We start from the raw sequence: 57671 nt of genomic DNA on the forward strand, positions 1-57671 counted from the left end.
TGCAAGCGGTCGGCGGGGCCATTGTGGCTCTTGACAGCGGATTGGGTCATATGAGCGAATGGCACCGCACGCGGATGCCGACAGCAAGACATCCCCCCTCAATACACCCTCATGCCCATTTAAATAGCAAGGGGCCCGTATCTGTTGGGATACGGGCCCCTTTCGGCCGTGACCTATCTCAGCAACAAAGACTACTTGCAGTGAGCGCGGTAGAACTCGATCGCACTATCTTATCCGAGCCGGGGCACGTTCGCACAGCGCACGTATGACGGTTGCAAAACCACCCCATTTGAAACAAAGGCAAAAAAGTACTTGCAAAGACGCGTTCCGACATATAAGTTGATATAAGACCGCCGTTGCGGTTTTAAGTAGATCGAGCATATGAAGTTTGAGTTTTAGCGTGTAAGAGAAGGAAGATCGGCAAAGTACAACCCCAAACGTAATGACAACTTAATGAGGTAACTGCCACATGTGAGGCACCTAGGGCATTGCTGTCTCGATTTTGAGCACGATGTCTTCCGCCTTGCATGGGCCGTTCCATCCCGCCCCTGCAGCAACTGTCTCACGGGCTCATTGAAAACCGCATAGCACCCCAACGTCAGCACATCACCCACGGCAAGCACATCACTCACGACAACCAACACATCAACAAACAGCACGAACATCAACCGATTGGAGAAGCTATGACAAACCACCACGCTGAAGACGGCGATAAGAAAAGCATTCTGGATGCCCGCATTGAGCGAGCATATGCAAACGAATATGACGCCGCCTTTGCCGCCGCGACCATCAAGAACTACGCGTCGCTACCGCTCGCGACGATCTTGGCCGACCACCCTCAACTGCTGAAGCGCTGCACAAAGATCATGGGCGACCCCGACATTCGCAAGCTGACAGACCCCTATGCCCCAAAACGCGACAACGATTCGTACGTTCTTACCGTAGGCTGCCTAGCCCATATGCTTACGGCACTCGACACGAAACTCAAGCTCGAATGGAAACCCGACGAGCGTCATGAACTCGAAAGCAAGCGGAACACCCTGCACACCGCACTGTTCCTTCCGTTGGACGGCCTCAAGCGCTGCAACGTCGAGCTCAATACACAGGCGCGGCAAAAGTCCGGGACCACGGGGCAGAAAACTCCAAGACCCCATGCGGCCATCGTCGACCGCAACCGATATAACCGCGTGACCGCGCACTTTTCTGCCGAGGGAGCAACCATAAGGACGCTGATCGACCTGCTGTGCCTCCTGAGCATCAACGAGCTATTTGAGGGCTATCTCGCCCTTGTTCCCGCGACGGCACCCAAGTCGGTAGCAAAGATCATCGAGACCTGCAGACGCCAGTTTGAGCGCCATCGCAATGGCAGCGAGATGAACGCCAGCATCGCCCAGTACTACGCGGCTCATTACAAAAATGACGGATGTGCCCCTGTCGAGCATCAGCTGCGGCTCGCCTACACCACGCCCGCCGCAACGCTCCATCGCTTTGGAGCCCTTGGCGCTTGCGAGCCGCACGAACAGGCAGTCTGCCCCACAACCGAGCTCGATCTGAGGCTCAGACGAACCCTGTAGCCCGCCAGCCCCTCCGCGGGCAACAATCCTATTCCACAACACAACCAACAGAAAGGAGTCCTCATGGACACCAATCATTCCCCCATCATCAGCCCCCTCACCATGCGTGAATCCGCCCGAGGTATCACGCTCACCAGCATTTACGATGAGATGCTCGCCCGTCGCGAGCTCTCCGTCATGGGAAACATCGAAACCCCGATGGCCCACGACCTATGCCAGCAGATCCGCCTGCTCGATGCCACCGACCCCAGCCGCCCCATCACCATATTTGTCGCCAGCGCCGGCGGAAGCGTGCGATCGGGTCTTGCGATCTATGACGCCATGCGCCTCGCATCGTGCCCCATCCGCACCGTCTGCCTTGAATTCGCCGCATCCATGGGCGCCGTGATCTTTATGGGCGGCGACGATCGCCGTATGGCGCCCCATGCAGAGCTCATGATTCACGACCCGCTGATCCCCCAGGGGGCAGGCGGCTCGGCACTTGCGCTGCAGGAAACCAGCCGGCGTCTCATGCAGACCCGCAAGACCCTCACGCAAATCCTCTCGGACCGCAGCGGTCTCACGCCCAAGCGCATCCAGTCCCTCACTGCAAAAGACACCTACCTTTCGGCCGAGCGCGCCGTCGAGCTCGGCTTTGCCCACGAAATCCTCTCGACCACCAAGGAGGTCGCCCATGTCTAACCTCGCCAGCCGCCTCGCCGCATCTGAGTCCGCATCGTCCACCATCCTCGCCAAGGATCGAACGCTTTCCTGCGACACCCGCCAAACGGGACTCAACAACAACGCACTTGTGATCGGCCCCTCGGGAGCCGGCAAGACCCGAAACGTCCTCAAGCCCAACCTGCTGCAAATGAACGCAAGCTACATCGTGCTCGACACCAAAGGCACGCTCTGTCGCGAAGTGGGACCCGTGCTGGCAGCCCACGGTTACCGCGTGCAATGTCTCAACTTCGCCGACCTCAACACCGTCCCGGCCCCTGCGCCCGGCATCGAGCGCTGCGGCTACAACCCCCTGAGGCACATTCGCCGCAAGGCGGACGGCAGGCCCAACCAGCAGGACATCCTCTCGGTGGCAAAGGCCATCTGCCCCATCGAGGACAACAACCAGCCTTTTTGGGATCATGCGGCGGCAAACCTGCTGTCGTGTCTTATCGCCTACGTCACCGAACAGCTACCCGCCGACGAGCAGACGATCAGCTCGGTCATCAAGCTGATCGAGCACCTGCAGGACGGTGCCACGGGTCGATTGTTTGACGACCTGATCACGACCGACCCCCAAAGCTATGCCCTCTCGCTATGGCGGCGCTACGCCATTACGCAAAATGCCGAGCGCATGCACGCGAGCATCGTCGGCATCCTTGCCGAAAAGGTCATGTGTCTGGGATTCGACGGTGCGGCACAGCTCTATCGTGAGTGCCATCAGGTGGACTTCGCTTCCATGGGACACACCCCCTGCGCCCTGTTTGTAACCGTGAGCGATATTGACCGCAATCTCGATCCGCTGACCGGCCTCTTTATTTCGCAGGCGTTTATGGGCCTCATTCGTGAGGCCGATAGGCAGCCCGACGGCAGCCTGCCCGTGCCCGTGCGCTTTATGCTCGATGACTTCGCAAATCTGCAGATCCCCCAGATCGACAACGTGCTCTCGATTATCCGAAGCCGCAACATCTGGGCAACGCTGCTGCTGCAGTCGACCAACCAGCTCGATGCGCTCTATGGCGAGGCACGCGCACGCTCCATCATGGGCAACTGCGACACGCATCTGGTGCTGGCGTTCCAGGATCCCGAGAGTGCCCGGGTGTTTTCCGACCGCGCCGACGCGCTGCCCAGCACGCTCATGGCGACGCCGATTGATCGCTCGTGGCTCTTTGTACGCGGTCGCACTCCCGAACAGGTCGAGCGCTTTAGGCTCGAAGACCATCCGCTCTACGGGGAGCTGCCCGAGGCGCAGCGAGGCCATGCGGAGGCCGAGATCTAGGCGCAGGGTTCTCGCAGCGCGCGGCGCCCCGGCGATGTTCCACAAAGGCCGTGCGCCCCGGGACCACGGCAAAGCAAAGGGGCCCGCATCCGATAGGATACGGGCCCCTGACTATAAGACGCGATGCGTTAACAGCAGCGACTACTTGCGATGTGCGCGATAGAACTCGATGAGCGCCTGGGTCGAAGCGTCCTGCTCGGCCTTGGCGGTGTCGTCGTGGAAGGCCGGGGTGATCTGCTTGGCAAGCTGCTTGCCCAGCTCGACGCCCCACTGATCGTAGGAGTCGATGCCCCAGACCGTGCCCTCGACAAACGTGATGTGCTCGTACAGGGCGATGAGCTCGCCGAGTGCGAACGGGGTCAACGTGTCGCCAAAGATCGAGGTCGTCGGACGGTTGCCCTCAAAGCAGCGGGCCGGGACGATCTGCTCGGGCGTGCCCTCGGCGCGCACCTCATCGGCCGTCTTACCAAAGGCGAGCGCCTTGGTCTGGGCCAGGAAGTTGCCCAGGAACAGCTCGTGCACGTCCTGGCCGCTGTCGGTCGCAGGGTTGGCGGTATTGGCGAAGGCAATGAAATCGGCCGGAACCACCACGGTGCCCTGGTGCAGCAGCTGGTAGAAGGCGTGCTGACCGTTGGTGCCGGGCTCGCCCCAGAAGATCTCACCGGTGTCGGAGGTCACGGCGCTGCCGTCCCAGCGGACATGCTTGCCGTTGGACTCCATGGTGAGCTGCTGCAGGTAGGCCGGGAAACGATGCAGGTACTGGCAGTACGGCAGCACGGCGTGGCTCTTGGAACCGAAGAAGTTGACGTACCAGACGTTGAGCAGGCCCATCAGCGCAACGGCATTGTTCTCGAGCGGCGTGTTGCAGAAGTACTCGTCGATAGCGTGGAAGCCCTCGAGGAACTGCTGGAAGCGCTCGGGACCGAGCACGACGATCAGCGACAGGCCCACGGCGGAGTCGACGGAGTAGCGGCCGCCGACCCAGTTCCAGAAGCCGAAGGCGTTGGCGGGGTCGATACCGAAGGCCTCAACCTTCTCGAGTGCGGTGGAAACGGCGACGAAGTGCTTTGCCACGGCCTCGGCGTTCTGCTCATCGGAGCCGTCGATGGCGCCCTGGGCCTTGAGCTGCTCGAGCATCCAGGTCTTGACCTCGCGGGCGTTGGTGAGGGTCTCGAGCGTGGTGAAGGTCTTGGAGACGATAATCACGAGCGTGGTCTCGGGATCCAGGCCCTTAAGCTTCTCGGCCTGGTCGTTGGGGTCGATGTTGGAGATATAGCGGCAGTCGATACCGGCGTCGGCATAGGGACGCAGAGCCTCGTAGGCCATGACCGGGCCCAGATCGGAGCCGCCGATGCCGATGGACACCAGGTGCTCGATCTTCTTGCCGGTAACGCCCTTCCACTCACCGGAGCGCACGCGCTCGGCGAAGGCATACATGCGGTCGAGGACCTCGTGCACGTCGGCGACGACATCCTGGCCGTCGACGATGAGCTGGCCCCTCTCGGTTGCGGGGCGGCGAAGCGCGGTGTGCAGGACGGCGCGGTCCTCGGTGGTGTTAATGTGCTCGCCGGAGAACATGGCGTCGCGGCGCTCCTCGAGCTTCACCTCGCGGGCAAGATCGCACAGCAGCTTGACGGTCTCATCGGTCACCAGGTTCTTCGACAGATCGAAGTGCAGGTCACCGGCGTCAAAGCTCAGCTTGTTCACGCGCTCGGCATCGGCAGCGAACCAGGCCTTGAGGTCGATACCATCGGCCTCGAGCTTCTCCTGATGAGCCTCGAGTGCCTTCCAAGCGGCAGTCGACGTAGCATCGATAGGTGCGGCAACAGTTGCCATAGAGTCCTCCTCAGCATACGGGCGCACGCCTCCATGCGCCCGGACATTCAGATGCCACTATTCTAGCGCAGGTCAAGACTACAATCAGCGAGCGTTGCCAATCGGCCCCCAAACGGCAACCGATCAAAAAGGGACAGGCTTATTTTGGCAGGTCAAACGCTTTACCAACCAAAAATAACCCGTCCTTTTATGGCAAATATTAGGCCGCGGCGCAGACGCTACCGAGTAACTCACGCAGAGGAGACCCGATGCCCTCCAGCAGTTCGGGCGCGATAATGGCAAAAACGGGAACCTCGCCGGTGCCCACGACAGCAGGCACCTTGCCCTCCGAGACAATGCATCCATAAGGCACAAAGCCGTCTTCGCCGGCATCGAGCGCCGCCATGCGACGCGCGAGCTCGCGCGCAAAGCCGGCAGTATCGGCATCGCCAATCGCCAGGACAAAGTCCACGCCTTCGTCGGTCGCCAGGGCTACGGCCTCATCGACCAAATCGTCTCCCCCATCGCCCCCGACCAAGCCGCAGCGAAAAAGCACGCGTTCGAGCAGAGCTCGATCAAGCGAGCCGAGCGCCGCCGAGACGAGCTCATCGTGCGTATGTTTGTCACCGCCCAACACGACCAGCGCCTTGGTGCCACCGTAGTGAGCGACCAATCGTCCGCACCAGCGAGCCACGTCTCCATCCGCAACAAGGCGCGTCGGCATACCAAACCCATAATTGACCATCTTTTCCACAACCCTTCCGTGCGTATAGGCGGTATCAATCGTTAGGCTCATGCTACGAAGCGAGGTTTTCCGAGCTGTTTCGCACTCTTTAGAGCTGCGTTAAAACCCGATCCAACCGCACGACCATACCTACCAAAACAAACCAGTCCCTTTTTGACAGGTTTTGACGACGTCCGGACGAGCGGGTATTATCGAACAGGTATTCGATAAGAACATGTGTTTGATGAAAGGACACGGATGGCGCACGAGCAGCACACCTATATCTGCATCGACCTCAAGACGTTTTATGCCAGCGTCGAGTGCGTCGACCGTGGGCTCGATCCGCTCACCACCAACCTGGTCGTTGCCGACGAATCGCGCGGGCGCACGACCATCTGCCTCGCCATCACGCAGGCCATGAAGGACTTAGGGATTCACAATCGCTGCCGCCTATTCGAGGTTCCCGATGGCATCGACTACATCACGGCCGTACCGCGCATGCAGCACTATATGGAGGTGTCGGCGCAAATCTACGGCATCTATCTGGAATACGTAAGTCCGCAAGACATTCACGTCTATTCAATCGATGAATGCTTTATCGACGTGACGCCCTATCTGGACCTCTATCACACAGATGCGGAAGGGTTCGCCTGCACGCTGCGCGACGAGGTCCTCGCGCGCACCGGCATCACGGCGACGGTCGGCATCGGCCCCAACCTATTCCAGGCCAAGGTAGCGCTCGACATTACCGCCAAGCACGTACCCAGCCGCATCGGCATACTCGACGACGAGACCTTTCGCAAGGAGATCTGGCCCCATCGTCCCATCACCGATATCTGGGGCATCGGTCCCGGCGTGGCAGCCCGCCTCGAGAAATACGGCGTCTACGATCTGATGGGCGTCGCGGCGCTCGACGAAAACCTGCTTTACGACGAGCTCGGCGTCAATGCCGAATATCTCATCGACCATGCCTTCGGGCGCGAGCCGACAACCATCGCCGATATCCAAGCCTATCGCCCGCAAGCAACTTCGACCACCACAGGACAGGTGCTCTCGAAGGGTTATGCCTACGAACAGGCCTATACCGTCTTGCGCGAGATGGTCGACAACGCCGTTTTAGACTTGGTCGATAAGCACGTGGTCTGCGACAGCATCTCGCTCTTTGTGGGCTACGCGAGCGAACGCGCCGACATACGCCGCCTCGACGCCAGCGGTACAGCGCAGTATGTGGACGGATGCGGGCACCTGCGCTCGAGCACATCGAGTATCGAACCCACCGCAACCGCCGGCCCCGAGCTCGCGCCCCGTGCGCCCAAGCCCGTCCAGCGCGATGACGAACGGCGTCGCCTGGTGCGCGAAGCGCAGGCAATCGATGGCATCTTTGTGGGAGAGCATGGCGGCAAACCGCGCGGTGGCTATGCCGCACTCTTTGCGCACTCTAACGCCTCGCGAAAGCTGAGCGAGCGTACCAATTCGTTTAAGAAGATCATGGGCTATTTCGATGAGCTCTGGGCGCATACTGTCGATCCCAAACGACCAGTCAAGCGCATCAACCTGGGATTTGGCAACCTCATGCCCGAGGAATTTGCCACCATCGATCTGTTCAGCGATATCGAGGCCGATGAGCGCGAGCGCGACCTGGCGCACGCCGTCCTGGCCGTGAAAGGCAAGTACGGCAAGAACGCGCTCGTCAAGGGATTAAGCTTTACCGCCGGCGCCACCGCGCGCGAACGCAACGATCAGGTAGGAGGACATCGTGCCTAAGTCCCAACAACAGCCGATGCGGCCACCGACACCTTTTGAACGCCTAGCGGACCCCGAGGGAAGACGTCGCTCCGCCGACCCAAAGCTCACCGCCAACGGCACCGTCCGTGCCGGCCGTGCCGCGCAGTTTATGCCCTTTGCCGCCCTCACGGGATACTACGAGCTCGTGCGTAAACAAGAGATCACCGCCGAGCCAAAATGCGAACTCACAGAAGAAAAAGCCCTCGAACTTTCGAAAAAGCTCGAGGGCCTCAAGCGCGGCGACTTGGTTCGTGTCACCTATTACGATACATACGGCTATCGCAGCCGCACCGGCATCCTCGACGAGGCGCTCCCTGCTTTCAAACTCCTCAAGCTCAAAGATATCGCCATCGACTTCGACGACATCCAGGACATCGAGCTACGCGGACGAGCCTAGACAAGGACGCGCATCCAAGGCAAGGCCTACAGCGTCATGACGTAGTAACCCGCATCTCTCACGGCAGCCTCAAGGACACCGCGATCGATCCGCCGCTTGGAGCGCACGCGCGCTGTGTGGTCCGCATACGTCACCGTTGCCCACACGCCATCCAGCGCATTGAGGGCATTGGCTACGTTCTGAGCGCAGCCGTCACAGCTCATGCCGCCGATGAGCAGCTCATCGCTATAGGGATAGTGTGATGCATCGGTATCCACCACAACAACCTTTTTGGCCTTCTTACCGCTCGCGCCATCGCTGCAGCAGCTCTTTCCGTGTGTCGAAGCGACAATGCGACGCAGTCCAAAAAACATGCCGACGGCAATGACGGCCAACACGATGAGATTCGCAGGGTTGAGCAAGTCGCTCATGCGTTCCCCTTTCAAGTAGCACTATCTAGATACCCCCATGGGGTGTCCCCATCTTAACCCAAAATCGTGTCCGTTCGGTCAATTAGTTTCCCTCTTCAAACTTTTTTGTTGACCATGGCTTACTTTCGTGTATAAGTTTTCCTAGGCTAACAACTGAGGACCCGAAAGGGGCATCGTGACTCGAACCATTGACATCCCAACATACCAAACGGCTGTCGTGCGCAACTGCTCCCCTACGCTCGCAGGTATCAAGCCGGCTTCGCTCTTTACCTATCCCGGCGTTTACGCCAACCAAAACGGAAAACCCGGCGCCGACCATATCGAAGAGCGACGCTCTCGCCTGCTCTCCGTCATAACCCAATGCAACCGCGAGCTCCAGCCACTCGGGATCCATATGAGCGTTTTGGTCTGGCGCCCCTGCGGAGCGCTCATCTATGTGTACCGCCCTGCGGACCTCATGCGATACCTCTCCGACCCCCGTGCCACGACGGCGCTAGCCGCCGAAGGTTACGATATCCACAACCTGCCCGCATCCCTGGTGCATCTCGCCGCGCGCATCACGCTGGCAAGCAGCAATGCCGCAGAAAGCGCCTATGACGGCAGCGTCTGCGCACTCGCGCGAAATAGACACTGCGATACGGGGTGCATATGCGAGTTCCCCCACGAAATTGGCTATTTTTTGGGCTATCCCTACGAAGATGTCCATCAGTTTATCGTCCAGCACGGCGAAAACTATAAGGTCTTTGGCGCATGGAAGGTATACACAAACGTTGAGCAGGCGCTCACGACCTTCGATTCCTATCGCGCATGCACGCAATACCTTACCTACATCTATCAACAGGGCTGCACCCTGGGACAACTTGTCCAGGCAACCCGATAGAGCATACAAAACGCGGCCGCACGCCGCACAACCGAAAGGAAGACATATGAGCAAGATCGCCGTCGTCTACTGGAGCGGTACAGGCAACACCGAGGCCATGGCAAACCTCGTCGCCGAAGGCGCCACGTCCGCGGGCGCCGAGACTGAGGTCATCCCCTGCGCCGACTTCTCTGCCGACAAGGCCACCGAATATGATGCCTTCGCCTTCGGCTGCCCCGCCATGGGCTCCGAGGAACTCGAGTACGATGAGTTCCAGCCGATGTGGGACGAGGTCAAGGAGACTCTCGGCGACAAGAAGGTCGTCCTCTTTGGCTCCTATTCGTGGGCCGAGGGCGAGTGGATGGACAACTGGAAGGCCGACGCCGACGAGGCCGGCGTCAACGTCGTGGACTCCACCATCTGCTACGACGCGCCCGACGACGAGGGCGAGACCGCTTGCAAGGCCCTCGGAGCCGAGCTCGCATAACGAACCCAGGACCTCCAAAAGAGCCTGCATCAAAGCGCATCCCCATCCCTACAAAAGAGCGGGGGCTGGATTCAAGTCCAGCCCCCGCTCTTTAATAACGGCAGTTACATCAACCGGCTACGAGATATTGCCCAAAAACGCCTTGGTGCGTTCGCTCTTGGGGTGGTCGAAGACCTCGCTCGGCGTACCCTCTTCTACAATGACGCCTCCGTCCATAAAGACGACGCGGTCGGCGACATCGCGGGCAAAGCCCATCTCGTGCGTCACGACGATCATGGTCATACCGTCGTGCGCCAGGTCGCGCATGACGCCAAGGACGTCGCGGACAAGCTCGGGATCAAGCGCCGACGTGGCCTCATCAAAGAGCATCACATGCGGATTCATCGACAGGGCGCGGGCGATGGCAACGCGCTGCTGCTGGCCGCCCGAGAGTTGGCTCGGCATAAAGTCGATACGCTCGGCAAGACCGACCTTGGTCAGCTCCTCGACGGCAATCTTCTCGGCCTCTTCCTTGCTGCGCTTGAGTACCTTCTGCTGCGCGAGCATGACGTTCTTTTTGACTGACAGGTGCGGGAACAAATTGAACTGCTGGAACACCATACCCAGATGCGTACGTACCTTGTTAAGGTCGACGCCCTTGGCGCACACGTCCACGCCCTCAACGACAATCGAGCCGCTCGTGGGATGCTCCAGACGATTGATGCAGCGAAGCATCGTCGACTTGCCCGAGCCCGAGGGGCCCAAGACCACAACGACCTCACCCTTGTGAACATCCAGATCGATATCGCGCAGGACCACGTTGTCGCCAAAGGCCTTCTGGAGGTTCTTGATACTGACGACGACCTCGTTCGAGTTATTGGTTTCGCTCATGATAGGACCTCCTTACAGACCGGCGATGTGATCGGCAGGCGTCGCGACAACCTGTCCGGCGCTCTTGGCGGGACGCTTCTTCTTGGTCTCGGCCGTGACCAAAAGCCTCGCCTCAAGACCGCTCACCAAGCGAGCGAGCGGCAGGGTGATGACCAGATAGAACAGGGCGGCAACCACATACGGCGTGATGGAGCCCGTCGTGGCCACGATGGTACGGGCGTTCATGACGATCTCGACCACACCCACGGCCGCAAGCAGCGACGTATCCTTGTAAAGCAAGATAAACTCGCTGGTCAGCGTAGGCAAAACATTGCGGAACGTCTGCGGAATCATAACGTAGAGCAGTGTCTGGAAGGCATTCATGCCCAGAGAGCGAGCAGCCTCGTTTTGACCCTTGGGGATCGATTGAATACCGGCACGGAAGATCTCACACAGATAGGCAGACGAATTCATGGCCATGACGATGACGCCGAGCACATAGTCATCAACCTTGACGCCGGCCAACGGCAGACCGAAGAACGCGATATAGATCTGCAGGAACGCCGGCGTACCGCGAATGATATTCACGTAGATACCGGCAAGGCAGCGCAGGATGCGCGACTTGGAAATGCGCATGAGCGATAGGGCGAAACCGAAGGGAATTGCCAGCGGAAACGCCACAAGCACGATCGAGAGCGACATGAGGAAGCCCTTGAAGACGATCGGCAGGCTCTGGACCAAAATGACCGGGTTCAAGAACAGGCGCAGGAACATATTGGAGTTCCAGGCCTCGACCCACGGCTGCTCCTTAAGATCGGCCAGGAAGTTATCGAAGGCCGTCACGCCCTTGATCTCCACCGACGGAATCTTGGAGATCTTCTTGGTCGACCCGTCAGCGAGCGTATAGGTGCCGCTAAAGACCTCATCGCCGCCCTCGACGGGAAACGTCACACCATAAACCTCGACACGGAAAAAGCCGCCGGCAGGCGCCGTCTCGCCAAAGTCGATCTTGAGCGTCTGACCATCAGCCGTGCACGTGGGTTTCATGGGCGTACGATCCATGAGGTCCTCGCCCGAGAGCATCGTCAATCGCGTGTCATCGGTACCAAATGTCGTGCCGTCGACAAACGTCAAAGAAAGACCGCTCAGCTCCTCGTCGGCATCGGCCTGAACTTCCCAAGTGATGCGCGTCTCGGTGCCGCCGACCACATCGCTACCCGAACCGGTATTGGGTCGGGCGGTAATCTTTGCGGTCTCAAGCGCCTGGGCGGTCGTGGGCACGCAGGCCCCCGCGCATACCAGGGCGAGCGCCACAGCCAGGGCACAGGCCAGCTTTTGGAGCATCGAGGGCAGTGGAAAACGCTGCTCCGCGGCCCCTTTGTTCAGTCGAGACAAGGTGGCTCCTATCGTAGAAGTTGCCGGCAAAACGAGACGGAAAAGCTCTCCGTCAAGAGAAGCGCAAAGGCCCTCTCCGCCAAAACGGAAAGGGCCCGCGCGCAATCAAGTAGTTATTTTACTTGATGTTGTACTTAGCCATGAGGGCGTCGACGGTACCGTCGTCGGTCAGGTCCTTGATGGCCTGGTTGATGTCATCCTTGAGCTTGGTGTTGCCCTGGTTGATGGCAATGGCGTACTCCTCGCCGGTGCTAATCTGCTTGATGGTCTGGCAGGTGTTGAACTGCTCGGCGGTCAGCTGGCTGGCAACGGAGCGGTTGGTGACTACAGCGTCGCCCTTATCGGACTGCAGAGCGCTAAAGCACTCGGTAGCGTCCTTGTAGGGGACAATCTTGGCCTTGGGGAAGTTCTCCTGGGCAAAGGCCTCGGCGGTCGAGCCAGACTGGACGATGATGGTAGCGTCAGCGTTGTTGAGCTTCTCGCTGTAGTTGTCGGCCGTGATGTCGGTGCTATCGACCTTGGTCACAATAGCCTGATCGTCCATGTAGTAGGAATCAGAGAAAGTGACTTCCTTCTCACGTTCGGGCGTGTCGGTGATAGCCGCAATGGAAACGTCATACTTGGCGCCCGAAGCGACACCCGGAACCAGCGTGTCAAAGTCATTGTTGACATACTCGACATCCAGGCCCAGCTTGTCGCCGATGGCCTTGATGAGCTCAAGGTCAAAGCCCTGATAATCGCCGTTGTCATCCTTGTACTCAAACGGAGCGTACTCGGCAGAGGTGCCGACGGTCAGCGTACCATCCTTGACGAGCGCGTACTCCTTGGAGCCGTCGACCTTCTCGACCTTAGCGTCGTCAGAGCTGCTGGAACCGGCATCAGAACCAGAGGTGGCGTTGGACGAGCCGCAGCCCGTCAGTGCGAGGGCGAGCGCCATGGCACCCGTGGCGGCAAATGCGCCAAGCTTCTTGAGCTTCATAATCAGTCTCCTTCCGGTGACCTCGTTTGATTCAGAGGCCTGCAAAAACTGTTGGCTATTATGCACCTGGAATTACGAATCTGCAATGAGAAAACTGATTGAAACAAACCCATAACGTGAATGGAATACTCTACTTTGTGACAGTCATTACTGCTGCAATGACCTTAATAATCTAATTTCAGCTGCATAACCTGCAAGTTCGTTCGGAGTCTCCAAAATAAACGGCAGCGAACACAAACGGCCATTCGATACAATATTCTGCATAACCTGCATACCGCCACCAAATTCCTCGCTGCCAAGGTATCCCTTGCCGATGCACTCGTGACGATCTTTATGGGCGCCACAAGGGTTCTTCGAATCGTTGATGTGTACGGCATGCAAGCGATCGATACCCACCACGCGGTCAAACTCGTCGAGTACGCCGTCCAGATCATGGATGATGTCGTAGCCGGCATCGCTCACATGGCAGGTGTCCAAACAAACGCCCAGCTTATCGGACAGCTCTGGGCACTTGGCGGCAACGCCCTCGATAATGCACGCCAGTTCTTCAAAGCTACGGCCCACCTCGGTGCCCTTGCCTGCCATGGTCTCAAGCAATACCGTCGTCTGCTGTCCCTCAAACATCACCTGGCACAGCGTGTCGACAATCATCTGAATGCCGACGTCTGCCCCCTGTCCCACATGCGCACCGGGATGAAAATTGTAGTAGTTGCCGGGCAGCGCTTCCATGCGCTGCAGATCCTCGGCCATGGCCTCCAGGGCAAACTCGCGCGCCCGCTCCTTAGCGGAGCAGGGGTTATAGGTATACGGGGCATGAGCCACGAGCGGGCCAAAGTCGTTTTGCTCCATAAGCTCGCGCAGGGCCGCCACGTCATCCATGTCAAGGTCTTTTGCCTTGCCACCGCGCGGGTTGCGCGTAAAGAACGCAAAGGTATTGGCGCCAATGGACAACGCCGTCTCCCCCATCGCCCGATAGCCCTTCGTCGTCGAAAGATGGCACCCGATCGTCAGCATCTCCAACTCCCCCTCATCAGTTGCGGTGAAATACGGTCTATTGGTGCCTTATTTTGGCGCAAACAGACCGTATTCCACCGCAAGTTATAAAAGGGGCATCAGAGATGTGGGCCGCCAGGCACCACGGGCGCCGGCGTCATGATCCCCTACGCGTCAGCGCCAAGTCCTAGAGGGCTAGACGGATTGCATCGATGATGTGCGCGCAGCGCTGCGTGGCGGCTAGGGACATGATGGGGCTTTCGAGTTTCCCCGCCTGAATGAGCTGCGTCGCATGCTGGATTTCGCCGTAGAAATCATCGACCTCAAACGGGGCATTTATTTCGAGCGTTCGCCCGTCGGAGTACTTCACATGGGCGAGCTCGGGGCGATGGAGACGCTCGATTTCCAACGAACCCCGCTCACAGGCAATCGTTAAGCGGCTTTCATATGTTGCTTTGCCGTCGCACACCATATGAATGGGTATACCGCCGACGCTCATATGGATCTCGTCGGCCCAATCGACGCGACCGCCCGATACGTCACGCCAGCGAACTTCACGGGACGAAACCTCGCACGCGCCCGCGAGCAAATCCTCAAACCAACCAACCGCATAGCAGCCCATGTCATATAGACAGCCGCCCTGCAACGGATCAAGCAGATAGCCCGAAGGAGACTCGCCGTAATCGAGCTTTTGCACGCTTTCAATCGAGACAATACGGCCAAGCTCACCCGACGCAAGCAAGTCCTTCACGCGAGTGCGCATCGGGCAAAACCGATTCTTCATCGCCTCCATAAACAGCACGCCGCGCTCGCGAGAGATGGAGGCAATCGAGAGAGCCTCTTCCTCACTCAAAACGGCCGGCTTTTCGCACAGCACGGCCTTTCCGGCGCGCAGCGCGCGACAGGCCCAACGCGTATGCATGCCATGCGGAAGAGCCAAGTAGATTGCGTCGACATCGGGGTCGGCAATCAGCGCGCCATAAGCCGCGTCGCCGTTATTGTCGACCGAGGCATGGCCATGCGCAGCATCGATCGAAAACGCTCGGCAAAATTCCTCGACATGTGCAGGAGTGCGGCCGGCCGCAGCCACAAGCCGTGCCCCGTCCACCTCCTTGAGCGACGATGCAAATCGATGCGAAATGTGCCCGGCGCCCAAAACGCCCCAACGAACCTCACGCAAATCATCACATGAATCTCGATGACCCACGACAGCCCCCTTCAGTTGCGGTGAAATAGTTCCTGTTTGGCCCCTATTCTGCCGCAAACAGGAACTATTCCACCGCAAGTTATAAAAGGGTCATGAGGAGCGCGTTTTGCCGAAGGCCTTAAGCACCGCCGTCACGGGACCAGGCTGGAAACGTCGGCGCACATCGTCGAGACGCTCGGGAATATCGATGTGCTGCGGGCAGTGCCGCGCGCATTTGCCGCATTTGACGCAATTGCTCACCAACTTGGGCTCGCTTGTGCGCACCGCGCTCGCCGTAAAGTATTGAGACAGCCCCGTAAACCAGCTGTGCGCATAGCTTGCGTTGTAGGCGGCAAAACATCCAGGGATATTGATGCCTTTAGGGCACGGCATGCAATAGCCGCATCCCGTGCAGGGCACACGGTTCGATTTCTCAAACTCCATCAACACGCGCGCAATCGTGTCGAGCTGGTTGGCCGTCATCGAATTCGGCAACGCGAGGTCTGCCAGTGACGAATTCTCGTCCACCTGCGCGGTATCGGTCATACCCGAAAGCAACATGGTCACCTGGGGATGATTCCACACCCACGAGAGCCCCCAAGCGGCAGGCATATGCAAATGCCGATCGCATGCACCATCGAGAACAGCGCGCGCCCGCGGAGGCAATTTGCCTGCCAAGCGTCCGCCCAAAAGCGGCTCCATCACAAACACCGCGAGACCTCGCTCGGCGGCGGCCATGAGCCCCGCCGTTCCCGCCTGATATCGTTCTCCAGCGTAGTTGTACTGGATCTGGCAAAAGTCCCACTCATACGCATCGAGCATCGTAAGGAAGTCCGCCGCGCTGCCGTGGTACGAAAAGCCTATCTGACGAATACGCCCTGCAGCCTTTTGCTGCGCGATCCAGTCCTCGATGCCCAACGCCACCACACGTTCCCACTGGGCGGGCGAGGTAATGTTGTGCATGAGGTAATAGTCGATATGGTCAGTCCGTAGGCGGCGCAGTTGCTCGTCGAAGAACCGGTCGAAATCCTCCGCGCATTTGCACGAAGCATGCGGCAGCTTGGTTGCGAGCAAAACCTGGTCGCGCAAGCCCAGGCGCTCAAGCGACGCACCCACGCACGCCTCGTTGCCGGGATAGAGATAGGCCGTGTCCAGGTAGTTAATCCCCTGCTCCACCGCACGGGAAATGATGGCATCGGCTGTCTTCGCATCCGGACGTCCCGGCGCACCGGGAAACCTCATGCAGCCCAGACCCAGAGCGGATATTCGGTTACCACTTTTAGGGTCAACGCGGTATTGCACGGCCCCTCCCCTCCCATCGAAGCCCTGACAAGGCGAAACAAACCCGTCACGTCATCGAAACACATCGGAATCGCAATTGAGAACGTATCGTAACGCAGCAGAAATCGAGCCGTCACGGCACCGCTTTAACATCAGCAAAAAGCCCGATGAAAGGAGCCGGGCATCACCACGTGCGAGGACGCCTACCCCTACCCCGGCGAGCAATACATCCTCTCGGTCGACCGCCATCAGATCGAAGTCATGGACCATCTGGACGAGCTTCCCGCCACAGGCGCCGTCATCTTCTGCACCTTCCCCAAGGTCCGCGATGGCGTCGGATACCCCGCCCGCGTCTTTGCGGTCTGCCCCGCGGCATAAGCGCACAGCGCAATAGTTTCTTTTTCATAACAGCCGCCCCGCGCACCCACCAATCACCCTGGCAGCATACAATCCATCAGGCGCCCCTTACGCGGGCGCCTTTTACATGGGGAGATGATTCACATGCAGATCAACAAGGTCGCCTTTATCGGCAAGGGCGGCGTCGGCCTGCTCTACGGCAGCATGATTGCCAAGGCCCTCGGCAATGACGCCGTCGAATACGTTATGGATGACACCCGTTTTGAGCGTCACGCGAACGACGCGCTCACCGTCAACGGCAAGCCCTGCGATCTCACGTCCGTCCGTGCCAGCGAGGCGACGCCCGCCGATCTGGTCATCCTGACAGTCAAGACCACCGGTCTCGACCAAGCACTCAAGACTATGGAGCGCGTCGTGGGACCCAACACGCTCATCGCCTCGCTGTGCAACGGCATTACGAGCGAGCAAAAGATTGCCGAACGCTTTGGCTGGGAGCATACCGTTCTTGGTATCTGCCAGGGCATGGACGCCGTGTTTCTCAACGGCGCGCTCACCTTTACCAATGCGGGCGAAATCCGCTTTGGCGCGGCGGCCGGCACGAACCCCGCAACCATCACCGCAATCGACGAGCTCTATACGCGCTGCGGCATCGCCCATACCGTCGAGGACGACATCGCCCACCGCATGTGGGCCAAACTCATGCTCAACGACGGCATCAACCAGACCTGCATGGCCTACGGCGGGACCTACGGAAGCGCCACGGAGCCGGGCTCCGAGCAGCGTCGCTGCTTTGTTTCCGCCATGCGCGAAACGCTTGCGGTCGCCAACGCCGAGGGCGTTGAACTGACCGAGGCAGACCTGACGCAAATGGTGCACCTCATCGAGGGAATCGACCCCGCCGGTATGCCCTCGATGGCTCAAGACCGCATCGCAAGGCGCAAAACCGAGGTTGATGAGTTCGCGGGCACCATCTGCCGCCTCGCAGCCAAACACGATATCCAGGCACCGCAAAACGAGTGGCTCTATCGGCGCATCCGCGATATCGAGAAAAGCTGGTAGCGCCGACGCGCCGCATTCAACAGCCTTAACAGCAAAACCGCCGCAAGGGAACCTTTCCCCTGCGGCGGCCTTCATCTTCGTCTATGACCGGCGGCCGATCTCACAACAGTTAGCGTTGCGACCCCGGCACCTCGTCCTCATCGTCGCGGCAAAGAACCACGCCTGCGCTTCCCAGCAGCGTGGCCGCGATCAGCGCGCCGACCACGATAGGAGCAGCCCCGCATGTCCCCTGCATGTCCGCGACGAGCGCGGCCGTGGGACCAAGGCAGCCAAGCATCAACGCGACGGCGGCAACGGCAATATCTCGAGCATTCACAAGACCACTTCCTCCAAGAGAAAGACCTTATTTCTCAAGAACCAGTGTGCCCCGCATCCATACGCCCAGCGTACCGCCACGGTAAGGGCTCTGTTAACTCAAACGCATACATAGAACGGACGTCCTTACGTTGCCCTAAAGCTCGGTAAAGACGCCCGTCCGCCAAATATCCGTGATGCAGAAAAATTACCAACCGGTGTAGTAATCGGTGGTTCCGGCAGCGCAGCCGGAGTCATAGACCTTGCAATCACCCTTGGAGCCCGTAAAGGTCGAGCCCTGGGCCATATCGCCCGCGGCAACAACGTAATAGCCGTCGGAATCGCGCCAGAAGCCCTCAGAATCCTGAGTCCATTCGCCCGTGCGATAGTGATAAAGCACATTGCTGCTGTAATAGGTCTCGCGGCGCCCGTTGTAGTTATTGACACCCGCAGAGCGCGTCAGGCCCGATCCGTTCGCGTAGGACGCGGCAGACGCGTAAGACGGAGTGTAACCGGCGTTGTAGTACGAAGCCTGGGCGGCCTCGGCAGCCTCCGCCTCGGCGGCAGCCTCGAGCGCTTCGCGCTTGGCATCCTCAAGCGCAGCGCGCAGCTCATCGAGCTCGGTCGACTTGGCGTCGACCTCCCCCATCGTCAACAGGCTACCCGCACCGTCGATGCAACCCTGCAGCACAGCACGCTCGTCATCGGTAGCATAGTCGCCATACATATTCATAATGATCTGAGCGCGCATCTCAAGGGAATCGCGCTTGGCCTCCATCGAGGCGTTCCACTCCTGCATGGAACCATAACCATCGCCGCGATAGTCAACGGGCTGCACCAGCGTCGCCTCGGACGGCGTAGGTCCAACCGTATCGGATAGTGTTGCCGCGTGGGCATCGGTTGCACCGGCGCCCGCCAAAAGTGCCACGGTCAGAGCGGCGGAAAGGGCGGCGGCTTTCGGTTTTCGTGAATCGATCCTCATGTAGCTAGAAACCTCCGTAGTGCGTTTTTGCTGCGTTTGAGCTGCGTGTGATTCGATCGCGCTGCATAGTACCCCGAGCAAATCGCGACCTGCGGTTTTACTCAAAAGGCGCACGTCAATTGCGTAAAACTCACATCCTCTTAACAGGAGTTTTCCACATCTCGATTGCATAAAGCATGCCAAAAACCCTGTTTTTGCACCCGCTCTATGCAAAAAAGGCGCCTGTGCAACCATTGTTCGCACAGGCGCCTTGAGCAGGCATTTTATGCAGTTATACCTATCGAGTCGCAAGGGGTCCTTGCACAAGTCGCCTTACTCGTCCAGCGCGGCGAAGGCCTGCTTCAGATCCCAAATGATATCCTCGGCGTTCTCGGTACCGATGGAAAGACGGATCGTGGAGGGCGTGATGTTCTGCTCGGCGAGCTCCTCGGCAGAGAGCTGGGAGTGCGTAGTGGTAGCCGGGTGCACGACGAGCGACTTGACGTCGGCCACGTTGGCGAGCAGCGAGAAGACCTGCAGATGGTCGATGAACTTCCAAGCTGCCTCCTGGCCACCCTTAATCTCAAAGGTAAAGATCGAGGCACCGCCGTTGGGGAAGTACTTCTGATAGAGCTCGTGATCGGGGTGCTCAGACAGGCTCGGGTGGTTCACCTTGGCGACATGGCTATCACCAGCCAGGAACTCAACGACCTTCTTGGTGTTCTCGACATGACGGTCAACGCGCAGCGACAGAGTCTCGGTGCCCTGGAGCAGGATCCAAGCGTTGAACGGGCTGATGCAGGCGCCCTCGTCACGCAGCAGGATGGCGCGGACATAGGTTGCGAAGGCGGCGGGACCGGCAGCCTCGGCAAACGAGACGCCATGGTAGGAGGGGTTGGGCTCGGCGATCTGCTCATACTTGCCGCTCGCCTTCCAATCGAAGTTACCGCCGTCGACGATCACACCGCCCAGCGAGGTGCCGTGGCCGCCGATGAACTTGGTTGCGGAGTGGACGACGATGTTGGCACCATGCTCCAGCGGACGGAACAGATACGGGGTGCCGAAGGTGTTGTCGACGACAACCGGTAAACCGTGCTTCTTGGCGATCTCGGAGATGGCGTCGATATTGGGGATGTCAGAATTGGGGTTGCCGAGCGTCTCGAGGTAGATGACCGTGGTGTTGTCCTTGATGGCGCCCTCGACCTCGTCCAGGTTATGAGCGTCGACAAACGTGGTCTCGACGCCAAACTGGGAGAGCGTATGCTCCAGCAGGTTGTAGGAGCCACCGTAGATGGTCTTCTGGGCAACCACATGGTCACCGGCCTGAGCAAGAGCCTGCAGGGTATAGGTGATGGCAGCAGCACCGGAGGCGACGGCGAGACCTGCCACGCCACCCTCGAGTGCGGCGATACGGTCCTCGAAGACGCCCTGGGTGGAGTTGGTCAGACGGCCGTAGATGTTACCAGCATCGGCAAGACCAAAGCGGTCGGCGGCGTGCTGGGAGTTGCGGAACACATAGCTCGTGGTCTGGTAGATAGGCACGGCGCGGGAGTCGGATGCGGGATCGGCGCTCTCCTGGCCAACGTGAAGCTGCAGGGTATCGAAACCAAAGGTGTGCTCGGGGTTGTTGATGAACTGGCTCATGATGATCTCCTTGATCGAACAAAAGTAAACAAATTAGAGAGAAGTAAGTCGCTGTCTCCTGATCACGCCAACGGGCGCAAACAGGAGCCCGGCATTCGTCTTGGTAAGCATTTCATATGCGGGCCTCCTTTCGCATCCCGGTTCCGTGGTCGGTTTAATTACCTACCGCCTTTGTGTGTTTTGAATAGTACGAGCATTGTTTCGCTCGGTCAATCACTTAAAAGCGCTAACCTGTTATCGGTTTTGTAGATAACGCTCGAAAGGACGGCGCCGATGACCCTCCAGCAGCTTCGTTTTCTGATCGCCGTGGCAGAGTCCGGCTCAATCAACGCCGCAGCTCAGCGCCTCTATACCGCTCAGTCCAACATCTCAAACGCCGTCAAAAGCCTGGAGCAGGAACTCCACCTGGAGATCTTCACGCGCTCCAGCCGCGGCGTCACGCTCACCAACGACGGCACCGAGCTTTTGGGCTATGCGCGCCAGGTCGTAGAGCAGGCCGATATGCTCGAGGCCCGCTACGAGGACGGCGGCACCCCGCAAGCCCGCCTCGCCATTTCCGCCCAGCACTACGCCTTTTCGGTCGAGGCCTTTGTCAACGTGGTCGAGCGCTGCCGCGACAGCAAGTTCGAGTTCATCATGCGCGAGACCACCACGTCGCAGATCATCGATGACGTCCGCGCGTTTCGCAGCGACATCGGCATCCTGTATCTGGACGACTTTAATGCCCGCGTTCTGCAGAAGGCTTTTGCCGATGCGCGTGCGAGCTTCCATCCCCTATTCGACGCGACGGTCCACGTCTTCGTTAGCGAGCGCCACCCGCTTGCCCGCCGCCCGCAGCTGTCCCTTGCCGACCTCACACCCTATACGCGCTACAGCTTTGAGCAGGGAACCTCAAACTCCTTCTATTACGCCGAGGAACCTTTTAGCTATATCCCTTGCGACCGCAACATACGAATCTCGGACCGCGGAACACTTACTAACTTACTTATCACGTCGAACGGTTACACCCTGTCGACCGGTGTCCTCTCCAATGAAATGCAATGGGGTATGGCATCGATCCCGTTAGCAGACGCCCCAACGATGCACGTAGGCTATATCATGCACGACGAGCGCAAGCCCTCTCCCCTCTTGCAGCAATACCTCGACGAGCTCAACCGCATCATCCATGCCAACTAACTGTCGGAAGACGGGGTAGAAATCGTAGATTGCTAGCCCCCGGCGGACATGGCGCTACAATGGTCACTCACACGAAACGTACCCAACGAAAGGAACCATGTGAAGGTCATCATCTATACCGACGGCTCGGCCCGATCAAATCCGGGACGCGGCGGCTACGGCGCCGTGCTCAAATACACCAACCCCGCCGGCAAGACCTTCACCTCCGAGCTTTCGCGCGGCTACGCCAAGACCACCAACAACCGCATGGAGCTCATGGCGGTCATCGTGGCGCTCGAGGCGCTCAACCGCCCCTGCGAGGTCGAGGTCCATTCCGATTCGCAGTACGTCGTCAACGCTTTCAATAAACACTGGATCGACGGCTGGAAAAAACGCGGCTGGAAGACCGCCAACAAGCAGCCTGTCAAGAACCGCGACTTGTGGGAGCGCCTGCTCACCGCAAAGAGCAAGCACAAAGTGGAGTTCATCTGGGTTAAGGGCCACGCCGGCCATGAGCTCAACGAGCGCTGCGACGAGCTTGCCACCACGGCGGCCGACGGCAGCAACCTCGATATCGACACCGGCTTTAACGAGAGCGACCTGTAATAGCGTTTTCGCGCAGCTTTATATCCCCACGCGCTACACTCATCCTGTAGACCAAACAACGCAAGGGGGACGTATGCTGCGCATCGCGACCATCGGCACATCCATGATCACCGACGACTTTATCCAAGTCGTCAACGCCAACGACCAAGCCGCGTTTGTGGGCACGCTTTCGCGCGACGCCAATCGCGGTACTGCCTTTACCGCCGAACACGGCGGCGAACGTAACTTCACCGCACTTGACGAGCTTGCGTCCGCCGTCGACGTCGACGCCGTCTATATCGGCAGCCCTAACGCACTTCACTACGAGCAGGCCCTTGCCTGCATCGCCGGTGGCAAGCACGTCATCGTCGAGAAACCCTTCTGCGCCACCGAAGCGCAGGCGCTGGAAGTCTTCCGCGCTGCCGAGGCAGCAGGTGTCGTGGCTCTCGAGGCCATGCGTCCCCTCCACGATCCCGCCTTCCACGCCATCGAGGACGCCCTGGGCGAGATCGCCCCCATCCGCCGCGCCTCATTGCGCTTTGGCAAGTATTCCTCGCGCTACAACGAGATTCTCGCGGGACGCGCCACCAATATCTTCGACTGCAATATGGCATCGGGTTCCCTCATGGACATTGGCGTCTACGCCGTCGAGCCCATGGTCGAGATTTTCGGCATGCCCTCCGGCCTTACGAGCATGACTACTCTGCTCGACCCCACCACGCGACAGCTCACGCACGGCCCCATCGACGGCTGCGGTTCCATCCTCGCCAGCTACGGCGGAGGCCGCATCTCCGTCGAGCTCGCGCACTCCAAAATTACGAATGACCTGCTGCCCTCGCAGATCGAAGGCGAGCGTGGCACTATCCAGATCGACCATCTGTCCACGCCCCGCAACGTCCGCATCGACTATCGCGGCGATGTCGTACGCGGCTCGGCGACCGAGGCACCGCGCGAACAGGGCGACAACGGCCGCGTGCTCGACCTGCCCAAATCGAGCAACACTATGGAATACGAACTCACAGACTTTATCACCGCCATCGACGGCATCGATAACGTTAAGGAAGAGATTTGGGAGACCCCGGCAGGACGTCACGAGCTTGGCCACTACCGCGATGTCACGCTCGTCTCACTGCGCATCATGGATGCCGTGCGCCAGCAGGCCGGCATAACCTTCCCGGCCGACGCAGGCAAGCAGGCATAGCGATGGGCCTCTTCGATACGTTCTTCTCCAGCGTCACCGGCGGCAGTCGAGAGCCTCAAAAACCATCAAACGTCGAGCTCGAGCTGCGCCGCAGGCTTACCGTACTCGCAAGCGACGAGGCCACTCAAGACACTCCCCTGCGCTATTTCCTGCGCTGGGCGGGGCAAGTCCAAGGCGTTGGTTTTCGCTTTACCAACACCAACCTCGCACAGGCACGCGCACTCACCGGCTGGGTGCGTAACATGGAAGACGGCTCAGTCGAGATGGAGATACAGGGAGCTCCGGCAAACGTCCTATCTCATCTCGAGGCGCTTCATGCCTCCTACGAGCGCATGGGAACGCGTTTTCGCCTCGTAGACGCCCAGGCCCGAGCCCCACTTGCCAATGAAGACGGTTTCAGTCCTCATTATTAGTATTGTGTGCTAAATACGGTATCATTTACCTACGACCGTTAATAGAAAAGAGGCGAGGCGCATGGCGGTGCAAAGAAGGAATACCAGGCAGCGAAAGCTAGTTCTTGACGCCGTGCGCCAAAGCTATAACCATCCCACCGCCGACGAAATCTACAACGTCGTGCGCGCGCAGGATGACAAAATCAGCCGCGGTACGGTCTACCGCAATCTCAATCTCTTGGCCGACGCAGGCGAAATCCTCTCCATCAAGACGCCGGGCGGCAGCCGCTTCGATCGCACGATCGAGCCGCATGCGCATATCATCTGCACCTCGTGCAGCCGCGTCATCGACGTACCGCTCCCCTTCGATGCCCAGCTCGACGCCAAGGCGTCCGAGCAAATCGGCTGGCACGTCACGTCGCACTACACCATCTTCGAGGGTCTCTGCCCCGACTGCCGGTAGATGTTCGGGACATGCCTTAAAATCCACCTTTCCGCGCTTTGCAGCAAAAAATAGATTTCTAGGCATGTCCCAAATATCTACTCAGCGAGCAGGCGATGCAATTCCTCTTCGACCGTGCGCACGTAGCGGACGCGGTCGTTAATGCCACGCATAGAGGGGTTGCAGCTCTCCATCAGATAGGGATGGCCCACGACGTTGAGCATGTCGCGGTCGTTTTCGTTATCGCCAAACGCCATCATCTCATCGGGCGAAATACCCAGGGCGCGACCGTAATCGGCAAGCGCGGAGCCCTTGCCCGAACCAAAACCGATAAAGTCCGTCCATTCGGTTCCCGACGTCATCACGGCAACACGGTCGCTAAAGAGGCGCTCGAAATACTCCAGGGCCGCCGGCTGATTCACCTCGGGCGTCTGGAAGGCAATCTTAATGACGTCCTCTTCGATATCCTCGGGGCGGTCGACCACCGCCACATCGCAGTGGACCTCATAGCGCAAATGGTCGACGAACGCATCGTTGCCGCTCATGGTGTAGAGGTGTCCCTCACATGAAAGGGTCACGTCGGCATGGGGATACGCAACCACGGCATTCGCGATATCCATAGCAAGGCTACGCTCCATGGAACGCTTGACAGCGGCACGCCCCCCGCTCATCACCAGGGCTCCGTTTTCGCATACATAGGCGAGCTCATCGGCCACCGGGGCAAACAGGTAGCGCAAGCTCGCATATTGACGGCCGCTCGCCGGCATAAACACGATACCGCGACGATGCAGTTCATCGATGAGTTCAAAGGCCTCGGAACGCGGCTCGCGCTCCCCCGGATGCAGCAACGTGCCGTCCAAATCGCATGCAATCAGCTTGATTCCTTCAAGACCCATATGCTTTCCCCCACAGCATCTCATCAACAGAAAGACGGACTTTGAATAGTTGCCTCTCAAAGTCCGTCTTACTTATACGCACGTTAACCGCGCGCCTTCTTTACGATCGTAAAGTCTGGAGCCATACTCACAACGGCATCCGCCGCACTCGACGCAAAGCGCCGGTCCGAATCGAGTTCACGGGTAACCGTCGAGAGCCGAACGCCCTCGACGCCCCGGAGCATGCGGCCCAAAACAGGCTGCACCGGCGTATACATGCGCACGGTATGCTCGTCCGAATCGCCTCGAAAAAGCGGCGCATGCATATTGCCGATCTCCCAGCACGCATGCGCGAGCGCAATCGGGTCCATGCGGTCAACTTCGACCAAATAAACCTCGGCGCTGCGCAGGCGCACGACAACCGCCACGGGCACCACGCCCGAACGGTCAATGGCGAGCACGTCGCCGTCGACAAAACGACCGCCGTCGGCAGTATCCAGCCGAACATCGACCGTGCGCCCCAGCTCCGTCACGCCCACAAACGTGCATACATCAGCCTGGTCCCAATCGAGCAGTAGCTCGTCAACTTCAAAGACGCCGCCCAGCTTCCGGCGAAGCAGAAGTTCATAGGACGGATCGTTGAGATTTCCCAAGCATGTCGTCGAAACCAAGCGCTCAGGCATGCTCTAACCCTCGACCTCGACGAGCTCGATATCAAAGTTGAGGTCCTTGCCGGCAAGCTCGTGGTTGGCATCGAGCGTCACGGCCTCGGGCGTTACGTCGATGACCACGGCGGGAACGGGCATACCGCTCGGCGTGGACAGGAAGAGCTTCATGCCCTTCTCGATCTGCTCGATGTTGGGAACCTGCTCGGCCGGGAAGGTAATAACCATCTCGGGATTGTGCTCGCCGTAGGCATCGGCAGCAGGAATGTGCACGGTCTTCTTCTCGCCCACCTGCATGTCGACAACAGCGGCGTCGAAGCCCTTGATCATCTGACCGGCGCCGCAGGTGAACTCCAGCGGCTCGCCGCGATCGTAGGAGCTATCGAACTGCGTGCCGTCGTCGAGCGTGCCGCGATAATGGGTCTTGACCTTCTTGCCCTGGTTGGACATGGTAACCTCCGTGATAAGGGCGGCGCACAACGCGGGCCGCCGTGAACATATGGCGCTAACTATACCCTAGTCATACAATTCAAGGACAGTTTGCAAAGAAACGCTGCATCCGGAGGAACCATGGCATATCCCGTATTTGACCTACATTGCGACACCGCCGACCGCATCGGCTGGGCCACGCTCGATCTCGACCTGCGCTTTACCGCCGGCACCGACGGTTATTTCCCCGGCGACGAAACGCATCCGCAAGATTTCGACCTCATCGAGGGCAACGCCTGCGCCATCTCGCTCGCAAAGATCGGCAACACGCCATGGGCACAGTGCTTCGCCACGTTTGTCCCCGACGAGATTCCCACCGCCCACGCCGCGCGCTTCCAGGCGCAAATCATGGCGCATATGAGCGGCCAGGCAATGCTCAACCACGACCGCATGGTCAACGTGCGCAGCGCCACAGACATTCGCCCCGCGCTCAAGGACGGCAAGGTCGCTTGCATCCACACCATCGAAAACGCCACGTTCTTTGCCGAGGACCCCGCGCTGATCGAGGTGCTCAAGAGCTTGGGCGTACTCATGTCATCGCTCAGCTGGAATGCGCAGGGACCGCTCGCGAGTGGACACGATACCCACGCCGGCCTCACCGCCGCCGGCATCGAGGCACTTACGCAGATGGAGCACGCCGGCATGGTACTCGACGTCTCCCACCTCAACGATGAGTGCTTTGACGAGGTCGCCGCCCGTGCCACGCGTCCCTTCGTCGCCAGCCACTCCAACTCCCGTGCGGTTTGTGGCGTCAAGCGCAATCTCACCGACGACCAGTTCCGCACTATTCGCGACATGGGCGGTATCGTCGGCCTCAACTACTGCAGCGAGTTCCTATCCAACGACGCAACCGACAAGACCGCCGCAGACGTCACCTTCGACCAGCTGGCGGCACATATCGAGCACTGGCTCGACCTGGGCGGCGAGGACGTCATCGCACTCGGCGGCGACTGGGACGGTGCCACGGTGCCCGCCTTCCTCTCCGATGCCAGCAAGATGCCCGAGTTCCAGAACATGCTCTCCAAGCACTTTGGCAAGACCGTGATGCAGAAGCTCTGCAGCGACAACGCGCTTGCCTTCTTTGAGCGTTATTAATTTCACATCCCTTGAGCGGGCCGGCATGCCGAACGGTCGACATGCCGGCCCGTCCCCAATCTGAAGGACCGCTTTTGACGCAGCAGTTTACGATTTCCGTACCCCGACCGGATGGGACGCCCATCCCCGTCGTCGTTACCAAAAAGTGCGTCAAGAACTTCAACCTACGCGTCACATCGAGCGGTGAGGTCCACGCCAGCGCGCCGCTCGGCGCCAGCCGCGAGCGTATCGAAGCGTTTGTGAAGCGCAACAGCGCCTGGACTATCAGCCGACTTGCCCAGCGTGAGCAAAGTCAGGCGACGGCGCGAGAGTCACTCAGTCCCTCGTCCATCATTGCACTTTGGGGCAAGCCCATCACGGTACAAGATGCGCTCGATCACAACTTTAAGTCACCCGCACCGCGGCCCAAGCAGGCCACCTTCGCAAGTTTTATAGGTGCCGACGAACCAAGTGGGCGCGCGCAGGCAAAGCAGCGCACAGCCCTCGACGGCCTAACGCCCAAAGAACTCCAGACCCGCATCGACCAACTCTATGCATCCGAGGTCACCGCAGCGCTACGCGACATCGCGCATGCGTACGAAATCGCAATGGGCGTCACCGTGGCCCGCGTCTCCGTGCGCAGCATGAAAACGCGCTGGGGCTCATGCACACCCAAAACCGGCGCCATTCGCATCGCACGCGAACTTGCCGCCTATCCCATCGAGTGTCTCGACATGGTTGTCGCCCACGAGCTCGTCCATCTGCTCGAGCCAAGCCACAATCAGCGGTTTCACGCCCTGCTCGACACGTACTGCCCCAACAATAAAGCTCTGTCGCAGCGGCTCAAGCAGCCACCCCTCAATAAGCTCTAGCGTCGACTAGCGCACGCGCTCGATCTCGACGCCGCAGCTTGCCAGGGGAAGACCGACGGGCGCCCACGGCTTATCGAGCTTTATGCGCACACCAAGCAGCAAGGGGTAACGACGCAGCAGCATCTGGGCCACACCCTCGGCTGCCGCCTCGATGAGTTTAAACGTATGCTCGCGCAGATAACCATCGACATCGTGGCACACCGAGCCGTAGTCAATCGAAGCGTCCAGGTTATCGTGCTCCCCCGCTGCACGCAGGTCGGCATAGAGCACCAGGGACACGATGAACTTCTGGCCAAGGGCGTTCTCTTCGGGATACACACCGTGGTTGGCAAAGACCTCGAGACCGTCGATAGTAATGCGGTCGGCATGGCGCAGGTCGTCATAGCTCACGTGGGGCACCGCCGTTGCGGTGGATATTTCGCCCCTTCCACGGCGGGCGAGCTCGGCACCTTCAGTCTTGGTTGCATTCTCGGGCAGTTTCTTGTTACTCATCGCGATCGTCTCCTTCGTTTAGAACCCCGACCGCGTAAACTAACTACACGCGAATCGACAGGTTCTTTTTATCATCGCTCCAGTTGCAAGCATTGCGCGCGGGGCATGCAAAGCAGGCGCGCGACGCTTTGTCGGCTGCATAGAGCAGACGCTCGAGCGGCTGGCTGTTCACGCGCAGCTTTCGATGGCCCAGAATGGCCGTCTTAATGGCTGCGGCATCGGCCGGCTCAAACGCTACGTCATCGGGCATACCGCCGAGAATCGCATCAGCGACGCGTTCGCTTGCAACATCATGGGATATACCCGATTCATACTGTTCATCTTTGCCGATATCGTGAAGAAGTGCCGTGGCGTAGATGACCTCGCGGTCAAATTCGAGCTGTTCCTCGAGATTCTTGATCCACATAATGCGAGCGACATCCAGCAGGTGGTCAATACCGTGGCGGCAGAAGATGCGCCCCGATTCCAACTGTGCAATGTTGCCCAGATGCCGCCGGAACAGTCCGTTGGCACAGATGTAATCAATGCGAGGCATGGCACCAAAGGGAGTCAGGCCCGAAGCCATAAAGCCGCGACGAGGCGTTCCCTCATCGGTCTTCGATGCAAAGTCGTTGACGACTCTCATAGTTAGCGTCCCAGCATCCTAAAGAATCGCTCCTCGAGCGCCGGATCGGCCTCAAAGACGCCGCGACGAGCGAGCGTCACGGTCTTGGTGCCAGGCTTTTGCACGCCGCGCATGGTCATGCACATATGCTCAGCTTCCATGAGCACAATCGCTCCCTGGGGAGCGAGATACTCCATGAGGGCATCGGCAACTTGTGCGCACAACTGCTCCTGCAGCTGCAGACGACGGGCGTAGACCTCTACCGTGCGGGCAAGCTTAGAAAGCCCTGCGACACGGCCGTTGGGGATATAGCCAATGGCAGCCTTGCCGTAAAACGGCAGCAGATGATGCTCGCACAGCGAGTAAAACGTGATGTCGCGCTCAATAACCAAGTCGTTCGAAGCGACGGCAAAGGTTTTGGACAGGTGCTCCTCGGCACTCTGGTCCATACCGCCAGCGATCTCACCATACATACGGGCAACGCGCGCCGGGGTCTCCAGCAGGCCCTCACGAGTTGGGTCCTCGCCTATGCCCTCAAGCAACAGCTTAATGGCGGCCTCGACTTTTTCCTGATCGACCATCTGGGCCTCACTTTTCCGATTTTGCGTTCGCGCTATGGTACCACGCCCTCCGGCATCGGCCACAAGCTACATAGTATGGGTCGAATAGACCGGATCGTCCCGCCAAAGCTCCACGGCGTCGCAAAGCGCAACGTTCTCACGCTCGGCACGGGCACGCGTGGCGTTCATGTCAATCACGCGTTGATTGCTCGAGCCCCTAAAGCGCAACGAGATATCGTACAGATCCTGAACGAACGGGCCGTCCACCAACATGTCGAGGCAGGCCAGGATACGGTCCGTCACCTCGGTATGATGACGGCCACCCGGCATAAGCTCCTCGAGCACGTCGCCGGTAAAGCACCAAATGGTCTTGCCCGACCCCTCGGGATAGGCCGCACGCACGCGTTCGATAAAGTCAACAAGTCCCGCCTGATTCTCGGGCTCCATAGGCTCGCCGCCCAGAATCGTCAGGCCATCGATAAAGGGATGGTCGAGACTCTCGATAATCTTGTCCTCGACGGCACGATCGAACGGCTCGCCCGCAGCAAAGTCCCACGCGACAGAGTTAAAGCAGTTCTTGCACCCACGACGGCACCCACTCACAAACAGAGAAGTACGAACGCCTTCCCCATCAGCAATGTCGAAATACTTAATGTTCGCGTAGTTCATAGGTAACTCTCCCGGGAGGCCGGGACATATCATCCCGTCCTCAAACATTCTCGGCCTGCGGCCTGCGAAACTGCGGGCGGGACGATATGTCCCGGCCTCATGCAAAGGGTAACTCAATGAACGAAGCGAACATCGAGTATAGGGTTCGAGGTCCAATAAAAACTTTGTTGCAGCTCAACCGCTATCGCAAGTAAATCGCAGCTGCAGCTCGAATTATTTCCGCTAAGAACTTCGAGGAGCGAGCAGGCCGCGCGCTGCATCTCAGCTACGTCAACTTGGCTGAACCGAGAGGGCCGCTTGGGCATTTGCTCGATATGAGTTCCGCACGCAAAGAAGGCCACTTAATGTGGCCTTCGTCTTGCGCAGGACTGTCCGAAATAGCGAGCAAATGCCCAAGCGGCCCTCTCGGTTCAGCCCCGGAGCGGTATTAGAGATGCAGCACGCGGTCGCGGATCTCCTCGGTTCGACCCTGGTTCCAGAACTGGGTACCGATGTAACCGCACGTGCGACGGGCGACATTCATCTTCTCCTGGTCACGGTTGCCGCAATTGGGGCACTCCCACACCAGCTTGCCGTCATCCTCGACAATCTTGATCTCGCCGTCGTAACCGCACACCTGGCAATAATCGCTCTTGGTGTTGAGCTCGGCGTACATGATGTTGTCGTAGATGTACTGCATCACGCGGATGACAGCCTTGAGGTTGTCCTGCATGTTGGGAACCTCGACATAGGAGATGGCACCGCCCGGCGAAAGTTGCTGGAACATACCCTCGAACTTGAGCTTGTCGAATGCGTCGATCTCCTCAGACACATGGACGTGATAGCTGTTGGTAATGTAGCCCTTGTCCGTCACGCCCGGGATAATACCAAAACGGCGCTGCAGGCACTTGGCGAACTTGTAGGTCGTCGACTCAAGCGGGGTACCGTACAGCGAGAAGTCAATATCGCTTTCGGCCTTCCACTCCGCGCACTTGTCGTTCATGCGCTGCATGACGGCCATGGCAAAGGGCGTGCCCTCCTTCTCGGTGTGGCTGTGGCCCGTCATGTACTTGACGCACTCGTACAGGCCGGCATAACCCAGACTAATGGTGGAGTAACCGCCCACGAGCAGCTTGTCGATCGTCTCGCCCTTCTTCAGGCGGGCGAGGGCACCGTACTGCCAAAGAATCGGTGCGGCATCCGAAAGCGTACCCATCAGACGCTCATGACGGCACAGCAGGGCGCGGTGGCATAGCTCAAGGCGCTCGTCGAAGATCTTCCAGAACTTGTCCATGTCCTGATGCGAGCTCAGCGCGACATCGGGCAGGTTGATGGTCACAACGCCCTGGTTAAAGCGACCGTAGTACTTGGGCTTGTTCGGGTCATAGTTCAGCGCGTTGGCCACGTTGTTAAATCCGTTACCGGAGCGATCGGGCGTCAGGAAGCTGCGGCAACCCATGCAGGTATAGCAGTCGCCGTTGCCCGCGGTCTCGCCCTTCGACAGCTTGAGCTCGCGCATCTTCTTCTCAGAGATATAGTCGGGCACCATGCGCTTGGCGGTGCACTTAGCGGCCAGCTGGGTCAGGTAGAAGTACGGGGAATTCTCGTGAACGTTATCGTCCTCGAGTACATAGATGAGCTTGGGGAATGCCGGGGTAATCCACACGCCGGCCTCGTTCTTAACGCCCTCGTAGCGCTGGCGAAGCGTCTCCTCCACGATCATGGCAAGGTCGTGCTTCTCCTGAGGCGTACGGGCCTCGTTAAGATACATAAAGACCGTCACGAACGGCGCCTGGCCGTTCGTGGTCATAAGCGTCACGACCTGATACTGGATCGTCTGGACGCCGCGACGAATCTCGTCACGCAGACGGTCCTCAACGACCTCGCGGACCTTTTCGGGAGATGCGGAAACGCCGAGCTCCTCGAGCTCGCGGGCGACCTCGCCGCGAATCTTTTGACGGCTCACCTCGACGAACGGGGCAAGATGGGTCAGCGAAATCGACTGGCCGCCGTACTGGGAGGAAGCAACCTGAGCGATGATCTGCGTCGCGATGTTGCAGGCGGTCGAGAAGCTGTGCGGCTTCTCAATCAGCGTACCCGAGATAACAGTGCCGTTCTGGAGCATGTCCTCCAGGTTCACCAGGTCGCAGTTGTGCATGTGCTGGGCAAAGTAATCCGAATCGTGGAAATGGATCAGGCCCTCATTATGGGCATCCACGATCTCTTGGGGCAGCAGCACACGCTGAGTCAGGTCCTTGGAGATCTCGCCGGCCATGTAGTCACGCTGAACGGAATTGACGGTCGGATTCTTGTTGGAGTTCTCCTGCTTGACCTCTTCGTTGTTGCACTCGATCAGCGACAGAATCTTGTCGTCGGTCGTGTTCTTCTGGCGCTTCAGGCTCTGAACATAGCGATAGATGATGTAATGGCGAGCGACCTCGTAGCAGTCGAGACGCATGATCTCGTCCTCGACCAGATCCTGAATCTCCTCGACCGACACGGTGTGGCCCGCGTTCTCGCATGCCTCGGCGACGTTTTGTGCCGCGTAAACCACCTGGCGGTCGGTAAGACGAGAGCTCTCCTCGACCTCCAAGTTTGCGGCGCGGATGGCATTGACGATCTTATCGATGTCAAAGACAACCTCGGTGCCGCTGCGCTTGATGATCTTCATCCTCTTGCCTCTTTCGCGTCGTAGCCTCATTGCGCTTCAGAGCCAAACGATACCCGGCAGGGCTTGCCCCTGTCTTGCGGCGCCGTCGCGCAATCTGTGTTCTCGATAAACCATAAGTCCTCATGCGGACAATCCTCGCGGCCGATCAGGCGGCTCAAAGGCGTGTCCAAATGGGACGAATAAGGTCTTCGTTCTCTGTCCGCCATCTATCATACGACAAAGACGCATCTATATCCTGTATTCTTTTTTTAGTTCAAACACAACATATAGTGTTTCAGCAGGTCAAAGCAATTGGTCATTTTGCAGACGCATTATAAATGAGGGATATTTGACAAGTCGGTAAAACGTTACCAACACGGCTACCTGCATGGCAGTTATAAAACGCCCTTAGTCAAGCCGCTGACAAATCCTACCAAAACCAAGCCGCTCACGCCAAAATAATCCAAAAGATTGCGCTTGACCAACATGTTGCGGTCACGCTCGGTCAGGACGTATGCAATCAGCCAGTGCCCCTACGGGATGCGAAGATCATCGCACGCGGATCTTGAGTTCAATATCTGGTGCCACATTTGGCGACCAAAACAAAACAGCCCAGAGACATAGTCTCTGAGCTGCGAACATTTGGTGGGCGTTAGAAGATTTGAACTTCTGACCTCTTCCGTGTCAGGGAAGCGCTCTCCCCCTGAGCTAAACGCCCAAATGGAGCGGACAACGGGGCTCGAACCCGCGACCCCAACCTTGGCAAGGTTGTGCTCTACCAACTGAGCCATGTCCGCTTACGAGGATTAATCTTACGTGATGCCCGCATCCTATGCAAGAACTTTTTTTGAAAAGTTTTGCGACGCCCTCGTGAACCTCGCGAAGACATCAGCCGCCACGGAGGGTGCAGGCAAACTCAAACTCGCCGCAAGAGGTCTTTACATCTCACCGAGCATGATCCAGGCAGAGCTGTCCTGCGCGAGCCTGCCGTCTGCAAGCGGTGATGAGGTGAGCAGGACCCTGCCCGCCGGCAGCTCCACGGGTGCTGCACCGAAGTTCGTCACACACGCCCATCCGTTGTCGCGGCGATAGGCGATGACGCCGCCCTCAGCGCCCTCGGCACCATCCGCAAGGCCGGTGCGCCCGTCAAGATCGAGCCACGCAAGATCGTTGGCGCACCTGCGCAGCTTGCGCCGCAGCCAGAGGGCGTCACGATAGAGCGCAAGCATCGATGTCGGGTCCGCTTCTTCTCTATCGGCAGCGTAATCGGAAAACCATGCAGGCTGCGGCAGATGGGGCGCCGCATCGGCGTCGGCCGGTGAAAACCCAAACGATCCGCCCTGTGCGGGATCGTCCGCTGCCACCCACGGCAGGGGCACACGGCAGCCGTCGCGCCCCTTCTCGCGCTTCGGTCCGTGCGTATTGGTCGCAGTGGGATCTTCGAGTGCAGCCCACGGAATGTCAGCCACCTCAAAAAGGCCGAGTTCCTCACCCTGATACACGTATGCCGAGCCCGGAAGCGCCAGCTCAAGCAAAAGGGCCGCCCGCGCGCGGCGCTCGCCGAGTTCACGGTCCTCGTCATAAGACGACCCGTCGCGTAAGAGCCAGTCGAGCGCAATCTGATGGTAGCGCGTCGCCTTGATTTGCGGCAGGGCATAGCGTGTCGCCACGCGCGGCACGTCATGGTTGGAGAGTACCCAGGTCGAGGCGGAATCGGATTCGATGGCCGCCTTCAAGCCCTCCTCGATTGCAGCGTGCATGTCATCATAGGTCCAAATGGCCTTGGCGAACTCAAAGTTGAATGTCTGGCCAAGCTCGTTGGGACGCGCGTAGAGATACTGGCGCTCGGGCAGCACCCACGCCTCGGCAACGGCGCTGCGCGGCGGATTATAGCGGTCGAACACGCGGCGCCACTCGCGATAGATCTCGTGGACCTCGTTGCGGTCCCACAGCGGATGAGTGCCGTCGTCAACCATGTCATCGCCCTCGGCGAGATGCCACCGGTCGAGGTCATCGCGGTCGAGATCCTTGGCAAGACCGTGCGCCACATCAATGCGAAAGCCATCGACGCCTCGATCGCTCCAAAATGTCAGGACGTCGCAAAAGAACGTGTGAACCTCGGGGCATGACCAGTCAAAGTCCGGCTGCTCGGGCGTAAACATGTGCAGATACCACTGACCGTCCGCAACACGCGTCCATGCGGGGCCGCCAAAGTTGGCATTCCAATTGGTGGGAGGCAGCTCGCCATGTTCGCCGCGACCATCGCGAAAGATATAATGGGCGCGCTCGGACGATCCGGGGTCGGCGGCAAGAGCGGCTTTGAACCAGGGGTGCTGGTTGGATGAATGGTTAGGCACGATGTCGACGATGACCTTGATGCCGCGCGCGTGAGCCGCAGCGATCATGTCATCGAAGTCGTCAAGCGAGCCGAGACGTGGGTCGACATCACAGTAGTCCGCCACATCATAGCCACCATCGACAAGAGGCGATGGGTAAAACGGGCTCAGCCAGATGGCCTCGATACCCAGCCGCTCAAGATAGTCCATCTGCTGGGTAATGCCCGCAATATCGCCCAGACCCGAACCAGTCGAATCCTTAAACGAGCGTGGATAGATCTGATAGATCGCGGCGTCGGACATCCATGAGCGCGAAGAAGACTTTTCTGTAGCCATGGGGCGCACCTCCCTTGCAACGAGGTTATGCGAGATGCCCACGATGATACGCCCAAAGCGGACATTCGCGGCAAACAACGCCACAGCCACGACCCAAAACGCTCGCTCCCTCTCGGGTTCGAGCCCATGCGATGGGTACGAAAAAGCCCGGCTACCGTAGTAGTCGGGCTGCTGCGTTTGGAGCGGACAACGGGGCTCGAACCCGCGACCCCAACCTTGGCAAGGTTGTGCTCTACCAACTGAGCCATGTCCGCATATGTAAAACAAAACGGGCGCCGGAGCGCCCGGATGTTGCCTGGAGGCGAAGCCCGGATTCGAACCGGGGGTAAAGGCTTTGCAGGCCTCTGCCTTACCACTTGGCCACTTCGCCGAAAAAGGACCGCCTAAACGGTCCGGAAATGCAATGGAGCGGACAACGGGGCTCGAACCCGCGACCCCAACCTTGGCAAGGTTGTGCTCTACCAACTGAGCCATGTCCGCTTGCGGGTTATTAATTTACGCGAGTTGTCCAAAAGACGCAAGTACTTTTTTCAAAAAACTTGTCTGCCGCATGTTCTTAGTAGCCAAACGCGCTAAAGCGATTGGCTAGGCACACGATTCCAGCGCTCCGCTAAACAGCTTCACCATCTGCACGCGCGTGCCGGCGCCGTCCGTACGACGAGCAACCTCCACGTTATCGACGAGCATACGCATAAGCTTGATACCACGGCCGCGTTCCTCAGATGCAACCGGCTCGCTCGTTTCATCGATAGAATAGCCGGCACCTCGATCAAGCACCTCAACCACAACGCGATCGCCATAGGCTTGAACCGTCAGGACGCACCCGATGCCGCCCGCATGGTCATAGGCATTACCCAGCGCCTCCCCCGACGCCAATGCGACATCGTAGCGCTCGTCACGGCGCAACGGAAGCGATTCAAGGAGTTCGGCGATGCGATGTCGGTAGTATGGAAGATTCTCGATACCCTGACGGACCTCGACGCTCTTACTCCAGCGAGGCAGCTCCCCCACCGGAATAGCGGGAATAGACTCCCGTGCCGGCCCCGCGACATGAAGGATATCGACAAGACGAGCAATCTCCAAAAAGCGAACAACTTCACCTGATGCATTGACGAGCGAAAGCAGGCCTTCTCGCCTCATGAGCTCACGAGCGCGCGTAAGCAGGAATGCCAAGCCCGTCGAATCGATAAAGCTAACAGCCTGACAGTTGATGACGACACGACGCACGCCGCGGCCAATCAAAGCATCCAACCGCCGACGCAGCGCAGGCACCGTGGCGATGTCGATATCGCCTGGTGGCGTCAAAACCGCTATGTCATTCCACTCATTCATACGACCATGGTTCCCCAAAAAAGCCCACTCGATGCATTCGTTTCCCCAACCGTACGGATTCAGCCCGCCCAGCGTCGTCTATGAACGACCCCGTAAAAACTCAAGGGACACCAATGCAATGTCATCGTCCAGCGCCGATTCGGTAAATCGGTCAAGCTCGCCCAAGACCTTGCCGCAAATGCCCGACACGCCCTCCCCCGAAACAGAAAGCAGAAGGTCGCGCAAGCGCTGCTCGCCAAAGAACGCTCCGGTGCGGTCGCGGGCCTCAATCGTTCCATCCGTATACATGAAGAGCATGTCGCCGGGGGCGAACGTAAACACGCCTGTCTCGTACACCATGCTCTCAAAGGCACCGATTACGCCCGATTGGCATCCAAGCAGCTCGACCTCTCCCCCACGGGACTCGCCGCCACCCAGCGGCATCGACTCTGGCCTGATGACCATGGTCGGAGGATGGCCCGCCGAACAATACGTTGCGCGTCCGGCTTTAAGGTCAATCTTGGCGATAAAGGCTGTCACGAACGTCTCGACCCTCGAAAAGCCCATGAGCATGCTGTTAAGGGAGCGTGCCATGCGGGCCGGTCCAGCGCCCTCCCAGGCATATGCCGTCAGGGCCGTCTTGACGAGCGCGGACATCGATGCGGCCTCAATGCCTTTGCCAGACACATCACCCAGAATCATGACGGCGCAGTCGTCGGGAAGACGAATGAGCGTATAGAAATCGCCGCCGACCAACGCCGAATTCGTGGCAGACAGGTACACCGAATCGGTTGCGATACCCGGAACATCCCCCAGGGAATTTCTCATGCCGATCTGGAGGGTCTGAGCGATATGGCGCTCCTCGCGCTTTTGAGATTCGCCTTCGTAGATCAGTTCAAAGTCATGCGCCAAGTGCACCAAGTAGTCATATTCAAGGTCATCAATCGGCTCTTGGCTACCATCACGAAGCAGCAGCGCGCGCGTAGTCGGGCTCTTCGCAACAGAAGCAGGAACAATCGCGTCGTTACTGTGTTTGCCATCACCCTCAGAGCGCAGGCGCCCCGCCTCGATGCCGGAGTCGACGTAGAGACCTTGACAAGGCAGACCATGCGCCCTAAGCCAGCCTCCCATAGGCATCGATTCGTCAACGCGAGTTATACGGACGTGTTTAAGGTCCTCGGCACTCGTGCCGCCCAAAACAGATGCCTCAAAGCCATCAGGGCCAGCCCCCAGACGTGCCGCCGGCGCCGTCGTGGAAAAGAAAAGCTTCTCGGGATCGTCCGGCAAGGCAACGCGACTGCCGCCTTCAAAATCTATGACGTAGGAGTCCAGACTGGCGTCATACTCAACAGGACAAAAATGGCAGTTGAGCATATTGCAGATCTCGGACGATACCGCCTGGGTAGCCGCGGCGGAATCGTCTAGAAAGGTAAACAACTCATCACGTAAGACATTGAGCGAGCGGCCAAGCTCGGCCGTACGACGAGAACGAAGGCTCGATGCCATGCCGACCAGCTGGATAGACAGGTAATCGCAAATGACCTCGAGTACATTAACGTCATAGGCGAGCGGTGCCTGGGGGCGTTTCCAACCAACTTCCAGCACGCCAAGGATCTGCGTACCGTAAAAAACGGGAAGACAGATCTCGCTGCGGTACGGAGGCATATCCTGCACGCGCAACAGGTGCTTAGAACGATTGTCCAAGTCCATGAACATACCGGAGGCGGCCCTATCGCCCTCAAGGTCCTGTTGAATCGACAAGCGACAGGCACGCGACTCGCGAAGAACATACGTCGGAATGCCAGCGCCATACGGCAAAAACTCGGGCAGATAGCTGTCGTACAGCTCCTTGGAAACACCGCGTAGCTTAAAACCGCCGCTCTCAGAAAAATAGATAGCGGCACCCGAAGCATCGAGCGTTCCTACAAGCTGGTTCAAAACGGTATCAAGCAGGCTGGGCAACTCATCGGAGCCCACAGTGCTCATAATGACCGAGAGCGTGCCAGACAGACGTTTGTTCGCCACTCTAAGCTCCGATAACGCACGCTTGAGTTGACGGTCGTGAGAATACTGTTCCTCGATACTGTGAAGCGCCACCAGGACACGTGGTGCACGGCGCCCAAAGATGCGTGGAGGCGTTACGGAGCCCGCACGAACCAAGACGGGGATAAAAGAGCCGTCACTCAGCTTGAGCATCAGTTCGTTCTCGGAGCCATCAGTTTCAAATGGCAGACGATGTTCCGTCGCACGTTCAAAAGCGGACGAGTACAGGACGTCTTTAACATCTCCACCGATGACGTCGGCGCGTTCCTCGCACATCAAACCAAGTAAGCGATTATTCACATGCAGAATGGTTCCGTCGAGCTCGCAGATGATGACAGCATCGCTCGTGATCTCGACTAGCTGGGCAACGTCTGCCCACTCGTTGCGTTCAAGCGTTTCCATCGTGGACCTCACCGTCTATCGGTAACAAAAAAGCCTCCGAAGAGGCTTCTCAAATGCGATGGTGTCGGAGGCGGGACTTGAACCCGCATGACCAAAAAGCGGTCACTAGCACCTCAAGCTAGCGCGTCTGCCAATTCCGCCACTCCGACATGCTATGTTGTTGATTCACAGTTCGTTTTGTTGGACCCGCGCGTTCAACGAGGAAGATAATAACCTATGATTCGAGAACTGTGCAAGCACTTTTTTCAAAAAAGTTTACGAATTTGTAAATGAGCAGGTAGATCCGTATGTCCGGCCCCGAATCGGTGTTGCCTCCCGGCGCGTCCTCGGGCATGAGCGATATTTTGCTGCGCACTTCGTGCTGCAAAATATCGCTCCCCCTGCGGAATGCGCCGGGAGGCAACACCGATTCGGGGCCTGCAAATACGTACTTCAGGCACAGTTCTCAAACATGTTCTGAGGGCTGATATAAATTTAGTGGCTCGGCCTTGCCGAGCCCTTATATAAGGAGGCCGGAGCTAAAGCTCCGGCCTCACTCAATTTCTTATTAGATAAAGTGAGCGATCGAGGAATCGCACTCCCCTGCCGAGTTACCGCAGGGCCCGCCCTGGCGTTGCTTTTCAGAACATCCCGCAGGACGCAAGAAACCCCCGCCGCACGAAGTGCGCAGCGGGGGTTTCTTGCATGTCCGAGGACGTTCTGAAAAGTAACACCAGGGCGGGCCCGGACAAACAACCGACTACAGGTCGATGTGCGATTCCTTGATCGGGAACGGCTCCGCGAAGTGGCAGGCGCAGCAGTGGCCCGGTGCGACTTCCTTAAACTCGGGAAGCTTCTCGGAGCAGATGCCCTGCGCGATCGGACAGCGCGTGTGGAAACGGCAGCCGGTCGGCGGATCCAGCGGCGACGGCGGATCGCCAGCGAGGATGATGCGCTTGCGGGTCTTCTGGATATCAGGATCGGGAACCGGCACGGCAGACAGCAGCGACTGCGTGTACGGATGGTGAGGCTCACTGTAGAGCGTCTTCCAGTCCGAAACCTCGACCATCTTGCCCAGATACATAACGGCAACGCGATCGGAGATATGCTGCACGACAGACAGGTCGTGGGCGATAAACAAATATGCAGTACCGAACTTGTCCTGGAGTTCCTTGAGCAGGTTCAGAACCTGGGCCTGAATGGACACATCCAGAGCGGAAACCGGCTCGTCGCAGATAATCAGCTTGGGCTTCAGCGCAAATGCACGGGCAATGCCGACACGCTGACGCTGACCGCCGGAGAACTCATGAGGATAGCGGTTAATGTGCTCGGGGTTCAGTCCGACAACGTCGAGAAGCTCGCGGACACGCTCAATGCGCTCCTCCTTGGTGCCCACGCCGTGAATGGTCATGGGCTCGGAGACGATCTCACCGATAGTCATACGAGGATTGAGCGAAGCATAAGGATCCTGGAAGATGAACTGCATCTCGCGACGCATATCCTTGATCTCGTGCTTGCTCATCTCGGCAACGTCTTTGCCCTGGAAGAACACTTTGCCGGCCGTCGGCTTGGTGAGGCGCATGATGGTACGGCCCGTGGTGGACTTACCGCAACCGGACTCGCCGACCAGACCAAAGGTCTCGCCAGGATAGATCTCGAACGAAATGTCGTTCACAGCAGAGACGACACGCTTGGAGAAGCGCTTGGCGAACATGCCGGACTCAGCGGGAAACTCCTTAGAGAGGTGCTCGACCTTCAGCAGCGGAGTACGCTCGTTGGTATCTGCCATTACGCCTCGCCTCCCTTCTTGGAATCCTTGCGCGTACGGGACGTCTCAGGAGCGTTCTTGAGGAACTCGGGGTCACCGGAGTAGTGGCACGCAGAGTAGTGACCAGACTCGGTGACAACGCGCTCGGGGCGCTGCTTGCGGCACTTATCGGTCGCATAGGGGCAACGAGGCGAGAACACGCAGCCCTCGGGCAGGTTCATGAGCGAAGGCGGGTTGCCGTGAATCGGCGTAAGCGGTTTCTTCTCATCGATAGCCTGCTCCGGGATGGAGCGAATCAGGCCCCAGGTATAGGGGTGGCGGCTCTCGTAGAAGATTTCCTCAGCAGTACCGAACTCGACGGGACGACCGGCGTACATAACCATGATCTTGTCGGCCATATCGGCGACGACACCCAGGTCATGGGTAATCATGATGATGGCGTTGCCGTTCTTCTCCTGCATTTCCTGCATAAGCTCAATAATCTGAGCCTGAATGGTAACGTCCAGGGCAGTCGTGGGCTCGTCGGCAATCAGAATATCGGGATCGCAGGCAAGAGCCATAGCAATCATGACGCGCTGACGCATACCGCCAGAGAACTGGTGCGGATACTCATTGACGCGCTTCTCGGGCTCGGGAATACCAACGAGGTCCAAAAGCTCGGTGGCGCGCTTGAGCGCCTCCTGCTTGGAGTAGCCACGGTGCAGACGAAGACCCTCGCCCACCTGCTTGCCGATCTTATAGACCGGGTTCAAGGAGGTCATAGGATCTTGGAAGATCATCGCGATGTCGTTACCGCGAATGTGCTGCATCTCTTCCTCGGTCATCTCGAGAATAGAACGACCGCGATAGCGAACGTCGCCGCCCTCGATCTTTCCCGGAGGCATCGAGATGAGGCCCATGATGGTCATGGCGGTCACGGACTTACCGGAGCCGGACTCACCGACGACACCCAGGGTCTCGCCGCGATCGAGCGTGTAGGACACACCGTCGACAGCGCGAACGACACCATCCTCGGTATGGAAATACATCTTAAGGTCATCGACCTCGAGCAGATGCTGGCCCTCGGGAACCGGCTGCTCCTTCAGGTCCACATAGTTCTTGTTCTTCTTCATCCTTATGCGTCCTTCATCTTGACGTCGAGGGCGTCGCGCAGACCGTCACCCAGCAGGGTGAAGGCGAGCACCGTCGAGAGAATTGCCAGACCGGGCATGATCATCATCCAGGGAGCAGTCAGCAGATACTGCTGACCATCCTGAATCATGGAGCCCCACGAAGGCGTAGGCGGAATAACGCCCATGCCGAGGAAGGACAGAGCGGACTCGGTCAGAATGGCGCCACCAATGTTCATAGTCGCGTAGACCACGATGGAAGCGACGGAGTTCGGGAAGATGTGACGCACGACGATACGAGCATCAGATGCACCCATCGCGCGCGCAGCGTCAACATAGTCGTTTTCCTTGACCGTCAGGATCGCGGATCGGAAGACGCGCGCAATCGAAGGCCAGCCGAGAATACCGATGGCGATAAAGACGTTCTGAAGACCACGGCCGATAACGGCGATCATGGCGACAACGAACAGCACGTACGGGAATGCCAGGAAGATATCCGCGCAGCGCATGATGATCGTATCCCAGATACCGCCGTAGAAACCGGCCAGAGCACCCATGACCAGACCGATCACCGTGGAGATTGCGGTGGCCATAATGCCGACGGAAAGCGAAACGCGTGCACCGTAGATAACACGGACAAGAATGTCACGGCCAAGGGCGTCGGTACCAAACGGGTGCTCGGCACACGGAGCCAGCAGCGACGTCTCGGCCATGGTGGTCGAGTCGGAAGCCGTCGGCGAACCGAGCCAGGGCTTAGCCCACAGATCTGCGGTCAGGGCAACCACAACGACGATGATGATCCAGCAGACACCGATAACGGCGAGCTTGTTCTTACGAAGACGCTTAAAAGCGTCGCCCCACAGTGTGCGGGACTTAGCGGGAGCAGATGCGGCCTTGGTGGCGGTAGCCTGCTCCTGAGACTGAGAATCAGTTTCCTGCATGAGACGTACCTCCCTTAGGCCTTATCCGACGGACCGCCAAGGCGGATGCGCGGGTCGAGGAATGCATAGCTAATGTCGACGAGCAGGTTGATCACCATGACGACGACGACGATGAGCGTAACGCCGCCCATAACGATGGGCCAGTCACGCATGCTAATGGCGCGATAGACCTCATAGCCGATACCGGGCCAGTTAAAGACCGTCTCGGTCAGGATGGCGCCCGAAAGCATGCCGCCAAAGTCGACACCAATATAGGTAACGACGGGGATGAGTGCATTCTTAAGCGCGTGCTTGATGATGATCGCGCGATTGGAGAGACCCTTGGCCTTTGCCGTACGGATGTAATCCTGGTTCATGACGTCAAGCAGCTGCGAGCGCATAATGCGGGCGGCGTAAGCGGTCGAAACCGAAGCCAGCGTAATGGTCGGAAGCACATAGTGCATCCAATCCTGATACTGAGAGCTGGAACCGCCGGCACCCGAGATCGGCATGGAGAATGCACCGCCCGTGGCGTCCTTGAGAATGACGCCAAAGAACAGTTGCAGCAACATACCGAGCCAGAAAGCCGGGACGGCAACGAGGATCGAAGTGGTGAGCGTTACCAAAATATCCCAGAAGGAATAACGCTTAACCGCCGAAATGATACCCGCACCGATACCCATGATTGCCTCGAGCACGATGGCGCACGCGGCAAGTTTGACCGTATACGGATACTTCTGGGCAAAGATTTCCGTAACCGGCAGCTTGCGCTGATACGAATTGCCCAGATCGCCATGAAGCAGGCCGTTCATGTAATACAAGTAACGGTCCACGAGCGACGTTTGAACGGGGTCGCCGTTCTCGTCAAGGATCGCGTTGCCATCCTCGTCCGACTGGACCAGGTGATAGCGGACGCGAAGCTGAAGCTCCACCTCGGGGGACAGAGCCTTGTCTCCACCGATCAGCTTGATCGGATCTCCCGGCACGATATTCTGGAGGGCGAACAGAATCAGCGTAACGCCCAAAAACACCGGGATGAACTGAAGCACACGTTTAACGATGTACTTACCCATACCACTCCCCTATCTAGGGATTAACCTAAATGGGATGCCGATCGCCAGACCGGCATCCCAAAATTACCATCAGCCAGTTTACCCCAGGTTAGGGAGAACTGTATGTTTCCCATGAGGTCTACGTAAATACTTGACCCTCACGGAAGCTGCAAACTCTTAGGCGAGCTCAGCGGTACCCAGCTCGGCATGCTTCTGCGGATCGACATAGAGGTGCTTGATGCGATCGGAGCCGACGATGGTGTGCGTGTAGAACATCACCGGGATGACCGGGCAGTCGGCAGCGACCATTGCGTCGGCCTCCTGCATCTTAGCGACGCGCTCTTCATCGTCAACCGTGGTACGAGCCTCGTCGACCTTGGCGTCGAACTCGGGGTTGTTGTAACCAGAGCGGTTGTCGCCACCGAGGGAGTCGGAGTGGAACAGCGGATACAGGAAGTTGTCCATGATCGGGTAGTCGGCAATCCAACCCAGACGACCGAACTGATAGTTGAAGTTCTGATACTGCTCGAGCAGGGCAGACCACTCAGGGGTATCGGAAGTAGCGGTAACGCCAACCTTGGCGAGGTCGCCGATGATGGACTCCATGATCTCCTTGTGGCCACCGTCCTGGTTGTAGGAAAGGGTCACGTTAATGCCACGATCGCCGTTGGCGTCAGCGGGAGCAACCTTGTCGAGGTACTCGTTAGCCTTGTCGACGTCGTAGGCGCAGAACTCCCATGCGCCCTCCTTGTAGCCATCGATGCCCGGAGGAACAATGCCGTCGGCGGGGGTACGGGTACCCTTGAAGATGGTCTTGCAGATGGCCTCACGGTTAATGGCCAGGGAGATACCCCTGCGCAGGTCGGCGTTGTTGAACGGCTCGGCCGTGTTGTTGCAGGTCAGGTAGTAGGTGGAAGGCTCGGAGCCGAGCAGCATGCGCTCGCCGTCGCCCATGGTGTAGCCGTCCTTGGACACGCCGCGATCCTTCTTGGCGGCGTCGATCTGAGCAACGGGAACGTCGCAGACGTCGAGGTTACCGGCCTGGAACTCCTTGTAAGCAGTCTCCATGTCCTTGATGACCTGGAAGTGGATGCCATCGATCTTGGCCTTGTCGCCATAGTAATCGTCGAACTTCTTGAGGTTGATCTCCTGACCATCCTCCCACTTGCCGTCCATCATGAACGGGCCGTTACCGACCGGTGCAAGATAGAAGCTCTTGGCATCGGACTCGGCGCACTCGGGAACCGGGGCCAAAGCCGGGTGAGAGGCGACGAAGGGGAAGTCGGCGTAAGCGGAAGACAGCTTGACGACGAGGGTCTCATCGTCGGGGCAGGTAACACCGCTGAGCTCGGTAGCGTTACCGGCAAGCAGATCGTCATAGCCCTCGACCATGGAAAGGTGATAGGAGACCTCGGAAGGGCCATACTCGGTAGCGATGGCCGACTTGGTGTTGACCAGACGCTCCCAACCGAGCTTGAAGGACTTGGAGGTAACGTCGTCACCGTTGTGGAACTTGGCCTTCTTGATCTTGAAGGTAAACTCGGTGGCGTCGTCGTTGGCCTCGAAGGACTCGCAAGCCAGCGGAACGATCTCGCCCTTCTCGGCGTCATAAGAGGTCAGAGCGTCAAAGAGCTGGTACTCGACCTGAGTGCCCTGGTCCTCCTGGACATTGTAGGGGTCGATGCAGACCGGGTTGTTGATGTAGAAGTTCAGCGTCGAACCGGACTCAGAACCGGAAGCGTCGCCGCCCTTCTTGCCACATGCGGCAAGAAAAGCCATGGAGCTCGCAGCAAGGGTGCCGCCGACAAAGGCGCGACGACCCATAACGGGCTGGTGGAACATAGAATCAGCCATGCCATCCTCCTTATGAGATAGGACAAAGAAATGTTCAGTCGGACACATGTCGAGGCAATCCGATCCGAACCATCAAAACGCCGTCCGTTGCTATGGCTGGTTATGCACAACGGAGCAACGTTTTGCAATACAGTAGCGCATTTTATGCACGATTTGGGGCTAATTCCGGTTAACGGTCGAGAATTTCTTTAGTTGGGCGAAGTATGTGGTGATATTCTGGCTCTGTTACAAGTCTGTAAACAAAAAGGGCCCCGCACATGCGGGACCCTTTTCAAACGTATATACGCCGATGCTTAGTAGCCGACGATGCCCTGCGGGAAGAAGAACATGCACAGGACGACGCACACGGCAAAAACAACGGCCATAATTACCGTCAGGCGATCGAGGTTCTGCTCCATGACGCCCGTGGCAGAGCTGGAGTTATACAGCGAGCTAGCGATCATATCCGAAACGCCGGTGCCCTTACCGGAATGCATCAGGACGAGAATCGTCAGCGCCACGGCAGAGACAGCCCAAACGACAAACAGAAGAATCTGGAACGGACCCATAGATAAGCTCCTTAATAGAACAGTTCAAACTCCAGTACTGTACCACAATCCCCCGCTCTCCCCTACCTGCCACTCAAGGACGGGGCGGAAATGGCAGAAATACCAAAAAGGGGGTTGTCCCGTTGTGGACGACCCCCTTACTAGAAAACGGTATTTGTTTTCTATTAGGCCTCGGTGGCGAGCACGCGGCCCGTCATCTCGGCGGAAGGCTCAATACCAGCCATGGTGAGCATGGTCGGAGCGATATCGGAAAGACGGCCGTCCTCGATACCAGTGAGCTTGGCCTTCTCATCAACGATGATGAACGGCACGCGGTTGGTGGTGTGAGCCGTAAACGGATGCTTAGAACCGTCGGAAGCAACGTCAAACATGTGATCGGCGTTGCCGTGGTCGGCGGTAATCAGCGCAAAGCCGCCCTTGGCGAGAATCGCCGGGACAACCTTGGACAGGGCATCGTCAACAGCCTCGACGGCCTTAACGGCGGCGTCGAAGACACCGGTGTGACCAACCATGTCGCAGTTCGCGAAGTTCACGATGTAGAAATCAGCGCGATCCTCGTTGATGGCGGCGACAAGCTTCTCAGTAACCTCGGGAGCGCTCATCTCAGGCTGCAGATCGTAGGTAGCGACCTTGGGGGAAGCGACGAGCACGCGCTCCTCGCCCTCCTTGGGCTCCTCGATGCCGCCGTTGAGGAAGAACGTCACATGGGCGTACTTCTCGGTCTCGGCGGTGTGCAGCTGCTTCAGGCCGTTGGCGGCGATAACGTCGGCCAGGACGTTCTCGGGGAACGTCTTGGGGAAAGCGACCTCGACGTCAAACGTCGGATCGTACTCGGTCATCGTCACAAAGTGCGAAAGCTTGATCTGCTCGCGCTCAAAGCCGTCGAACTCCTTGTCCGTGAACACGCGGGTCATCTGACGAGCGCGGTCGGGACGGAAGTTGAAGAAGATGGCCGCGTCGCCCTCGTGGATGCCCTCGTTGTGGGCAGCGAAGGGCTCGACGAACTCGTCGCCGCGCGGGTCCTTCTCGTAGTAGGCCTTGATACCGGCAACGGGGTCGGTATCGGCATCGGAAGCGTTGACCATGACGTCGTAGGCGCGCTGGATGCGCTCCCAACGATTATCGCGGTCCATGGCCCAATAACGGCCCGAGACGGTGGCAACGCGAGCGTCGCAACCGGTCTCCTCGGAGATCTTGGCCAGGAAGGCGCAGAACTCACTCATGTAACCGGCACCGGACTGCGGGTCAACGTCGCGGCCATCCATGAAGGCGTGGACGCGAACGGTCTTGACACCGTGCTCGGCAGCCATCTTGACCAGGGCCTCGACGTGGTTCATGTGAGAATGAACACCGCCAGGGCTCATAAGACCCATGAGGTGAAGGGTCTTGCCGTCAGCCTTGACGTCGTCCATAGCCTTGACGAAGACCTCGTTCTTGGCGATGGAGCCATCCTTGATGGCGTTGTTGATGCGCGAAAGCTCCTGGAACACGATACGGCCGGCACCGATGTTGAGGTGACCCACCTCGGAGTTGCCCATCTGACCGTCGGGAAGGCCCACGTCCTCGCCCGAAGCGCCGAGCGTAGTGTGGGGATACTTCTCGTACAGGCTATCAAGGAAGGGCGTCTTGGCAGCGGCGACGGCGTTCTCGCCATCGGCCGGAGCAAGGCCGCAGCCGTCCATGATAATCAGGAGTGCAGGAAGATGACGCTGTGCCATATGTCCTACTCGCCTGCCTTGACGACCATAGAGGCGAAGTCGGCAGCCTTGAGCGAAGCGCCGCCCACGAGGGCGCCGTCAACGTCGGGCTTGGCGACGAGCTCGGCAATGTTGCCGGGCTTGGCGGAACCACCGTACAGGACGCGGATGCCGTCGGCGAGCTCCTCGCCAAACATCTCCTTGAGGGTCTCACGGATAGCGCCGCAGACCTCCTGAGCGTCCTCAGCAGTAGCGGTCTTGCCGGTGCCGATGGCCCAGATGGGCTCGTAGGCGACGACGACCTGCTTGGGGCAGGTGATCTCAAGACCAGCAAGGCCAGCCTTGACCTGGTTCACGACGTGCTCGACATAGGTGCCGGCCTCGCGGACCTCGAGGGACTCGCCGCAGCAGAAGACGGGAACAAGACCGGCGGCAACGAGGGCCTTGGCCTTCTTGTTCTGGTCCTCGTCAGTCTCGTGGAAGTAGTCACGACGCTCGGAGTGGCCGATGATGCAGTAGGTGCAGCCAGCGGACTTGAGCATGTCGCAAGAGGACTCACCGGTGAAGGCACCCTTGGCCTCCCAGTACACGTTCTGTGCACCGAGGGCGATGGGGGCAGCCTGAATGCGGTCATGAACCGTGGTGATGTCGATGGTCGGAGGGCAGACGAGCACCTCGACGCCAGCCGGAACCTCGGGCAGAGCCTGAGCCAGCTCGTCGGCGAGCTTGGCGGCCTCGGCGACGTCGTTGTTCATCTTCCAGTTACCAGCGATAAGAAGGGTGCGATTAGGCATCGAGAAGCGCCTCCACTCCGGGCAGGGCCTTACCCTCGACGAGCTCCATGGAAGCGCCACCACCGGTGGAGATCCAGCTCATCTTGTCGGCCAGGTTGAACTTGTTGACAGCTGCGACAGAGTCGCCACCGCCGATGATCGAGGTGCAGTCGGCCTCGGCGACAGCCTCGGCGATAGCCTGGGTGCCGTGAGCGAAGTTATCGAACTCGAAGACGCCCATGGGGCCGTTCCAGAACACAGTCTTGGCACCCTTGACAGCCTCGGCGTAAAGTTCCTCGGTCTTAGGACCGATGTCCATGCCCTCACGGTCGTCAGGGATAGCGTCGGAAGCGACAACCTCGGGGACAGCGTCCTCACCAAAGTGATCGGCAACACGGTTGTCGATGGGGAGCAGGATCTTGACGCCCTTCTCCTCGGCCTTCTTGAGCATTTCGCCAGCGCGCTCGACCCAGTCCTCTTCCTTGAGAGACTGACCGACGGACAGGCCCTGAGCCAGGAAGAAGGTGTAGGCCATACCGCCACCGATGATCAGGGTGTCAGCAGAGTCGATAAGGTGATCGAGAACGCCGATCTTGGAGGAAACCTTGGAACCGCCGACGATGGCGACGAAGGGGCGCTCGGGCTCGGCGAAGATGCCGGTCAGCGTGTCGACCTCCTTCTCGAGCAGGAAGCCAGCGACGGCAGGCAGGTAAGCGGCGGGGCCCACGACGGAACCCTGGGCGCGGTGAGCGGTGCCGAAGGCATCGAGAACGAAGACGTCACCATAAGAAGCGAGCTTCTTAGCGATCTCGGGATCGTTCTTCTTCTCACGCTTATCGAAGCGGACGTTCTCGAGAACGAGGACCTTGCCCGGCTCGACGGCGGCAACGGCCTCGGCGGCCTTCTCGCCGTAAGTGTCGGCGACAAAGGTAACGTCGAGACCGGAGAGCTCGGCGAGCTTCTTGGCGACGGGCTCGAGGGACAGCTCGGGCTGGAAGCCGGTGCCATCGGGACGGCCGAGGTGGCTCATGAGGATGACGCGAGCGTTGTGCTCAACGAGATAGTTGATGGTGGGCAGGGCAGCCTTGATACGGGTGGTGTCGCCAACGACGCCATCCTTGATAGGCACGTTAAAGTCAACGCGGACGAGAACGCGCTTGCCGTCGACATCGATGTCGCGGACGGTCTTCTTGGTAAAGGCCATGTTTGCTTCTACCTTTCGTACGTGTCTGCCTCCCATTACGGCAGACGATTTCTTATAAAAAGGGCGCGACCCTAGGGTGTAAGCCCTATAAGGCCGCGCCCTTCTTTAGACGCTCAACGAGCTATTCGCTAAAAGCCAAATTAGGCAACGAACTTCTCGAAGTACTTGATGGTGCGGACCATCTGAGAGGTGTAAGAGTTCTCGTTGTCGTACCAAGAGGTGACCTGAACGAGGGTCTGGCCGTTGCCGAGGTCAGAGCACATGGTCTGAGTGGCGTCGAAGATGGAGCCGTGGGTCTCGCCGACGATGTCGCGGGAGACGATCTGGTCCTCGTTGTAGGCGAAGGTATCGGGGATGGTCTCGGCGTAGGCCTTCATGGCAGCGTTGACCTCGTCGACGGTGACCTTCTTGTCAACGACGGCGTAGAGGTTGGTCAGCGAGCCGGTCGGCGTCGGGACGCGCTGGGCGGCACCGATGAGCTTGCCGTTGAGCTCGGGGAGAACCAGGCCGATGGCCTTGGCAGCGCCCGTGGTGTTCGGGACGATGTTCTCGGAGCAGGCGCGGGAGCGACGGAAGTTGCCCTTGCGCTGCGGGCCGTCGAGCGGCATCTGGTCGCCGGTGAAGGCGTGGATGGTGGTCATGATGCCGGAGACGATGGGGGCGAAGTCGTTCAGGCCCTTGGCCATCGGGGCGAGGCAGTTCGTCGTGCAGGAGGCAGCGGAGATGATGTTGTCATCAGCGGTCAGCGTCTCATGGTTGACGTTGTACACGATGGTGGGCAGATCGCTGCCAGCCGGAGCGGAGATGACGACCTTCTTGGCGCCAGCGTTGATGTGGGCCTGAGCCTTAGCCTTGCTGGTGTAGAAACCGGTGCACTCGAGAACGACGTCGACGTCGAGGTCGCCCCAAGGCAGGTTGTTGGCGTCGGCCTCCTTGTAGATCTTGATCTCCTTGCCGTCAACGGTGATGGAATCCTCGCCAGCAACGACCTCGTGATCGCGAGCGTAGTTGCCCTGCGTGGAGTCGTACTTCAGCAGGTAAGCGAGCATATCGGGAGAGGTGAGGTCGTTGATAGCGACGATCTCGGAGCCCTCATGACCGAACATCTGACGGAAAGCCAGACGACCGATGCGACCGAAGCCGTTAATAGCAACCTTTACTGCCATTGTGTCTCCTTTCGTAAGGCCCCCGCGAGCTACAGCGCCCGCCGTTGAGGCCCACAAACTAACCACTCGCCTAATATACCTTTTTTTTGACTTGAATTTCACGAGAATGCTCGAAATTGAAAATCAAATTTGCGTTAAAACGCTTTAAAGAATAAAATAGCAGCTAAATCCGTATATAAGTCGATACTTTAACCTACCTGTTTGCTTCAATGAGCTTTTCAAGCCTCAAAACTCGATGGTAGAGGGCAGACTTCGACAAGGGAGGGTCAGCCATCTCCCCTAAATCACGCAGCGAAAGATCGGGATAGCGCTCGCGCAGGTCGCAAAAGACCGCCAAGGCATCCGGAAGCGTGTCGCGCAAACCCCGCTGTTCGAGCTCATCGATAAGCGCAAGCTGATGTTGGGCAGCACCGGCGCTTCTGGTCTGGTTGGCGAGCTCGGCGTTCACGCGACGGTTCACATCGTTCTTAACCAACTTGACCGCGCGCGCCTCCTCAATCTCGGCAACGCTGCGCTTGGCACCAATCAGCTTTAAAAGATGCTCGATTTCCTCGGCACTCTTAATGTACACGGCATATGACCCCCGCCGTGCATTAACACGAGCATGGACCCCAACCTGCTCCAACAGATCGCAAAGCCCCTTGGCATATTGCTCGCCCTGCACCGCGATCTCCAAATGAAAATCGCCGCGTGGATCGGCCACGAAGCCGCCCGCGATGAGCGCGCCGCGGATATAGGCAAGTCTACAGCAAGGACGGGCAACGATATGTCGGGGCACGCCGGCAACAAGTCCTCCCCTACGGTCGAGGATACCCAGCAGCACCAGAGCCTTATCCAGGTCGGGTTGATCGGGCAAGGTGATGAGGTAGTTTCGAACCTTATGCAATACAGATTTACGGACGGTGAACTCCGTTTTGAGCTTAAGGATGCGATGCGTCAGCGTGATCATCGTGCGCGCAACGGCTCCCGTCTCAGTCGCAACCGTCAAACGATACCGCCCAGAGCCGGTAAGCGAGAGCGTACCGCTCACGCGCGTGAGGGCGGCAAGCGTCGACAAATCGCAGTATTCACATTCGGGTTCGCAGCGCGCAAGCTCGTCGCGCACCTCAGCGGTAAACGACATGCAGGCCTATGCCTTCGTGTTGGCGCGCGACAGGTCGCGATGGGAAATGCTCACGTGATATTGGGCGCCTTCCAAATAACGTGCCGTGGCTTCGGCAATGGCAACGCTGCGGTGCTGGCCGCCTGTACAGCCGATGGCGATAGAAAGCTGCGGCTTGCCCTCCGCGATATAGCCCGGCATCACCGTATCGAGCAGCTGTGTCCAAGCCTTCCAAAACTCCTGCGTCTTGGGATGGTCCAGAACAAAATCGGAGACCTTTTTATCGAGACCGGTCATCGTGCGCATCTCGGGATCGTAGAACGGATTAGGCAGGAAGCGGACGTCGATCATAATGTCCGCCTCGACGGGCATGCCGTGCTTAAAGCCAAACGAGAACACGTGGACGTCCATGAGCTGCTGGTCGGACAGCTCGGAAAATGCCATACGCAGCTTGTTGCGCAGCGCAGAGGTGCGCAGACGGCTCGTGTCGATAATCATATCGGCTCGGTCGCGCACGCCCTGCAGCTGAAGGCGCTCGCGCTGAATGGCATCGGCCGTAGTCTCCCCCGGCTTGGCAATGGGATGACGGCGGCGATTTTCGCTGTAGCGACGAATCAGCACCTCGTCAGAAGCCTCCAGGAACACGATGTCGCAGCTCATCTCGCGCTCTTCGAGAGCGGCGACCGCATCGAGCAACTCGTCAAACAGTCCCTGGCTACGCAAATCGCAGGTGACGGCGAGATGCCTGCCCACGCCCGTATTGATGCCGACGAGCTCGGCAAGCTGGGCGATGAGACGCGGAGGCAGGTTATCGATGCAAAAATAGCCCATGTCCTCGAACACGTGCATGGCCTGTGTGCGGCCTGATCCGGACATTCCGGTGATGATGACGATATCGGGGATGCGCTCCGAGCGCTCCGCCGCATCCATGGCATCTCCCTTTTGCATGTGTTGCCTCCCGAAAACAAGCGCGGGACCCAGCAACCCGGATCCCGCGCGGTCAATTGCCTATATTGAGTATACCGCCCCGAGCGGATACGAGGCCTGTCTTACGCCTCAAGCGCAGCCTTGAACCAACTCGTAATACTCGTGGGGTGCGTGATGGCGGTGCCGACGACAACGGCCCAGGCGCCAGCATCGATCGCGGCGCGAGCCTCCTCGGGCGTATGCACGCGACCCTCGCAAATGATGGGAAGGCCGGGGAATTCCTCGGTCGCCTGACGCAGGAGCGGCAGATCGGGGCCATCGGCCATGGTGCAGTCGATGGCGGCAACACCATGAGACAGCGTGGTGGACACCAGGTCGAAGCCCATGTCGACAGCACGACGAATATCCTCGATGGTGGCACAGTCGGCCATCAGGAGCACGCCCTCCTCGTGCAGCGGACGGAAAGTATCTTCGACGGTCTTGCCATCGGGACGCGGACGATCGGTGGCGTCGATCGCCACGATATCGGCACCCGCAGCAACGCAGGCGCGAGCGTGGCGCAGCGTCGGCGTGATGTAAACGCCCTCGTGCCCATCCTTCCACAGGCCGATGACGGGAACCTCACAGCGACCCTTAATGGCGGCAATGTCGGCAAGGCCCTGGCAGCGAATGGCGGCGGCGCCGCCGAGCTCGCAAGCGCGAGACATTTGCGCCATGGTCTCGGGCGTACGAAGCGGCTCGCCCATATACGCCTGAACGCTCACGACGAGCTTGCCCTTCAGGGATTGAATCAAAGGATCGACGGTCATAAGGCTGCAACCTTTCTTAGAACAGCCTCCCGAGGCCTGTTGTCTCGGGAGGCTCCTACAGCAGATACGTTTACTTCAACGAGGCAAGAAGATGCTCAGCGGCACCGATGAGCGGAGCATCGCCCTCCAGAGAACCGATGAGGATCGGCGTGTCCTGAAGCGGATCGAGCGCTTGGCTGGCATAGCCCTCGTGCACCGAATCCTTCCACGTCTGCGAACGCCAATCGGGACCTTGGTGAATCACGCCACCCGAAAGCACGATGACCTCAGGGTCCAGGATGTTAGCGAGCGAGCCCAAGCTGGCACCCAGCGCAAAGCCGGCGTCATGGATGACCTCGGTCGCCTTTGCGTCGCCCGCACGGCACAGGTCGTTCACATCGCGACCGACCGAAGGACGGCTGGGGTCGACGCGACCAAAGCGCTCATCGTACATACGACCAATGGAAGTGCCCGAAGCAACCGACTCCAGATGGCCGGAACGCCCGCAGGCGCAGGGAATGCCGGCGGCAGCCGAGCACTCGATGTGGCCCATATGACCGGCAGCACCATGGAAGCCCTGCATCACGCGGCCGTTCTCGACATATGCGCCGCCGATGCCCGTACCGATGCCAAGACACAAGACGGAGAACTTGCCCTTGCCGACGCCCCAGTGGGCCTCGCCCAGAGCATGAGCCTGCACGTCGCCTACAACGGCAACGGGAAGACCGAGGTCCTCGCGCAGACGCGGCCCCAACTGGACGCCGGACCAGCCGGGCATGATCTCGTTGGCATACGCGATGGCGCCCGTCTTGGGATCGACGACGCCGGCAGCACCGATACCGACGCCAAGGACCTCGACATCGGGATTCGCCTCGAGAGCAGCCTTGATGGACGCCTCGATACGCTGGAAGACGGCCTCGCCGCCCTCCTGGGCCTCGGTGGGAACCTCGGCCTCAAATACGGGATGGGGCACGCTGCCGTCAGCCGGGTACTCCATGATGGCAGTCGCGATCTTAGTTCCGCCGATATCGACAGAGCAGACGTACTTGTTCTCCATGTCGCTCTCCTTAGGAGATAAAAAACAACTACAGGAAATGCGCCGTCAGGCTAGCCGTCACAGCGCGGTAAAGGTTTTCCAGGTGCCCGAGATCGCCGAGAAACCGTGTGGCCATTAACCTAATGGGTCATGGCCGCACGGTTGAACGGCGAGGTCGGGCGCCCGGGGAAGCTTTACAGGAGACCGTTGTCCTGAAGGACCTTCTTAATCGCCTCGACGTTCTCGCCGGTCATGGCCTTCACCGGGCGCGGCATGGTCGGGCTGTCGAAGATGCCCATGAGGTTCATAGCGGTCTTGAAGGCGCCGACGCCACCGGCATAGCCCTGGACGCCCGAGGTGACATCCCAAATGTGCGAAATCTCATTGAGGCGATCCTGCTCGGCCTTGACGGTAGCCCAGTCACCAGCCTGAGCGGCCTTCCACTGACGCACGTAGCCCTCGGGCTCAACGTTGGCGAGACCCGGGACGGAACCGTCGGCGCCACCGAGGTAGGCGCCGTCGACAACAACCTCGTGACCGGTGAGAATGCTCATCGGATGGCCGTTCTTCTCGTTCTCCTGAACGAGGTAGCGGAACGAGATGTCATCACCCGAGGAATCCTTGACGCCGGCCAGAACGCCCTCGGCGCCGAGCTTGGCAAGGAGCTTCCAGGGGAGCTTGGTGTGAACGCAGACGGGAATGTCATAGGCAAAGATGGGCAGGTCGAGCTCCTCATGCAGGATGCGGAAGTGCTCCTCAACCTCGGTCATGCCCTGCAGGGCATAGAACGGGCAGGTGGCGACGAGGGCATCGGCGCCCAGCTCCTGAGCGACCTTGCCGTGCTCGATCATGCGCTCGGTCTCGGTATCGATGATGCCGACCAGAACGGGCACACGGTGGTCGACGATACGAACGGCCTCGGCGATAATCTGGCGACGACGCTCGTCGGTGGAGAAGACGACCTCGCCCGAGGAGCCCAGGAAGAACAGGCCATCGACGCCGGCATCGATCATGCGGTTAATGCTGCGCTCAAAGGAGGCAACGTCGAGCTGGTGATCTTCGGTATCGGGAACAACGACGGGAGGGATAACGCCGGTGAATTTCTGAGTTGCCACAAGAATCTCCTTAGTTGTCTGGCGGGCGACCCTGTGCCACCCACTCTTGTTGGCAGTGTTCAGGCCGTCTAGGCCAAAGAACACGAGTAGAACGTTTGGTTAAAGAAGTCGACGACTTCGTTTTCGAACGCATTGATGCGCTCGTGAGCGTATTTGGCATAGATGATATGCCTCCGGTCACACTCAAGACCGTTGAATACGGCAAACTGACCCTTGGGGTCGCTCACGGTATCCATGAGCGATGTGCCCATGAGCACCGATCCGCGCACCCGAGACGACAGCGCCTCGAGGCCGCCAGGAAGCGGATTGGCAACCGCCGTGCAGGCGAGACCCCGCTCGTCCAGAGCAGAAACCGCCAGCGCGACTCCGCCGCCTAGACCCTCGCCCCATGCAAAGATGCGGTCGGGGTCCATGCCATCAAGATTGCGCGCCACCTTCGCCAGCGCGCAACCCCAACGGACGCGCTCGACAAAA

The 57671-nt window shown here is 59.0% G+C and carries 54 protein-coding genes and 6 tRNA genes (1 of these 60 running past the window's edge); 15 read left to right on the plus strand and 45 right to left on the minus strand.

The genetic code is table 11. From position 1 onward, the window contains the following. Positions 1-683: 683 nt before the first annotated feature. The 3 genes from DW870_RS06560 (at position 684) to DW870_RS06570 (ending at position 3552) form a co-directional block, all read left to right on the plus strand. A complete protein-coding gene (locus DW870_RS06560) occupies positions 684-1574 on the plus strand; it encodes a hypothetical protein (protein ID WP_117840051.1) in 891 nt (296 codons plus the stop codon). Between the two features lie 63 nt (positions 1575-1637). Continuing rightward, positions 1638-2255, plus strand: a complete 618-nt coding sequence (locus DW870_RS06565; protein ID WP_022094432.1) for an ATP-dependent Clp protease proteolytic subunit — start codon at positions 1638-1640, stop codon at positions 2253-2255. Beyond that, complete coding sequence (locus tag DW870_RS06570) at positions 2248-3552, plus strand: VirD4-like conjugal transfer protein, CD1115 family (protein WP_117840050.1); 1305 nt, start codon at positions 2248-2250, stop codon at positions 3550-3552. Before DW870_RS06565 ends, DW870_RS06570 begins: the two co-directional genes overlap by 8 nt. A gap of 141 nt (positions 3553-3693) precedes the next feature. Here the strand turns inward: DW870_RS06570 and pgi are convergent, their stop codons facing one another. After that, positions 3694-5388 carry a glucose-6-phosphate isomerase gene (gene pgi, locus DW870_RS06575; protein WP_117840049.1) on the minus strand — a complete coding sequence of 565 codons (1695 nt, stop codon included), beginning with the start codon at positions 5386-5388 and terminating at the stop codon, positions 3694-3696. A gap of 199 nt (positions 5389-5587) precedes the next feature. After that, positions 5588-6112 carry an iron-containing alcohol dehydrogenase gene (locus DW870_RS06580; protein WP_158558624.1) on the minus strand — a complete coding sequence of 175 codons (525 nt, stop codon included), beginning with the start codon at positions 6110-6112 and terminating at the stop codon, positions 5588-5590. Positions 6113-6349: 237 nt separating this feature from the next. Here DW870_RS06580 and DW870_RS06585 point away from each other — a divergent pair, with 237 nt between their 5' ends. After that, positions 6350-7855: a DNA repair protein gene (locus DW870_RS06585; protein WP_117840048.1), complete on the plus strand. Its 1506-nt coding sequence runs from the start codon at positions 6350-6352 to the stop codon at positions 7853-7855. Further along, positions 7848-8273 (plus strand): hypothetical protein, encoded by a 426-nt coding sequence (locus tag DW870_RS06590; RefSeq protein WP_231500777.1) that lies wholly within the window; start codon positions 7848-7850, stop codon positions 8271-8273. The genes DW870_RS06585 and DW870_RS06590 overlap by 8 nt, the downstream gene beginning before the upstream one ends. Before the next feature lie 26 nt (positions 8274-8299). On the opposite strand, the gene DW870_RS06595 is transcribed toward DW870_RS06590, so the two are convergent. After that, positions 8300-8683, minus strand: a complete 384-nt coding sequence (locus DW870_RS06595; RefSeq protein ID WP_197032789.1) for a heavy-metal-associated domain-containing protein — start codon at positions 8681-8683, stop codon at positions 8300-8302. 175 nt (positions 8684-8858) lie between these two features. Between DW870_RS06595 and DW870_RS06600 the strand changes: the two genes are divergently transcribed. Further along, positions 8859-9563 carry a DUF3793 family protein gene (locus DW870_RS06600; protein WP_158557025.1) on the plus strand — a complete coding sequence of 235 codons (705 nt, stop codon included), beginning with the start codon at positions 8859-8861 and terminating at the stop codon, positions 9561-9563. Positions 9564-9609: 46 nt separating this feature from the next. After that, the gene (locus tag DW870_RS06605; protein ID WP_117840045.1) at positions 9610-10029 is read left to right on the plus strand and encodes a flavodoxin; all 420 of its coding nucleotides are present in this window, start codon (positions 9610-9612) and stop codon (positions 10027-10029) included. Between the two features lie 117 nt (positions 10030-10146). On the opposite strand, the gene DW870_RS06610 is transcribed toward DW870_RS06605, so the two are convergent. The 6 genes from DW870_RS06610 to DW870_RS06635 all read right to left on the minus strand — a co-directional run bounded on the left by DW870_RS06610 (position 10147) and on the right by DW870_RS06635 (position 16733). Beyond that, positions 10147-10899: an amino acid ABC transporter ATP-binding protein gene (locus DW870_RS06610; RefSeq protein ID WP_006234381.1), complete on the minus strand. Its 753-nt coding sequence runs from the start codon at positions 10897-10899 to the stop codon at positions 10147-10149. Between the two features lie 12 nt (positions 10900-10911). Then, positions 10912-12273 carry an ABC transporter permease subunit gene (locus tag DW870_RS06615; RefSeq protein WP_233547401.1) on the minus strand — a complete coding sequence of 454 codons (1362 nt, stop codon included), beginning with the start codon at positions 12271-12273 and terminating at the stop codon, positions 10912-10914. Positions 12274-12391: 118 nt separating this feature from the next. Next, on the minus strand, positions 12392-13252 hold the full coding sequence (locus tag DW870_RS06620) for an ABC transporter substrate-binding protein (protein ID WP_117848786.1): 861 nt from the start codon (positions 13250-13252) through the stop codon (positions 12392-12394). 147 nt (positions 13253-13399) lie between these two features. Then, on the minus strand, positions 13400-14266 hold the full coding sequence (locus tag DW870_RS06625) for a deoxyribonuclease IV (protein WP_117848784.1): 867 nt from the start codon (positions 14264-14266) through the stop codon (positions 13400-13402). 166 nt (positions 14267-14432) lie between these two features. Next, positions 14433-15452, minus strand: a complete 1020-nt coding sequence (locus tag DW870_RS06630; protein ID WP_226790583.1) for a Gfo/Idh/MocA family protein — start codon at positions 15450-15452, stop codon at positions 14433-14435. 90 nt (positions 15453-15542) lie between these two features. Next, the gene (locus tag DW870_RS06635) at positions 15543-16733 is read right to left on the minus strand and encodes an aldo/keto reductase (protein ID WP_117848780.1); all 1191 of its coding nucleotides are present in this window, start codon (positions 16731-16733) and stop codon (positions 15543-15545) included. A gap of 480 nt (positions 16734-17213) precedes the next feature. On the opposite strand from DW870_RS06635, the gene DW870_RS06645 reads away from it, so the two are divergent. After that, positions 17214-18128 (plus strand): ketopantoate reductase family protein, encoded by a 915-nt coding sequence (locus tag DW870_RS06645; RefSeq protein ID WP_226790585.1) that lies wholly within the window; start codon positions 17214-17216, stop codon positions 18126-18128. Between the two features lie 109 nt (positions 18129-18237). Here DW870_RS06645 and DW870_RS06650 read toward each other — a convergent pair whose 3' ends face one another. From DW870_RS06650 to DW870_RS06660, 3 genes are all read right to left on the minus strand, one after another. Then, entirely contained in the window at positions 18238-18444 is a 207-nt protein-coding gene (locus DW870_RS06650; RefSeq protein WP_117848774.1) for a hypothetical protein, read from the minus strand. Positions 18445-18630: 186 nt separating this feature from the next. After that, a complete protein-coding gene (locus DW870_RS06655; RefSeq protein WP_117848772.1) occupies positions 18631-19404 on the minus strand; it encodes a hypothetical protein in 774 nt (257 codons plus the stop codon). Positions 19405-19716: 312 nt separating this feature from the next. Next, positions 19717-21027 (minus strand): O-acetylhomoserine aminocarboxypropyltransferase/cysteine synthase family protein, encoded by a 1311-nt coding sequence (locus tag DW870_RS06660; RefSeq protein ID WP_117848770.1) that lies wholly within the window; start codon positions 21025-21027, stop codon positions 19717-19719. A gap of 273 nt (positions 21028-21300) precedes the next feature. On the opposite strand from DW870_RS06660, the gene DW870_RS06665 reads away from it, so the two are divergent. The 5 genes from DW870_RS06665 to DW870_RS06685 all read left to right on the plus strand — a co-directional run bounded on the left by DW870_RS06665 (position 21301) and on the right by DW870_RS06685 (position 24823). Continuing rightward, positions 21301-22203 (plus strand): LysR family transcriptional regulator, encoded by a 903-nt coding sequence (locus tag DW870_RS06665; protein ID WP_117766079.1) that lies wholly within the window; start codon positions 21301-21303, stop codon positions 22201-22203. Positions 22204-22251: 48 nt separating this feature from the next. Next, on the plus strand, positions 22252-22788 hold the full coding sequence (gene rnhA / locus DW870_RS06670; RefSeq protein WP_117848769.1) for a ribonuclease HI: 537 nt from the start codon (positions 22252-22254) through the stop codon (positions 22786-22788). Between the two features lie 73 nt (positions 22789-22861). Beyond that, positions 22862-23968 carry a Gfo/Idh/MocA family protein gene (locus DW870_RS06675; protein ID WP_117848768.1) on the plus strand — a complete coding sequence of 369 codons (1107 nt, stop codon included), beginning with the start codon at positions 22862-22864 and terminating at the stop codon, positions 23966-23968. Between the two features lie 2 nt (positions 23969-23970). Further along, the gene (locus DW870_RS06680) at positions 23971-24381 is read left to right on the plus strand and encodes an acylphosphatase (RefSeq protein WP_117848766.1); all 411 of its coding nucleotides are present in this window, start codon (positions 23971-23973) and stop codon (positions 24379-24381) included. 61 nt (positions 24382-24442) lie between these two features. Next, positions 24443-24823 (plus strand): Fur family transcriptional regulator, encoded by a 381-nt coding sequence (locus DW870_RS06685; protein WP_172677978.1) that lies wholly within the window; start codon positions 24443-24445, stop codon positions 24821-24823. A 77-nt stretch (positions 24824-24900) separates the two neighbouring features. Here DW870_RS06685 and DW870_RS06690 read toward each other — a convergent pair whose 3' ends face one another. The 3 genes from DW870_RS06690 to DW870_RS06700 form a co-directional block, all read right to left on the minus strand. Further along, a complete protein-coding gene (locus DW870_RS06690; protein WP_158557024.1) occupies positions 24901-25698 on the minus strand; it encodes an HAD-IIB family hydrolase in 798 nt (265 codons plus the stop codon). Between the two features lie 83 nt (positions 25699-25781). After that, positions 25782-26360 carry an urease accessory protein UreE gene (locus DW870_RS06695; RefSeq protein WP_117848762.1) on the minus strand — a complete coding sequence of 193 codons (579 nt, stop codon included), beginning with the start codon at positions 26358-26360 and terminating at the stop codon, positions 25782-25784. Between the two features lie 3 nt (positions 26361-26363). After that, positions 26364-26792 (minus strand): peptidylprolyl isomerase, encoded by a 429-nt coding sequence (locus DW870_RS06700; RefSeq protein ID WP_055286916.1) that lies wholly within the window; start codon positions 26790-26792, stop codon positions 26364-26366. 120 nt (positions 26793-26912) lie between these two features. Between DW870_RS06700 and DW870_RS06705 the strand changes: the two genes are divergently transcribed. After that, positions 26913-27926: a dipeptidase gene (locus tag DW870_RS06705; protein ID WP_117848760.1), complete on the plus strand. Its 1014-nt coding sequence runs from the start codon at positions 26913-26915 to the stop codon at positions 27924-27926. 74 nt (positions 27927-28000) lie between these two features. Next, entirely contained in the window at positions 28001-28777 is a 777-nt protein-coding gene (locus DW870_RS06710; protein ID WP_158557023.1) for a M48 family metallopeptidase, read from the plus strand. A gap of 6 nt (positions 28778-28783) precedes the next feature. Here DW870_RS06710 and folB read toward each other — a convergent pair whose 3' ends face one another. The 30 genes from folB to DW870_RS06860 all read right to left on the minus strand — a co-directional run. Beyond that, positions 28784-29269, minus strand: coding sequence for a dihydroneopterin aldolase (folB, locus tag DW870_RS06715; RefSeq protein WP_117820733.1), 486 nt, complete (start codon positions 29267-29269; stop codon positions 28784-28786). Between the two features lie 43 nt (positions 29270-29312). Beyond that, positions 29313-29894, minus strand: coding sequence for an HD domain-containing protein (locus DW870_RS06720; protein ID WP_199412428.1), 582 nt, complete (start codon positions 29892-29894; stop codon positions 29313-29315). Positions 29895-29896: 2 nt separating this feature from the next. Further along, entirely contained in the window at positions 29897-30454 is a 558-nt protein-coding gene (gene folE, locus DW870_RS06725; RefSeq protein WP_117848756.1) for a GTP cyclohydrolase I FolE, read from the minus strand. Positions 30455-30520: 66 nt separating this feature from the next. After that, entirely contained in the window at positions 30521-31102 is a 582-nt protein-coding gene (gene nrdG, locus DW870_RS06730; RefSeq protein WP_117877264.1) for an anaerobic ribonucleoside-triphosphate reductase activating protein, read from the minus strand. Between the two features lie 427 nt (positions 31103-31529). Continuing rightward, the gene (gene nrdD / locus DW870_RS06735; RefSeq protein ID WP_022094397.1) at positions 31530-33752 is read right to left on the minus strand and encodes an anaerobic ribonucleoside-triphosphate reductase; all 2223 of its coding nucleotides are present in this window, start codon (positions 33750-33752) and stop codon (positions 31530-31532) included. Positions 33753-34374: 622 nt separating this feature from the next. Further along, positions 34375-34449, minus strand: a tRNA-Val gene (locus DW870_RS06740). A 3-nt stretch (positions 34450-34452) separates the two neighbouring features. After that, positions 34453-34528, minus strand: a tRNA-Gly gene (locus tag DW870_RS06745). A gap of 141 nt (positions 34529-34669) precedes the next feature. Next, the gene (locus DW870_RS06750) at positions 34670-36403 is read right to left on the minus strand and encodes a glycoside hydrolase family 13 protein (RefSeq protein WP_147332648.1); all 1734 of its coding nucleotides are present in this window, start codon (positions 36401-36403) and stop codon (positions 34670-34672) included. 178 nt (positions 36404-36581) lie between these two features. After that, positions 36582-36657: transfer RNA gene (locus tag DW870_RS06755), tRNA-Gly, on the minus strand. Positions 36658-36699: 42 nt separating this feature from the next. Beyond that, positions 36700-36773 (minus strand) — tRNA-Cys (locus DW870_RS06760). A 34-nt stretch (positions 36774-36807) separates the two neighbouring features. Then, a tRNA-Gly gene (locus tag DW870_RS06765) sits at positions 36808-36883 on the minus strand. Between the two features lie 105 nt (positions 36884-36988). Next, positions 36989-37735 (minus strand): anti-sigma factor antagonist, encoded by a 747-nt coding sequence (locus tag DW870_RS06770; RefSeq protein WP_055286928.1) that lies wholly within the window; start codon positions 37733-37735, stop codon positions 36989-36991. A gap of 78 nt (positions 37736-37813) precedes the next feature. After that, entirely contained in the window at positions 37814-40159 is a 2346-nt protein-coding gene (locus DW870_RS06775) for a GAF domain-containing SpoIIE family protein phosphatase (protein WP_117848751.1), read from the minus strand. Between the two features lie 59 nt (positions 40160-40218). Next, positions 40219-40308: transfer RNA gene (locus DW870_RS06780), tRNA-Leu, on the minus strand. Between the two features lie 590 nt (positions 40309-40898). Then, positions 40899-41927 (minus strand): ABC transporter ATP-binding protein, encoded by a 1029-nt coding sequence (locus tag DW870_RS06785; RefSeq protein ID WP_022094888.1) that lies wholly within the window; start codon positions 41925-41927, stop codon positions 40899-40901. Then, the gene (locus tag DW870_RS06790; protein WP_117877268.1) at positions 41927-43018 is read right to left on the minus strand and encodes an ABC transporter ATP-binding protein; all 1092 of its coding nucleotides are present in this window, start codon (positions 43016-43018) and stop codon (positions 41927-41929) included. Before DW870_RS06790 ends, DW870_RS06785 begins: the two co-directional genes overlap by 1 nt. A gap of 2 nt (positions 43019-43020) precedes the next feature. Continuing rightward, entirely contained in the window at positions 43021-43956 is a 936-nt protein-coding gene (locus DW870_RS06795; RefSeq protein ID WP_055286934.1) for an ABC transporter permease, read from the minus strand. Positions 43957-43970: 14 nt separating this feature from the next. Next, the gene (locus tag DW870_RS06800) at positions 43971-45008 is read right to left on the minus strand and encodes an ABC transporter permease (RefSeq protein WP_117877270.1); all 1038 of its coding nucleotides are present in this window, start codon (positions 45006-45008) and stop codon (positions 43971-43973) included. A 156-nt stretch (positions 45009-45164) separates the two neighbouring features. After that, positions 45165-46841, minus strand: coding sequence for an ABC transporter substrate-binding protein (locus tag DW870_RS06805; RefSeq protein ID WP_233547403.1), 1677 nt, complete (start codon positions 46839-46841; stop codon positions 45165-45167). Between the two features lie 293 nt (positions 46842-47134). Beyond that, entirely contained in the window at positions 47135-47389 is a 255-nt protein-coding gene (gene secG, locus DW870_RS06810) for a preprotein translocase subunit SecG (protein WP_006236144.1), read from the minus strand. Between the two features lie 164 nt (positions 47390-47553). Beyond that, positions 47554-49107 carry a 2,3-bisphosphoglycerate-independent phosphoglycerate mutase gene (gene gpmI / locus DW870_RS06815; RefSeq protein ID WP_117877273.1) on the minus strand — a complete coding sequence of 518 codons (1554 nt, stop codon included), beginning with the start codon at positions 49105-49107 and terminating at the stop codon, positions 47554-47556. Positions 49108-49112: 5 nt separating this feature from the next. Beyond that, positions 49113-49880, minus strand: a complete 768-nt coding sequence (tpiA, locus tag DW870_RS06820; protein WP_089572945.1) for a triose-phosphate isomerase — start codon at positions 49878-49880, stop codon at positions 49113-49115. Continuing rightward, a complete protein-coding gene (gene pgk / locus DW870_RS06825) occupies positions 49873-51063 on the minus strand; it encodes a phosphoglycerate kinase (protein ID WP_117848745.1) in 1191 nt (396 codons plus the stop codon). Before pgk ends, tpiA begins: the two co-directional genes overlap by 8 nt. 140 nt (positions 51064-51203) lie before the next feature. After that, positions 51204-52229: a type I glyceraldehyde-3-phosphate dehydrogenase gene (gene gap / locus DW870_RS06830; protein WP_117848743.1), complete on the minus strand. Its 1026-nt coding sequence runs from the start codon at positions 52227-52229 to the stop codon at positions 51204-51206. A 193-nt stretch (positions 52230-52422) separates the two neighbouring features. Next, positions 52423-53352: a DNA-binding protein WhiA gene (whiA, locus tag DW870_RS06835; RefSeq protein WP_117848741.1), complete on the minus strand. Its 930-nt coding sequence runs from the start codon at positions 53350-53352 to the stop codon at positions 52423-52425. A gap of 6 nt (positions 53353-53358) precedes the next feature. Further along, a complete protein-coding gene (rapZ, locus tag DW870_RS06840) occupies positions 53359-54279 on the minus strand; it encodes an RNase adapter RapZ (RefSeq protein ID WP_022094878.1) in 921 nt (306 codons plus the stop codon). Positions 54280-54380: 101 nt separating this feature from the next. Further along, positions 54381-55067, minus strand: coding sequence for an N-acetylmannosamine-6-phosphate 2-epimerase (locus DW870_RS06845; protein ID WP_022094877.1), 687 nt, complete (start codon positions 55065-55067; stop codon positions 54381-54383). Between the two features lie 70 nt (positions 55068-55137). After that, positions 55138-56103: an ROK family protein gene (locus DW870_RS06850; RefSeq protein ID WP_022094876.1), complete on the minus strand. Its 966-nt coding sequence runs from the start codon at positions 56101-56103 to the stop codon at positions 55138-55140. Between the two features lie 173 nt (positions 56104-56276). Beyond that, positions 56277-57197: a dihydrodipicolinate synthase family protein gene (locus tag DW870_RS06855; protein WP_035138887.1), complete on the minus strand. Its 921-nt coding sequence runs from the start codon at positions 57195-57197 to the stop codon at positions 56277-56279. Between the two features lie 68 nt (positions 57198-57265). Continuing rightward, positions 57266-57671 carry the 3' portion of an acetylxylan esterase gene (locus DW870_RS06860; protein ID WP_117848739.1) on the minus strand. It continues 446 nt past the right edge of the window, so only the last 406 of its 852 coding nucleotides appear in the window; its start codon lies off the right edge, out of view; it ends in the stop codon at positions 57266-57268.

Source organism: Collinsella sp. AM38-1BH, from assembly GCF_003467545.1.
Classification (GTDB): Bacteria; Actinomycetota; Coriobacteriia; order Coriobacteriales; family Coriobacteriaceae; genus Collinsella.

Bases quoted from the DNA above. Each gene is read 5' to 3' on its own strand.
- DW870_RS06655 (WP_117848772.1), bottom strand. From the start codon at position 19,404: ATGAGGATCGATTCACGAAAACCGAAAGCCGCCGCCCTTTCCGCCGCT.
- DW870_RS06560 (WP_117840051.1), top strand. From the start codon at position 684: ATGACAAACCACCACGCTGAAGACGGCGATAAGAAAAGCATTCTGGAT.
- gap (WP_117848743.1), bottom strand. From the start codon at position 52,229: ATGGCAGTAAAGGTTGCTATTAACGGCTTCGGTCGCATCGGTCGTCTG.
- DW870_RS06845 (WP_022094877.1), bottom strand. From the start codon at position 55,067: ATGACCGTCGATCCTTTGATTCAATCCCTGAAGGGCAAGCTCGTCGTG.
- DW870_RS06695 (WP_117848762.1), bottom strand. From the start codon at position 26,360: ATGCCTGAGCGCTTGGTTTCGACGACATGCTTGGGAAATCTCAACGAT.
- DW870_RS06645 (WP_226790585.1), top strand. From the start codon at position 17,214: ATGCAGATCAACAAGGTCGCCTTTATCGGCAAGGGCGGCGTCGGCCTG.
- DW870_RS06850 (WP_022094876.1), bottom strand. From the start codon at position 56,103: ATGGAGAACAAGTACGTCTGCTCTGTCGATATCGGCGGAACTAAGATC.
- DW870_RS06580 (WP_158558624.1), bottom strand. From the start codon at position 6,112: ATGGTCAATTATGGGTTTGGTATGCCGACGCGCCTTGTTGCGGATGGA.
- DW870_RS06785 (WP_022094888.1), bottom strand. From the start codon at position 41,927: ATGGCAGATACCAACGAGCGTACTCCGCTGCTGAAGGTCGAGCACCTC.
- DW870_RS06700 (WP_055286916.1), bottom strand. From the start codon at position 26,792: ATGTCCAACCAGGGCAAGAAGGTCAAGACCCATTATCGCGGCACGCTC.
- pgk (WP_117848745.1), bottom strand. From the start codon at position 51,063: ATGGCCTTTACCAAGAAGACCGTCCGCGACATCGATGTCGACGGCAAG.
- DW870_RS06795 (WP_055286934.1), bottom strand. From the start codon at position 43,956: ATGCAGGAAACTGATTCTCAGTCTCAGGAGCAGGCTACCGCCACCAAG.
- secG (WP_006236144.1), bottom strand. From the start codon at position 47,389: ATGGGTCCGTTCCAGATTCTTCTGTTTGTCGTTTGGGCTGTCTCTGCC.
- DW870_RS06675 (WP_117848768.1), top strand. From the start codon at position 22,862: ATGCTGCGCATCGCGACCATCGGCACATCCATGATCACCGACGACTTT.
- tpiA (WP_089572945.1), bottom strand. From the start codon at position 49,880: ATGCCTAATCGCACCCTTCTTATCGCTGGTAACTGGAAGATGAACAAC.
- DW870_RS06625 (WP_117848784.1), bottom strand. From the start codon at position 14,266: ATGCTGACGATCGGGTGCCATCTTTCGACGACGAAGGGCTATCGGGCG.
- folB (WP_117820733.1), bottom strand. From the start codon at position 29,269: ATGAGTAACAAGAAACTGCCCGAGAATGCAACCAAGACTGAAGGTGCC.
- DW870_RS06790 (WP_117877268.1), bottom strand. From the start codon at position 43,018: ATGAAGAAGAACAAGAACTATGTGGACCTGAAGGAGCAGCCGGTTCCC.
- rapZ (WP_022094878.1), bottom strand. From the start codon at position 54,279: ATGCAAAAGGGAGATGCCATGGATGCGGCGGAGCGCTCGGAGCGCATC.
- pgi (WP_117840049.1), bottom strand. From the start codon at position 5,388: ATGGCAACTGTTGCCGCACCTATCGATGCTACGTCGACTGCCGCTTGG.
- DW870_RS06680 (WP_117848766.1), top strand. From the start codon at position 23,971: ATGGGCCTCTTCGATACGTTCTTCTCCAGCGTCACCGGCGGCAGTCGA.
- gpmI (WP_117877273.1), bottom strand. From the start codon at position 49,107: ATGGCACAGCGTCATCTTCCTGCACTCCTGATTATCATGGACGGCTGC.
- nrdD (WP_022094397.1), bottom strand. From the start codon at position 33,752: ATGAAGATCATCAAGCGCAGCGGCACCGAGGTTGTCTTTGACATCGAT.
- DW870_RS06620 (WP_117848786.1), bottom strand. From the start codon at position 13,252: ATGAAGCTCAAGAAGCTTGGCGCATTTGCCGCCACGGGTGCCATGGCG.
- DW870_RS06565 (WP_022094432.1), top strand. From the start codon at position 1,638: ATGGACACCAATCATTCCCCCATCATCAGCCCCCTCACCATGCGTGAA.
- DW870_RS06805 (WP_233547403.1), bottom strand. From the start codon at position 46,841: ATGGCTGATTCTATGTTCCACCAGCCCGTTATGGGTCGTCGCGCCTTT.
- DW870_RS06665 (WP_117766079.1), top strand. From the start codon at position 21,301: ATGACCCTCCAGCAGCTTCGTTTTCTGATCGCCGTGGCAGAGTCCGGC.
- DW870_RS06775 (WP_117848751.1), bottom strand. From the start codon at position 40,159: ATGGAAACGCTTGAACGCAACGAGTGGGCAGACGTTGCCCAGCTAGTC.
- DW870_RS06570 (WP_117840050.1), top strand. From the start codon at position 2,248: ATGTCTAACCTCGCCAGCCGCCTCGCCGCATCTGAGTCCGCATCGTCC.
- folE (WP_117848756.1), bottom strand. From the start codon at position 30,454: ATGGTCGATCAGGAAAAAGTCGAGGCCGCCATTAAGCTGTTGCTTGAG.
- DW870_RS06660 (WP_117848770.1), bottom strand. From the start codon at position 21,027: ATGAGCCAGTTCATCAACAACCCCGAGCACACCTTTGGTTTCGATACC.
- rnhA (WP_117848769.1), top strand. From the start codon at position 22,252: ATGGCGCTACAATGGTCACTCACACGAAACGTACCCAACGAAAGGAAC.
- DW870_RS06685 (WP_172677978.1), top strand. From the start codon at position 24,443: ATGGCGGTGCAAAGAAGGAATACCAGGCAGCGAAAGCTAGTTCTTGAC.
- DW870_RS06750 (WP_147332648.1), bottom strand. From the start codon at position 36,403: ATGGCTACAGAAAAGTCTTCTTCGCGCTCATGGATGTCCGACGCCGCG.
- DW870_RS06595 (WP_197032789.1), bottom strand. From the start codon at position 8,683: ATGAGCGACTTGCTCAACCCTGCGAATCTCATCGTGTTGGCCGTCATT.
- nrdG (WP_117877264.1), bottom strand. From the start codon at position 31,102: ATGAACTACGCGAACATTAAGTATTTCGACATTGCTGATGGGGAAGGC.
- DW870_RS06800 (WP_117877270.1), bottom strand. From the start codon at position 45,008: ATGGGTAAGTACATCGTTAAACGTGTGCTTCAGTTCATCCCGGTGTTT.
- DW870_RS06705 (WP_117848760.1), top strand. From the start codon at position 26,913: ATGGCATATCCCGTATTTGACCTACATTGCGACACCGCCGACCGCATC.
- DW870_RS06585 (WP_117840048.1), top strand. From the start codon at position 6,350: ATGGCGCACGAGCAGCACACCTATATCTGCATCGACCTCAAGACGTTT.
- whiA (WP_117848741.1), bottom strand. From the start codon at position 53,352: ATGTCGTTTACCGCTGAGGTGCGCGACGAGCTTGCGCGCTGCGAACCC.
- DW870_RS06770 (WP_055286928.1), bottom strand. From the start codon at position 37,735: ATGAATGAGTGGAATGACATAGCGGTTTTGACGCCACCAGGCGATATC.
- DW870_RS06720 (WP_199412428.1), bottom strand. From the start codon at position 29,894: ATGAGAGTCGTCAACGACTTTGCATCGAAGACCGATGAGGGAACGCCT.
- DW870_RS06610 (WP_006234381.1), bottom strand. From the start codon at position 10,899: ATGAGCGAAACCAATAACTCGAACGAGGTCGTCGTCAGTATCAAGAAC.
- DW870_RS06690 (WP_158557024.1), bottom strand. From the start codon at position 25,698: ATGGGTCTTGAAGGAATCAAGCTGATTGCATGCGATTTGGACGGCACG.
- DW870_RS06605 (WP_117840045.1), top strand. From the start codon at position 9,610: ATGAGCAAGATCGCCGTCGTCTACTGGAGCGGTACAGGCAACACCGAG.